This window comes from Paenibacillus graminis (assembly GCF_000758705.1).
Lineage (GTDB): Bacteria > Bacillota > Bacilli > Paenibacillales > Paenibacillaceae > Paenibacillus_AQ > Paenibacillus_AQ graminis.
Genome location: NZ_CP009287.1, coordinates 2,190,668 through 2,248,338 on the forward strand (window position 1 = coordinate 2,190,668; position 57,671 = coordinate 2,248,338).

Genomic DNA, 57,671 nt, shown 5'->3' on the forward strand with positions numbered 1-57,671 from the left:
GCGGAGAGCTCCAGCAGAAATGCGGAAATCTGCTGGTGATCCCCCAGCTTCAGAAACTGGATCAGCCGGTTCCGGTCGAGTACAGCACCATTTGCTGATGGATCAAAATAAGCGTCAAGCATTGCTGCCGAGTTCAGTCTGGACATTTTCTTAAATATCCAGTCATCCTCGGCTTCCAGATAAGAAAGGTGAATTCCCTGAAGGCGTTCCCGCACATCGCCGAGACTGACCGAAAGCTCCAGACCGCAAGCCTCCCTTAGCTTCTGCTTCAAGGTCGCGCAGATCTTTTCCAGGGTACTGCTCAGTTGGACCGGATTGTTACCTTTATAGATCAGTACCGTTTCAGTCCGGCTGCGTTTGTAGGTGAAGCCTTCTGCCAACTCTTTCAGCAGATTTGCGAACAGCTCTTCGGAATCTTGCGGAGCGCGCGAAGTATCCTTGACTTCATCGCCATCCGAAGAATTCAAGGTGAATATGGCTGTTGCATAGCAGGGGGCAATTAGCGGCAGATCAAGCTGTTCCGCCGCTTCGATGGCGGCAGCGGTACTGATCAGACCTCCGCACAGGTCAGCGAACAGATTTTCGGGGGTATAGGCATATTTTTGTTTTAGCCGCAATTCTTCATCAATTCTGGCGCTGACACTATGGAGCAGCAGCAGCAGATCGGCAGAGCTGAACGGCTTCAGGCAATAATCCTCCACGCCAAGCCGCAGCGCGGTCTGGGCATATTGAAAGTCATCATGGCCGCTTAGAATAATGATTTTGATCTTCGGAAACTTTTGGCGGACGACAGAGCTCAGCTCAAGCCCGTTCATAAAAGGCATTTTGATGTCGGTAATGAGGATATCGGGGAGCTGTTCTTCGATGACTGGAAGCGCAAGCTCTCCGTCGGGGGCGTCACCGCAATAGATAAAGCCTTCTTTCGCCCAATCCACGCATTCCCGTATACTTTCGCGGATCAGGATTTCATCGTCCACCAGCATAACCTTTTTCATCTTTGGGCCCCCTGTTCTTGGGTATACGAACCGTAATTTGTGTACCATAACCTTCTAAACTGTCCAAGCGGATACCATATTCATCCCCAAAATAGAGCTGCAGCCGCTGATGCACATTCTGTAGGCCGAAGCCGTTCTCAGCGGGATCTGTCTCCTCCGATTGAATGGGATGCTCGATATGTTCTCTGAGAAAGGCCAGCCGTTCCCCCGGAATGCCAATTCCATTGTCGGCTACAGTGAGCACGATGGAGCTGGCGTCCGCATATCCGCCAATGCGGATCAGTCCTTTGCCTCTTTTATTTTTGATTCCGTGATATAAAGCATTCTCTATCAGAGGCTGCAGCGTCATATTGAGAATCGGGTATTCTTGCAGGTCCTCCGCAACTTCAACCCTGTACTCCAGGATGTCACGGTAACGCATCTGCTGGATGATGAGGTAACTTTGCGCATGGGCAAGCTCAGAGCGGATCAGTACCCAGTCGCGCCCTTTATTCAGGCTTAGCCGGAAGAACCCGGATAACGCTTTCACCAGCCTGATGACGCCATCGTTATTCCCCGCTTCAGCCATCCATACAATAGAATCGAGTGTGTTGTACAAAAAGTGTGGATTGATCTGCGCCTGCAGCGTCCGCAGCTCCGCTTTTTGCAGCTGCTGCTGCTTGCGGATGCTCTGCTCCAGCAGCGCTTTGATCTGCTCCACCATGATGTTGAAGCTTAGCCCGAGATCGGCAATTTCATCGTTGCCATCCGGCTTGACCTTGGCTTCCAGGTAGCCGCTTGCCGTCAAGCGCATCTTGTGCTGCAGCAGTTGAATGGGCCGGGTCAAGCGCCGCGTAAGCAGATCATGGAGAGTAATCGCAAATACGATGCTCAGCACTACGCTGACCATAATCAACTGCCTGATCCGGTTGGCTTCGGCAACGATCTCCTGCAGCGGAGCCATGCCGATAATCGTCCAGCCCGTCGCAAGGGAGGAGGTATGGACAATGAACCGGGGCGGGCCGGCGGTCTGAAGCACAAAGCTGCCGCTGTACGGCAGTTCTTTGGCAGGTATTCTTATGTTTTGAACCAAGGCCAGCTCTGCCGCATTGACAGGGGGCACGTAGATCGGGTTGTTCTGCTGATCCAGCAGGTAGAAGAACCCTGTTGTACCGATAGTCACCTTGCCGCAGAATTCTTTGATGACAGAATCGTTCAGGTCCACAATGACAAATCCGATCACCTCATGCGTGATCCGCTGCTTGACTGCCGTCATGATCGAAATGACGCCCTGACTTCCGTAGGTGAAACCATCGACCCGGTCATAACCGGAAATCAAAGGCGGGGGAATCCGGAGAATGAGATCGGGGTTCTGGGCCAGCGTCTGAAAATGCGGATTGCGCAGCGGATTAATATTGGATTGAAAGATTCCTCTGCGCTCGCTGATGCCTTTGCCGTAGAGATTAATCAGGCTGATGTTGAGTACATCCTCATATTTGTAGGTGTCCCGGTAGAGGGTGAAGGTCTGCAGAATTTCCTTGGCCTCCTGATAGGTTTCAGACTGTGAGAAAAGAAAATGGATGACCTGGGGATTATTGCTGAGTTCCAGAAGCCGCTCGGTATCCTTGAACAGGTTGTCTATATTCGTTCCCAGCATGTCCGCCTGAAGCATGCTCGAAGCCTTGCTGTGGCTGGAAATCGAATGATAGGATTTCTGGTAGGAAATGAGGCCCACAGCCATCAGCGGTATCGTGGACAGCACAATAAACAAAGCCAGCAGTTTTGCCCGCAGACTGGAGGAGATCCAGTGTGTGATCCGCATCATCGGCAGTTCCCTTTCACGAAAAGAGTATATTTGGCTTCAATATATAGTTTATAACAAATCCTGGTATGCTGAAACAAAAAAAGAAAGCGTAAACAAAATCCGCACTTTTTAAATAAAGATCCCGCTGCCGGGCGGAAGCTTTCTCTCGATCAGCGCCGTCATCGCTCTTGTTGTCGCCGCTGCCGCCATCTTCATCGCCCACTACACCTGGTTCGGGCGCAATGTGTACGCGCTTGGGGGCAATGCAGCTTTGCGGATGGGACTTCCGGTGGCGAGAACCAAGGTATGGGTCTATACGCTTAGCGGATTATGCTCGGCGCTTGCAGGTGTGGTCTTCACCTTCTATATGCTGTCGGGTTATGGGCTTCATGCCGTCGGCTTTGAGCTGGATACCATCGCGGCTGTCGTCATTGGAGGTACACTGCTGACCGGCGGCGTAGGTTATGTGCTTGGCACGTTCTTCGGTGTACTCATTCAAGGTGTGATTCAGACCATTATCAGCTTCGAGGGTACACTCAGTTCCTGGTGGACCAAAATTGTCATCGGCCTGCTGCTGTTCATCTTCATTCTGCTGCAGCGGGTGTTAAGCTCCAGGCGATTGACGCTAAAAGAATAATAAGAGGGCATGGGGAGACAAATAATTCTTGTTTTCCCATGTTTTTGCTATATAATTGTAATCGCTATCATATGGAGGAGGGATTCCGTTGAGAACGGCAAAATGGTGCCTGGCTCTTCTGCTGCTGTTGCTGCTGGGCGGCTGCTCAGGCAGCAGAGACAACAATGCGCAGGCATTGTTGATGCCTCATAATTTCCCTGCGGTGGAGACAAGCTTGCCTCCCACCGCAAATAGCGAAGCAGCCAAGCCGATTGTGCTGGGATTCTCCCAGCTTGGGTCGGAGAGTACCTGGCGGGAGGCGAATACCGCTTCGATCCGGGAAGCCGCCGGGGAGGCGGGGATCACGCTCATTCTGAAGAACGCCGGACAAGATCAGCAGAAGCAGTTTGACGCCATTCGCTCCTTTATCCGCAGCAAAGTCGATGTTATAGCGATTGCACCTGTGGTACAGAGCGGCTGGGAAACGATCCTCCTGGAAATCAAGCAGGCGGGGATTCCCGTTATCCTCTTGGACCGTTCAGCCAACGTAGAAGACAGCTCGCTCTATGTCACTTTCATCGGTTCTGACTTTTATGAAGAAGGTGTAAAGGCAGCCAAATATGTGATTGACAAGATGCGCCATCATAGCGGGGTTATCAACATTGCTGAATTGCAAGGTACAGTAGGCTCGACGCCGTCGATTGACCGTGGACGCGGATTCCGGAAGATGATCGGGGACAAACAGAACTTCCGGATTACAGTGACTGCACCGGCAGATTTCACACAAAGCGGCGGCCGTGAGGTGATGAAGAGGTTTTTGCAGCAGCCCAGGGAGAAGTGGTCCCACGTGCTCTATTCCCACAATGACGATATGGCGATCGGCGCGGCAGAGGCCATTATAGAGGCCGGTCTGATACCGGGAACCGACATTATTATTGTTTCAGTAGACGGTACGCGGCGGGCGTTTGAGCAGATGGCAGCGGGAAGGATTAATGCTGTAGTCGAATGCAATCCGCTGCTTGGCCCCCTGCTGATGCAGGCTGTGAAAGAAATTATGGCTGGCCGGACACTGCCCAAGCGAATGGTAACGCCAGAAGGCATTTATACGCAGGAGCTGGCCGGTATGGAGATGGAAAACCGCAAATATTGATGGATTTCGGCCAGGTGCTTCTGCACCGGCTTTTTTTTGCAGACAAAATACCAAAAAAATTAAACCTTTCAAACAAAAAACTACATTGTTCCGGTCTAGTAATTGTAATAAGATGATCACGAATAACAAATACTGGTAGAATGGTTCAAAGAATTCAAGCTGAAAGGAGGCTGCCGGGCAACTGTTATTTGTGCCGCATTCGATTGAAAGGGATTACAAATCATTCATAATGGAGGTGTGTCGATGTTTAAAAAGCTCTCGGTAATTGCATTGACCTTTGTTGTATTGCTGAGCGGTCTGCCCATGATGTCAGTGTATGCTGCAAACAATGCCACGGCCAAGCAGCCGGGAAATTCCAATCCGCTAATGGATCACAAGCTGGGCGCTGATCCCTTTGCGCTGGCATATAACGGAAGAGTCTATGTCTATATGTCCAGCGATGCCTATGTCTATAACAGCAACGGAACCGTGAAGGATAATGATTTCAGCGCCCTCAATAAAATCAATGTTATCTCCTCCGCAGATATGGTGAACTGGACAGATCATGGCGCCATCCCGGTGGCTGGAGCCAATAATGTTAACGGCAGCGCCGGCATTGCCAAATGGGCCTCTCTCTCCTGGGCGCCTTCGGCAGCGGTGAAAAAAATCAACGGCCAGGATAAATTCTTTCTGTATTTTGCCAACGGCGCTTCAGGCATCGGCGTGTTAACGGCCAATTCCCCGATTGGTCCCTGGTCGGACCCGCTGGGCAAAGCGCTGGTGACAGGCGGTACACCCGGAATGTCCGGCGTGACCTGGCTGTTTGACCCGGCTGTTCTGGTAGACGACGATGGAAGCGGATATCTGTACAGCGGCGGGGGAATCCCCAATACTTCGGACCCGGCATCCGTAGCCAATCCCAAAACAGCGCGGGTAATCAAATTGGGTGCGGATATGACGAGCATTGTTGGAAGCGCATCCATGATTGATGCCCCTTATATGTTCGAGGATTCGGGCATCCACAAATACGGGGGCAAATATTATTACTCTTATTGCATCAATTTCTCCGGTACGCATCCGGCGGCCTATCCGGCAGGTGAAATCGGGTACATGGTGAGCAACAGTCCGATGGGGCCCTTTACGTATGCCGGACATTTTTTGAAGAATCCGTATACCTTCTTCGGTGTAGGCGGCAACAACCACCATGCTGTATTTAACTTCAATAACCAATGGTATGTAGTGTACCATGCCCAGACTGTGGCGAAGGCCGTCCTGGGAGACGGCAAAGGGTACCGCTCTCCGCATATCAATAAGCTTGTCCATAATGCCAATGGAACCATCCAGGAGGTGCAGGGAGACCTGGCGGGTATTGCCCAGATCGCCAATCTGAATCCGTTCATCAGGGTGGACGCCGAGACCATCGCCTGGAATGCAGGCATTGCAACCGAACCCACTCAGGCTGCGGGCGGCCCTGTAAGCAATATGAATGTGACCAGCATTAATAATGGAGACTGGGTTGCTGTAGGCAATGCCGATTTCGGTTCCGGTGCGACCAGCTTCAAGGCTAATGTCGCCTCAACCACAGGGGGCAAAATCGAACTCCGGCTCGACAGTGCAACGGGCCCGTTAGTGGGAACACTTAATGTCCCTTCGACCGGAGGCACGCAGACCTGGAAAGAGGCAGAGACCACTGTCAGCAATGCAACAGGGGTGCACAGACTCTACCTGGTATTCACCGGGTCAGGCTCCGGCAATCTGTTCAACCTGGATTACTGGCAATTCTCTACAGGCACCACTGTTCCTTCCAGAAATATGGTTGAAGCAGAAGACATGACGCTTAGCGGCACCTATGCAGGCAAGATTACGTCCCCGTTCAGCGGAGTAGCGCTATACGGGAATGAGGACGCTGCTGCGTTCAATCAGTATTTTGCCTATGGCACTCATAATATTTCCGTCCGGGGGGCCTCCGGCAACTCCGCTACGGCCAGAGTCGATCTGAAGATCGGCGGGACAACCGTCGGCTCCTTCTACTTCAGTGGAACCACGCCTACGGTGCAGACTTTGTCCAATGTGGCCCATGCCACCGGTAATCAGGAGGTCAAACTGGTCGTAACCACGGACAATGGAACCTGGGATGTGAATGTGGATTACATTGAATGGAGCCAATGATTGTACAACCAGGCGGGAGGCTTATTTTATGGTTAAAAAAGCAGGTATGCTGCTGCTGGCAATTCCGCTGCTGATAGGCATGCTATTCCAGCCTTCTGCGGTTGCCGCTTCCACATTCACCAATCCGTTCATTTATGCCGACGCTCCGGACAATGATGTTATCAGGGTAGGCAATGTATACTATATGACCAGCACCACCATGCATATGAATCCCGGCGTTCCAATCATGAAGTCCTATGATCTGGTCAACTGGGAAATCGTGAACTATGTCTACGATACCTATGCGAACGGTGACGCACAGAACCTGAACAACGGCCAGAACGAATACGGCAAGGGTTCCTGGGCAAGCAGTCTCAGATACAATAACGGCATCTACTATGTGAGCTTCGGGTCCAATTCTACCGGCAAAACTTATATCTATCAGACCGCAAACATTGAGAACGGCCCGTGGACCTCTTCTGTTCTGGGAAGCTATTATCATGACGCCTCGCTGCTGTTCGATAACGGACGGGTATTCCTGGTGCACGGTGTCGATAATATCAGCCTCATTGAGCTGACGGCGGATGCCAAAGCCATCAAGTCCGGGGGGATCAACCAGATCATTATCCCAGGCTCCAGCAATATTGCCGGTTCCAGCTTCGTCGTGAAGGCCGAAGGAGCGCATATCCAGAAGATCAACGGCTATTATTATGTCTTTCTGATCTGCTGGCCTTCGGGAAGCGGACGCACACAATTGACCTACCGGTCCGCCAGCTTAACGGGAAGCTACACGGGCCAGGTGTCGCTTAACGATTCAGGCATTGCCCAGGGGGGAATCGTAGACACGCCTTCCGGCTCCTGGTATGCCATGCTCTTCAGGGACAGCGGAGCGATCGGGCGTATGCCGTATCTTGTACCCGTGACCTGGACCAGCCACTGGCCGGTCTTTGGAACCGGCGGTAAAGCGCCGAGGACCCTGAACATGCCTGCCGAAGGTTATCCTGTGAAAAAGGTGTATGCGTCCGATGAGTTCACATCGGCTTCTGCCTCTGCGGAGCTTATCGTGAACGGAGGCTTTGAAGAGGGCTCCATCAGTCCATGGACCAATAACAATACGGCGACCGTTGCCGCCACTGCCGAAGACCGTTACAGCGGTTCCCGAAGCCTGCTGGTCAGCGGCAGGCAGCAGACGGGCGCCGGGCCGAAGCAGGATCTCACCGGCAAACTGACTCCCGGCGCAGTATATACGTTCTCGGCAAAGGTTAAATACACCACAGGCCCGGCTACCAAGCCATTTAACCTCGACCTCCAGAATGGCCCAAACTATACCGGTATTACGATTCTTGGGTCCACCACACTGACCAAAGGGGAGTGGGGCACCATTCAGGGAACCTATACGCTTCCCGCCGGTGCGGATCTGTCCCAGACCTTTATTTTTGTGGAGACTCCTTACAGCTCTGCGCCGGATGCCGCGAATGACCTGATGAACTTTTATGTGGATGATGTGTCGTTTGCCGGAACGGCTTCGTCAGGAGCGGAGCTTGCCAAGGTGTGGCAGTGGAACCACAATCCCGACAATGCAAGGTGGTCCCTGGCACAGCGTCCCGGCTTCATGCGGTTGACTACAGGCAAAGTGAGTACAAGTATTCTGGATGCCCGAAACACGCTGACTCAGCGGACGTTCGGACCGAAAAGTACAGGGATCACGGCCCTGGAGACAGGCGGAATGAAGGATGGGGATTATGCCGGTCTGGCCGCATTTCAGGCCAAATACGGCTTCGTGGGCGTGAAAATGTCCGGCAATTCCAAGTCCATTGTGATGGTCAACGCCGGCTCCGGGCCGATGTCTGAAGTGGCAAGTGTTCCGGTCAGCCAGAACAGAGTCTATCTGAAGGTGGTTTGTGATTTCACCAACCAGACAGATAAGGCCTATTTTTACTACAGCCTTAACGGCAGTAATTGGACCGCGGCAGGCAATACGCTTCAGATGTCTTATACGCTGCCCCATTTTATGGGCTACCGGTTTGCGTTATTCTATTATGCCACGAAGTCAGCAGGCGGTTTTGTAGATTTTGATTATTTACGTCTGGAATAGCTGAAGTGAACCTATTAAGAAAAAGGAGATGTTATCAAATGAAGAACAGAATTAAAAAGCTGGTAGGCGGGTTGGCCTTGGCCGGTGTCTTGCTCTCGTCCGTGATGTCGGGGAACGCCAGCGCCGCGCTCACCAATGGGCCAAAGTTCCTGGGGAATATCATTGCAGGCGGTGTCCCTGCCAGCTTCGCCACCTATTGGAATCAGGTGACGCCTGAGAATAGTACGAAGTGGGAAGCTGTTGAAGGCACGCGCAACAACATGAATTGGGGCGGTGCGGATACTTCCTATAATTATGCGGTCAGCCAAAACTTCCCTTTCAAATTTCACACGCTGGTCTGGGGAAGCCAAGAGCCTACATGGGTTGCCGGCCTTTCGGCAGCGGACCAGAAAGCGGAGGTGTCCTCATGGATTGCCGCAGCGGGACAACGCTATCCCAAGGCCGCATTCGTGGATGTAGTCAATGAACCGCTGCATGCCAAGCCTTCCTACCGCAATGCCATTGGCGGCGACGGAAGCACCGGCTGGGATTGGATCATCTGGTCCTTCCAGCAGGCCAGAGCGGCGTTTCCGAACGCCAAGCTGCTCATCAATGAATATGGAATCATCGGTGATCCGGGCTTGACCGATCAGTATGTGACGATCGTCAATCACTTGAAGTCCAGAGGCCTGATCGACGGCATCGGCATTCAGTGCCATTATTTCAATATGGATAATGTAAGCGTCTCTACTATGAATACCGTGCTGAATAAACTGTCCTCCACGGGTCTGCCCATCTATGTCTCTGAGCTGGATATCACCGGCGACGACAATACCCAGCTAGCCAGATATAAAGAGAAGTTCCCGGTGCTGTGGGAGAATTCTGCGGTAAAAGGCGTGACACTCTGGGGCTACATCCAGGGCCAGACCTGGGCAACGAATACGCATCTGCTGAATTCCAACGGATCGGAGCGCCCGGCGCTGCAATGGCTGAAGCAATACCTGGGCGGCACAACCGGCGGCGGAACAACTACCGCCTACGCGGATTTTGAATCCGGTACGGAAGGCTGGACCGGCTCGGACATTGTGGGAGGACCGTGGTCCACCACAGCCTGGAGCTCCAAGAATACGCATTCCCTGCAAGTGGATATTGCAATGTCCCCGAATGCCCAGCACACAGTATCTAAGACCGTCAACGCGAATTTTTCCGCCCATACCAAACTGAAGGCGACAGTGCATGCTTCGGATTGGGGCGGATACGGCTCGGGATTAGGCGTGAAATTGTTCGTCAAGCATGGGAATGCCTACACGTTCACCGACAGCGGCTGGGCATCGATAGGCAAGAGCGGAACCATCGACCTGACTTTGGACTTAACGGCAGTCAATGCCGCCGATATCAGAGAATATGGGATTCAATTCGTTGATGCCAGCAACTCTTCCGGTCAAGCTTCTGTGTACGTGGACAATGTGTATTTGTCTAACTGATCAATAAATCCCGATAGGGGCTGTCCCGCATGCCGTGAATGCACTGCTGGGGGCAGCCCCTCTTTGTCGAAGACATTACAACGGTTAAAATACAAAATAATGCCCTTCTTCAAGATCGGAGATCAGTCCGGGCTGCACCGGTTTCCAGCCAAGAAGCTCCCGTGTCGCCAGACTCGCCTGCGCGGTGTTGTACAAGCTTGTGATGTCGAATGCCGCAATGGTGCCAAGAAAGCCGAAATGGGCGGCAGCTTCTTCGGGTGTTATGCTGACCGCTGGTACGTTCAACTGCCGTCCAATGACCTCGGCGATCTCGCGGAGCGGAATGCCTTCATCCCCGGCGCCAAGCAGCTGTGAGCCCGCCGGGGCGGATTCCAGCGCCAGACGGTACAGAACCGCCGCATCCAGGCGGTGAACCGCCGGCCAGCAGTTCGTTCCGTCGCCGATATAGGCGGCGAAGCCCTTCGCCCGGGCGATGTTAATCATCATCGGTATAAAACCACTATCACCTTCGCCGTGCACGGACGGGGAGAGCGAGACAATGGCTGCCCGGATTCCCCGCTCTGTCATTGCGAGCACTGCATCATCTATGGCATATCCATTGGCGTGAGCTGTGGTAATGAACGGCTTTCCTGAGCCTTCGAGTGCGGTTCCCATGGCTTCAACGGCCCGCAGATCCAGAGCCAGCGCACCCTCAAAGTTAGAGAAATCATTGGTGAATGCCAGATGAATCACCCCGTCTGCAGCAGCGGCAGCGCTGCGCAGAGTATCGAGATCGTCCAGCGTGCCGTACAGCGCTTCAGCTCCCGCCGCCTGTAATCCCGCGGCTTTCTCTTCAGAACGGCAAAGACCCGTCACGGTATGACCCGCACTGATCAGTTCCCGGACGACCGCAGAACCGATATACCCTGTTGCTCCTGTAACAAAAACATGCATAATGATATCCTCCTTCATAAGTTGACTGCTTGAGCATGTTTAGCATAAACTATGAAGTGAACTCTAGGGCAAGCGGTCCAAAGGAGAATGGATTATGAAAATTCAGGAACTGGCGGACAAGATGGGATTAACGATCCATACGATCCGCTTTTACGAAAAGGAAGGCTTGCTGGATGGCCGGCATGTCCGGCGGGAAAGCAACAATTACCGCAATTACTCTGAAGAGGCAATTGAGCGGCTCAAGCTCATCAAGAAGTTTCAGTCCATCGGCTGTTCGCTGGCTGAACTGAAGGAGGCCCTGCAGGATCACGATACCAATGCGCTCACTAACCTGCAGATTATAGAGTGGATTCAAGGCAAGAAGAAAGAGATCGAACACAAGAAGGAAGAATACGATCAGATGCTGGATACCCTGAACTGGATGCTGGAGTATCGGACCCTGCTCATGGACGATCCGCAAAAAGCTCAAGAGATGCTGAAGGCTTGGCATGCCAGTTCATCGGATTGAATGGACAACATATAATTTCAAACAAAAAACCCTTATAAATTAAGGGTTTAGTCATTAAAATATGGTCGAGACGACAGGATTTGAACCTGCGACCTCTTGCTCCCGAAGCAAGCGCTCTACCAAGCTGAGCCACGTCTCGTCATTACGGGTTCACCCGTTGTTAACCGCAGAAGGGTTCTAAACAATCCACATTATACGCCTGTACGGAAGCGCTGTAAATAATCATTTTGCTTCTATATTTCACCCTTTTCCCTGCCCGAGATTGACAGATATAGGGGCGCTGGCTATACTTGAAATGTTAAAATGCAAATCGGACAACACATTGATGAAATGGAGTACGCCGGAGAATGGCTTGATCAGAGAAGAGGTTCCTTTGCGATCGTATTCGCAATTGGCTGTGAGGACCTTGAAGGCAGGCCGGTGGAAAGCTGATTTCGGAGTGCGGGGAAATCCCGCCGGGGGCGCCCGTTAACAGCCGCACAAGGCGATCGTCTGCTATTATCCGTGCACTAACGGAATAAGGCGATAACCAGGGTGGTACCGCGATAATCATCGTCCCTGAATTTATTCAGGGGCGTTTTTGTGTAAATATAAGAGTTTATATGCTTCACGCAATAAATGTTCCTTATATTTCTCGCTGAAACGGTACCGTCCTTTAAAAGGACGGTGAAGCCGTTTTCTGCTTGTTTCAATCACTATAAGACAGGGGTGTACATGATGAAAGCAAGTGAAATCCGTTCCAAATGGCTGCAGTTTTTTGAGAGCAAAGGCCACCGAATTGAGCCGAGCGCATCGCTCGTGCCGCATAATGACCCCTCGCTGCTGTGGATCAATGCCGGGATGGCACCGCTGAAGGCTTATTTTGACGGCCGGGAAATTCCGGAGAATCCGCGTCTGACCAACTCCCAGAAATGCATTCGTACCAACGATATCGAGAATGTGGGCAAAACGCGCCGCCACCATACGTTTTTTGAGATGCTGGGCAACTTCTCCATCGGTGACTACTTCAAGGAAGAAGCGATTACCTGGGCTTGGGAGTTCCTGACCGGCAAGGAGTGGATCGGCTTTGATCCGAACCGTATTTCCGTAACGGTATATGCCGAGGACGAAGAAGCGTTCAAGCTGTGGAATGAAAAAGTCGGGCTGCCTGCAGAGCGCATCATCAAGCTGGGCGACGACAACTTCTGGGATATCGGCGAAGGCCCTTGCGGCCCTTGCTCGGAAATCTTCTATGACCGCGGCGAAGCCTACGGCAGCGACTTGTCCGATCCGGAAATGTATCCTGGCGGGGAAAATGAACGCTGGCTCGAAGTATGGAACCTCGTGTTCTCGCAGTTCAACCACAACAAAGACGGCAGCTACACGCCGCTTCCGAACAAAAATATTGATACAGGCGCAGGTCTGGAACGTTTCGCGTCCATTCTGCAGGATGTGGATTCCAACTTCGACACTGATCTGTTCCAGCCGATCATCCAGAAGACCGCGAAGCTTGCCGGTGTCACCTATAAGGACAATCTGGAGCAGGATATTGCGCTGAAGGTCATTGCCGACCACATCCGTACGGTAACGTTTGCCGTGGGTGACGGCGTGCTCCCTTCCAATGAAGGCCGCGGCTATATTATCCGCCGTCTGCTCCGCCGCGCAGTGCGCTACGGGAAGACACTGGGTCTGGACCGTCCATTCCTGTTCGGCCTTACCGAAACTGTGGGTGAAGTGATGGGGGTCTACTATCCATCCGTAGTCGAGAACCGCGAATACATCGCCAAAATCATCCGCACCGAAGAAGAGCGTTTCCACGAAACGCTGTCCGACGGTCTGGCAATTCTGGGCGAAATCAGCGCCAAAGCAAAAGCTGACGGCCTGAGTGCCATCGCCGGTGCAGACGCGTTCAAGCTCTACGACACCTACGGTTTCCCGTTTGATCTGACGGAGGATTTTGCTTCCGAGCATGGCCTCACCGTAGACCGGGAAGGCTTCGACGCTGCGATGCAGGAGCAGCGGGACCGTGCCAGAGCAGCCCGCCAGGACGGCGGCAGCATGAAGGTTCAAGGCGGGCCGCTGGCTGAACTGACGGTTAAAAGTGAATTTGTTGGATATAATGACATCGTAGCAGAGTCAAAAATATTGGCTATAGTTGCAGATGGCGAACTGGTGGAAACGGCAGGCGAAGGTGCAGACTGCCAGGTTATTCTTGAATCAACGCCGTTTTATGCCGAAAGCGGCGGCCAGGTCAGCGATACCGGCCTTCTGACCGGAGGTTCGGTCACGGCCAAGGTAACCGGGCTGTTCAAGGCTCCGCATGGCCAGCATGTTCACCTGGTCACTGTAGAAGCCGGTGAATTGAGAGTGGGCGACAGCGTCCGTGCTGAAGTGAACCGGGAGCAGCGCGAAGACATTGTGAAGAATCACACGGCAACCCACTTGCTGCACAAAGCGCTGAAAGAAGTGCTTGGCAGTCATGTGAATCAGGCCGGCTCTTTAGTAGAAGGCGCCCGTCTGCGTTTTGACTTCTCGCATTTCGGGGCCATTACACCGGAAGAGCTGAGCGACATCGAACACCGGGTGAACGCGCAAATCTGGCGCGGCCTGGATGTGGTCATTGAGAACAAGCCGATTGATGAAGCTAAGGCTATGGGAGCAATGGCACTGTTCGGTGAGAAATACGGCAACATCGTCCGCGTGGTTCAGGTGGGCGATTACAGTCTGGAGCTGTGCGGCGGTATCCATGTCTTGAACACCTCGCAGATCGGAATCTTCAAGCTGGTCAGTGAGAGCGGTATTGGCTCCGGTGTTCGCCGGATCGAAGCGGTCACCGGACGTTATGCATACCAGTTCACCGAAAGCCAGCTGGATCTGCTCAAGCAATCGGCAGGACTGCTGAAATCTTCACTGAACGATGTGCCGAAGCGGATTGAAGCCCTGCATGTCCAGGTCCGTGAACTGTCCCGCGAGAATGAATCCCTGCAGTCCAAGCTGAGCGCCACTTTTGCTGCCGAACTGACCAGCAGTGTAAAAACAGTAGGCGGCGGAACACAACTGCTCGCGGTTGCCGTTCAGGCCGGCAATATGGACGCACTGCGCTCCACTGCCGATGAACTGAAATCCAAGCTGCCGGATGCCGTACTTGTGCTTGGCGCGGCTATGGATGACAAGGTCAACTTTGTCGTCTCGGTTCCGCAAGACCTCGTCCAAAAAGGCTTCCACGCCGGCAAGCTGGTGAAAGAAATCGCAGCGGTATGCGGCGGCGGGGGCGGCGGGCGTCCGGATATGGCGCAAGCCGGCGGCAAGGACGCTTCCAAGCTGGGCGAGGCCCTTGTGAAGGCAGAAGAGCTTGTAGCCGCATTGGCTTAAGCTGCTGAAGCAAATTTCTGGAGCAGGCTTCTGAATCTGCTGTGAAACATAAGGGATTTCCGGGTTTTGCAGCCTTGGATCAATGGTAAAGACGACTGAGTTGCAGGTTTACCGCAGCGGTACTGAGGGTATATTCTCAGTACCGCTGCTTTATTCAGGAGAATCAGGAAAATGTATATTTTTTGGTAATATTCACTTTCAGCGATAATCTGCAATAGCTTAAAAACCAAAAAAAACACTAATTTTGTAGACGAAATGCCAAAAAAAGCGTTATCACGGCCGTGGGATTTCCTGGTTGGGCATTGAATATGTTATGATGAGGGCAGCAAGTCAGCTGTACAGCAGCAACTTTGCGAAGCCGCCCAAGAAGCGGGTGATTTTGCAGAAGGAAGGTGTCACAAATGGACTCCATGGACAAAACGGTCAAATTCAATGTGAAGGGCGATGAGAAGGAAGCTTCTTCCGAGGAAATCCTGCTCGCAGTATACGATGCGCTGGTGGAGAAGGAATATCATCCCATCAATCAGATCGTAGGGTATCTTATTTCCGGGGATCCGGCTTATATTCCGCGCCACAACAATGCGAGAAGTTTGGTCCGGAGAAAAGAACGTGATGAGCTGATTGAGGAACTGGTTCGATTCTACCTCGTCAATCACCGGGTGGATAATCCGAAATGATGAAGAAGCTGGGTCTGGATTACGGCGACCGTAGAATTGGAGTCGCCACAAGCGATATTTTTGGATGGACGGCGCAAGCTCTGGAGACCATTGAACGGCGCGGGAACGGCAATGAGTTTGAGCGTATCCGCGAACTGGTCAAGGAACATGAGATTGGAGAGATTGTAGTCGGCCTTCCGAAGAATATGAACGGCTCAGTAGGACCCCGTGGTGAGATCTGTATCGAATTTGCCGATCAGCTGCGGGAAGAGCTCGAAATGCCCGTACACCTTTGGGATGAGCGTCTGACGACGGTATCCGCTGAACGGATGCTGATTGAAGGGGACGTCAGCCGGAAGAAACGCAAAGGGATTGTGGACAAAATGGCCGCAGCCCTGATTTTGCAAAATTTTTTGGATGCTAACAGTAAAAGGTGAGGGGTGTGTTGGATTGACAAACGAGCAGATTGGCCAAGAAGAAGAACCGGAAATTATCTATATTCCCGACGAGGAAGGTAATGAAGAGGAATTTGAGGTCATTATGAAGTTTGAAGTTGACGGTTCGGATGCCAAGTATATGATGGTGGTTCCGCTGGATTCCGAGGATGAAGAGAGCGATGAGGTGTATGCGTTCCGTTATGAAGAAGACGGTGACGATCTTCAGCTCTTTATGATCGAGAATGACGAGGAATGGGCGATTGTTGAGGAGACCTTCAATACGTTGGTGGATGAGCTGGACGGAGGAGCGGGGAATGACTGATTTTTCCGCCGATCAGGTGGTTTGGACTTCAAAACTCAAAGAAGCATATGGAGAAACAGTAGAACTGGAAGACGAGCAGGGCAAATCTTCCGTTTACGATATTATTGCCGAGTTTGAAGTCGGCAGCCGCGCGTATGCGGTGCTGGCCGATTCCGGGAAGGGCGCCGAACAGGAGATTCTGCGGATTGTGGTTTCTCCTGACGGGCTTCCTGAACTGGAGAGCATCGTGGATGACGAGGAATGGGAAGATGTCTCCGAGTTGTATGACGAGCTGACTTTTTCCGTTGACGAGAGCGAATAAGCTGCAGTTAGACAGGCGATATCAAAGTTTGGCACGGAAGAGGAGGGCGGAATTTTTCCGCGCTCTTTTTGCTTGTGCGGCATATGTCCGCAAAATATATGTTGAATTTGAGACAATACAATTTTATACTTTATAGTCGGAAAGTGAGGAGTGACATTTGAAAGCGGCAATCCGCACAGTGCTCATTATCATCCTGTTGCTGGCAGCATTGGGAGGCGGGGGGGCCTGGTACATCTGGAATGGCATGCAGCCAGTGGAGCCGGGCCAACCGGTAACGTTTACGATAGAGAAGGGGATGGGCAGCTCGGAAATTGCTGACCTGCTCGAAGAAAACGGCATTATTCGAAAAGGTTTGTTTTTCAAAGGCTACTTGAAGTGGGTCAAGGAAGGGTCCAGCTTCAAGGCCGGCACGTATACCGCTGCTCCAGGGGATACCTATGATGCCCTTATTGCCCGTCTGAATGCAGGGGATGTGGTGAAGAAGGCGACAGTGGTCTTTACGATTCCTGAAGGATATACAGCCAAGCAGATTGCAGATAAGCTTGCTGCTGCCTGGAATCAGAAGCCTGAAGTATTCCTGAACATTATAGATTCGGGAGCGGGGCTTGAAGCGGTAAGCAGGCTGGGGATTCCTGAGAACAGCCAGCTGCGCCACCGCCTGGAGGGCTACTTGTTCCCGGAAACGTATGAACTGGTGAAGGAGAGCACCCCGGAGCAGGTTGTTGAGGCGATGCTGGAGCAGCTTGAGAAGAAGCTGGACACTATCCAGGGCTGGCAAGCCAAGCTCAAGGAACGCGGACTCTCCCTGCATGAGCTGCTAACGGTGGCTTCACTTGTGGAGCGCGAGGTTGTAGTAGACAGTGAGCGTCCGATTGTAGCCGGTGTGATCTATAACAGGCTGGATAAAGGTCAGAAGCTGGAGATCGACGCAACTGTCCAGTACCTCCTTGATAAGCAGAAGGAGCGGCTGTATGAGAAGGATCTGAAGGCAGACAGTCCTTATAATACGTATAAAAATGAAGGTCTTCCGCCGGGACCGATCAGCAGTCCCGGACTTGCTTCCATTCAGGCTGCCCTCGTGCCGGAAGCGTCGGATTATTATTTCTATGTGACCAAAAAAGATGGCTCACAAGGCCATTTATTCGGCAAAACCTACAAGGAACATTTAGCCAATATCAAAAAAAGTGAACAAAATTAGCTGGTAACCTATTAAAATAGAGTGTGATGCGGCAATAACCGCGAAGTAGGAGGATGCAACATGAATAACAAACCGGAGCTGCTGGCGACAGCCGCTTCCTTGGAAGAAGCAGCTGTGCTGCTGAAAGCCGGGGCCGATGCGCTGCTGATTGGCGATGACCGCTTTGGCATGCGGCTGGCAGGCCACTTTTCGCTGGAAGATATTGCAGAAGTCGTTAAGCTGGCCCATGAGCAAGACTGCAAGGTCTATGCAGGCCTCGGCGGCCTAATGTCGAACCGCCTGCTGGACGAGCTTCCCGCTTATGTACAAGCGATTGGGGAACTGGGTGTAGACGGCGTTGAATTCGGCGATCCGGCAGTGCTTGCCGCCGTAAAGAGGGAAGCCCCGCTTTTGAAGCTGCATTGGAACGCGGAAATGACCTCAACCAACTACGCCACAGCCAATTACTGGGGGCGCAAGGGCGCTTCGCGGGTCGTGCTGGCCCGGGAGCTGAATATGGACGAAATGACGGAAATGGTGCCGCTGCTGGAAGTTGAAGCCCAGGTGCAGGTCCATGGTATGACGAATATTTATCATTCCAAACGCAAGCTGGTGGCGAGCTATATGTCTCATCAGGGCCGTCCTAGCGATGGCGGAAGCTTGGGCAAGGAGCGCGGCCTGTTCCTCATCGAGGCAGAGCGCCCGAATGAGAAGTTCCCGATCTATGAGGATGTGAACGGCACGCATATTATGAGCTCCGATGATATCTGCATTCTGGAGGATCTGCATTTTCTGCTGAAGGCCGGGGTGCACAGCCTGAAGATTGAAGGGCTGCTGAAGCCCGTTGCTTACAACGCAGCTGTCGTCAAGGCTTACCGTCATGCCATGGACCTCTACGCGGCTGATCCTGAGAGTTATGCTTTCCAGGAGAGTTGGATGGATGGCATCCGGGCGCTGCAGGACCCTGAGCGCGAGCTGTCTTTTGGCTTCTTTTATAAGGAGCAGGTGTATTAAAATATAAATAATGCTTTGCTGATTTAAATTCGAACTTAAAGCTTAACCTTAAAGATAAAGTAACGGAGGGAAGGTTTGGAACTGTAGGAGCGAATGCGTCCGCCTTTGTCTCCGGATGTTATCCGCAAAGCGGTACAAATCAGAAACATCTGGAGACAACAGCGGCCGGAAGTCCAAACACTTTCCGTAGTCACGTTCATATCTGAAAGGAAAGTTTTTGATTGGTTTTATACAGCAAAGAAATGGAGGGGAGAACAGGAATGGGAACCATGACCAAGCCGCAATACAAGGGCAAACGTTACCGTCTGGACAAACCGGAGCTCCTTGCTCCGGCGGGTAATCTGGAGAAATTGAAATTCGCCGTACATTATGGTGCGGATGCAGTATATATTGGAGGACAGAAATACGGCCTGCGCTCGGGGGCGGATAATTTCAGCTTCGAGGAAATGCGCGAAGGCGTCGAATTTGCCAAAAAATACGGCGCCAAGGTTTTTGTCGCCACGAATATTTATGCCCACAATGAAGATATCGCCGGGATTGAAGAATACCTGCGCAACCTGTATGAAGCGGGGATCGCTGCCATTATCGTGGCTGATCCGGCCATCGTGGATACCGCCCGCCGGCTGGTGCCGGGCCTTGAGGTGCACCTGAGCACCCAGCAGTCCACACTCAACTGGCAGGCCGTGTCTTTCTGGAAGGAAGAAGGGCTGCCGCGCGTCGTCCTCGGCCGTGAAACGAGCCTGGAGGAAATCGCCGAAATTAAGCAGCATGTCGATATCGAAATTGAGAGCTTCATTCATGGAGCAATGTGCTCCTCCTACTCCGGCCGCTGTGTGCTGTCCAACCACTTCACGGACCGCGATTCGAACCGCGGCGGCTGCTGTCAGTCCTGCCGCTGGAAATATGACCTGTTCGAGGATGCCCGGCCTGAAGGCGCATGGGTATCCGAAGAAGACCAGGCCCAGGCGCAGCAGCAGCCGCTGCCGCTGCAGCCGGGCGTAACCCAGCTTCCGCTGCATCAGCCGGAGGATAATCCATTCTCCATGGGCTCGAAGGATCTGTGCATGCTGGAGAGCATTCCGGAGCTGATCGAAGCCGGGATTGACAGCTTCAAGATTGAAGGGCGGATGAAGTCCATCCACTATGTAGCGACGGTCGTCAACGCTTACCGCAAAGCCATCGATGCATATATGGCTGACCCGGAAGGGTATGTGCTGAAGCCCGAATGGCTGGAAGAGCTGCAGAAAGCGGCGAACCGCCCGCTGAATACAGGGTTTTTCTATGATACACCGGATCATGAGGACCATATTTATGAGCCTGAGGAAAAGGCGGCCCCTTATGACTTTGCCGGACTGGTGCTGGAGTATGATGCTGCGAGCGGAACCGTGCTCATTCAGCAGCGCAACCACTTCAAGCCGGGGCAGGAAGTGGAGTTCTTCGGTCCTGATAACACGTTCTTCAAGCAGACGGTAGGCGAGATTTGGGATGAGGAAGGCCAGCCGCTGGATGCTGCCCGTCATCCGCTGCAGCGGGTGCGCATGAAGGTAGACCAGCCGGTTGCATATTTCGACATGATGCGCAAGAAAAAATAGTGCATTTTGCGTTCATTACAGGAGTGCACCTCTGAGAGGAGGGGCATTCCTTTTTTTGCGTTAGAATAAAATGGAAAATCGCTAAAATATATAAAGAATCTGTGGTAATTTCTAAAGAAATCTAAGTATTTATACCCAGTCTGCCGATATAAAGAAGAGCGAACGCTTACATATGTCTTTTAATCTAACTGGCAGGTGATTATAATGGTTGCTCCTAAACGGGACAGCAATGGGGAAGAGAAGAAAGAGAGAAGGCAGAAATTGACAAAGAAAAATAAGACCAGCAAGAAACCGCCGTCAAACGTCCAGAAATCTGAGGCAAACCCGGCAGGTGTAGAACAGGCAGCAGTTAAGGAAGCGGCCTCAGCCAATGGAAAAGGGTCTGCCTTGTCCTTCAAGGGAGTGCTGCATGGCTCGGTTCGCCAGGTCAAGAGAGTTAACCCGAATAAGTCGGTTGGGGTGAAGCTGTTCCTGATCTTTTTATCCTCAATTGTAGTAGTCGTATTGGCTCTAGGGCTGTTGTCCTATAATAAGGCTAAAAACACAATTAAAGAAAATGTGTCGGAAGCGAACCGCCAGACCATTATTCAGACTTCGGAGAAGCTTGATATTACGCTTAAACAATATGAGAGTCTGGCGATGCAGCTCTTTTTTGATCCGCAAATGCAGAACAACCTGACAGACCTGGTGTCTGCATCGTCAAGTTATGATAAATTCGTGGCTACGGATGCGATCAGTAAGAAGCTTTCCAGCCAAACGACAACGGATTCTAATATCGTTGCGATTACACTGGTTCCAACATCTACGGATTACGATATCGTTTCAAGCGGAAGCTCCGGCATGAAGCTGGACAACATCAGAGACCAGGAATGGTACAAGACAGCGGTAGCGAATGCCGAAAACTACCAGAGCTACTATTCAAAAGAAGTCAAATCCGCACAGAACTATTGGTTCCCTACGGCTGTAGCAGGAGAAAACGGGAAAAATATTGCGATGGTCAGAGCGCTTAAAAACCTCGGAGCCAATTCAGGCTATGTCATTCTGCTTGAACTGAAGAACACCCTGCTGGAGGAAGCTTTCGACAGTGTTACCCTTGGGGATGGTTCCCGGATTCAGCTCGTTTCCCCGGACGGGACAGTAGTTGCTTCGTCCAATCCTGAAGAGGATGGCAAAGCATCAGAGCTTGGATTTATTAAGGAGAGCAAAACGAACAGTAAGAGCCAGGATGCCGAAGATGCAAACGGAGAAGATGTTCTGGCGGTCTACAGTCCCATGGTCAAAGCGGACTGGAAGCTGGCAGGCATTGTACCTACCGGTGAACTGGTGAAGGCGGCTACTCCAATCCTGTTCACCACCTTCCTGGCCGCCATAGCTGCAGCGGTGCTGGCCGTTCTGGTCGGGATTGTGATGGTTCGGATGATCGCCCGGCCGCTGGCCCGGTTGAAGGATCTGATGGTCGAAGGCGCAAAGGGCGACCTGAGCGTACGCACCGAATATGTATCCAAGGATGAAATCGGTGAATTATCTGCTTCCTTTAATACGATGATGGAGCGGATCACGGAGCTCGTTGCCCAGACAACGGATACGGCCCGTGAAGTACTGGAAACCGCAGGCGAGCTTGGCGATGCTTCCCGCAAGACAGCAATCTCCGCGAAGGAAATCGCTGCAGCGACCGAAGAGATAGCCGGCGGTGCAGGAAGTCTGGCTCAGGAGGCCGAGCGCGGCAATGAGCTTACCGATTTGATTGGAACTCAAATGCAGAGCGTAATCGCCGCAAATGCCGAGATGGACGAGGCCGCGCGCGGAGTGGGAGAAGCCAGCGGCCAAGGGGCGAAGCAGCTGGAAGAGCTGCTGACGCAGACCAGCCGCACCGGAGAAATGACCACTGCGCTGGTTGACCGGGTCAATAATCTGAAAGAAACAGTATCCTCGGTCATCAAAGTACTGGACGTGATGAAGAACATCACGCAGCAGACGAACATCCTGTCGCTTAATGCCACGATAGAGGCAGCAAGAGCTGGTGAAGCGGGACGCGGATTTATGGTCGTTGCCGATGAGGTCCGCCAATTGGCCGACCAGTCCAAACAGTCCATTGCCGTTGTAGCCGGAATTACCGATAAGATTATTACTGAAATGAATGAGACCGTGGCCGTATTGTCTGAGGTTGCACCGCTCTTCAAGCAGCAGATGACCTCGGTGAAGAGCACCAGCGAGATCTTTGTATCCGTACAAGGTCAAATGGATGATTTCATCTCCAGCCTGGAGTCGGTTACGGGGGCTATCGACAGCCTGAATCATTCCCAGGGTGTCTTGTCCGATGCCATGAGTAATGTTAGCGCGGTGGCACAGCAATCTTCAGCCACCTCGGAAGAGGTTGCCTCCCTGAGCAATGAACAGCAGAATGTGAGTGATCAGCTCGTTGCGCTGTCCGGCAAACTGGAAGGCGCCTCAACCCAGCTGAAAGACAAGCTGTCACTGTTTACGATCAAATAGAAATCAGGGAATCCGAATTCCTTGTCCTGAAGCGTCCCGCAGCCAGCAACTGGCGCGGGGCGCTTTTGTATGACAGGATCGCCATATGGGCTGAGTAATTCCTTGTACTTCGGCAGGCTAACACGTATAATTATTTTGTTAGGTAATTGTTATGTTCTGTGGAAAAGTTAGGTTAAGCTGAAACGAGGAGAAGGACCCAATGAAAGCAAAACGCAGCCACAGCTGGTGGTCCTACATCGTAGACATGGGCATGGAACGCAAGCTGCTCCTGGTCTTTCTGATTATTATTACGCTTCCGCTTTCAGTCATCAGTGTGATCAGTTTCAAAAGCTACTCCGAATCGATACAGGCGAACACCGTAGCCTATTCGGAAAAGCTGATTGATCAGATGATGGACTCCATTGATGACTACATTGAAGATATGAAACGGATCTCGTCCATGCCGGCATATGTTAACGATATCAAGCAGAACCTGGTCCGCTCGAACCGCTATTATGAACAAAAGCAGATGATGAACAGCAAGGGAGGCGGCACTCAAGTGGCTCCCGGCGACTTCGATCTGCTGCTGTCCATTCAGCGGGGCATTGAGGGCAATATTTCTTTTATTAACAATATTAAGCGGGGAACGAATTCTGTGTATATTTTCGACGGGTACGGCAACGGATATTATTCTGCCAAGGACGGCGGTGTCCGGCTGGATCTGGAGCAGAGCTACAAGTTCTGGAGCGAGCAGTCGAGGGATTCCAGCGGCGAGGCGCTGCTTTTTGGCACGCAGGCGTACACAAGCAATCTGCAGAGCACCCGTTATGCCTTTACAGTTGTCCGCAAAATTGTCGACGGGCTGTGGAATCCTATTGGACTGATCGCAGTCGAAGCCAACATCAGCAATCTGGAAAATCAAGTGGCTGAGCTGGATACCGTAACCCATGGGAAGTCAATCATTGTGGATGAGAACGGCAAAGTGATCTATGACAGCGGCCGGAAGCTCCTGACTACTGATATTTCCCGTACCCATCTGTTCCGGCAGGCTGTGGGCAATGCCGGAAGCTTTTATGATACCGTATCCGGTAAGGAACGGCTGAATATATATTCAAGCTCTGCCAAGACCAACTGGAAGGTCATCATATCTATTCCTGTGGATGAACTGACCCGCGGGGTGAAGCTTACCCGCAATGCGACCATTGCGGCCACCCTGATTATTATTGTGCTGGCGCTGATCATTTCGATCATCCTGTCCTTTGCGCTGACGAAGCCGCTGACCCAAATGATCCAGCTGATGAAAAGGGTGCAGAACGGCGACCTGGATGTGACTTTCCGCGTCAGACGCCGGGATGAGATCGGACTGCTGGGCCATCAATTCAACCGGATGCTTGCCCGCATCCGGCAGCTGATTCAGGATATCTACCGGATTGAAGAGCAGAAGAAGGAAGCAGAGCTGCAGGCGCTGCAGAGCCAGATCAATCCGCATTTTATTTACAATACGCTGGAATCCATCCGTATGACCGCAGAGATTAATGATGACGTGGAAGCCGCCGATATGATCTCCATTCTGGGCAAGCTCCTGCGTTACAGCACAAGTGATCTGTCCGGGACTACAACCATGAAGCAAGAGCTGCTGTATGTCCGCAATTATGTTGAACTGCTGGGCTGCCGCTATCCCGGAAGGTTTGTCCTGCAGATCGATGTTCCCGGGACGCTGGATAACTACTCCATGATTAAGCTGGTTTTTCAACCGATTATTGAGAATGCGGCCTATCACGGACTTGACGACACGAAGTCCCAGATGCATTTGAGCATCACATGTGAAGTCACAGAGCAGAAGCTTCTGTTCCATATCCGCGACGATGGCTGCGGAATGGAGCAGGCCACGCTGGACAAGCTCAATGACAGCCTGAAGCATGAGATGCCTCCGAAGAAGAGCATCAATGGGGGCATCGGCATGAAAAATGTACATCAGCGGATACAGCTCCACTATGGAGCAACCTATGGCATTGAGGTCTTTAGCAGGCCTGGCGAGGGGACGGACGTTATTTTGTCCCTGCCCCTGCAGGTCCAGAGCGCCAGGGAATGAAGGGAACAGAATAGAGGAGGAATCCGCTTGAAACGGATGAAGTTACGTTGGCCCATGCTTACCATCCTGGGGCTGCTCCTGTTGTCGGCCGGGTGTGACAGCCGCAGCAATAATCAGGCTGTGCCTTCGCCGTCTCCTGGCACCAGTGAGAGCCCGTCCGAATTGTCCGGGACCATTGTGATGCTGACGAACCGGATTGACCTGATTGAAGATGGAACTTTCCAAAGCTATGCCGATGAGTTCAAGAAGAAATATCCGGAAGCCCAAGTGCAATTCGAGGGCCTGTCCAACTATGCCACCGACATACTGGTCCGCCTGTCCACCAAGGATGCCGGAGATGTGCTGCTGCTTCCGGTGAATCTGCCGGCGAAGGAGCTTAAGCTTTTTTTTGAACCGCTGCCCGCAGAATTGGCTGCACAGGAGAAATTCACGACTTTTAACATCTATGAGGGCAAAAGATACGGGCTGTCCACAGGCTCGACTACCAGCGGCATCGTCTACAACAAGCAGGCTTTTAAAAAAGCGGGGATTGAGCGGGTGCCGCAAACACTCGATGAATTCTATGCAGCCAGTGCCAAGCTGAAACAGGCAGGTATCATCCCGCTGTACATGAATTACGGTGCTGTCTGGCCGCTGCGGGAATGGGGCAACAACCTGGTTAATTACATGACCGGCAATCCGGATTATCTGAACAACATGGTGCAGGAGAACGATCCCTGGAAGATTGACAATGAATGGGGCCAAGCGATTGCGATTGCCCGGACAATGGTTGCCAAAGGATACGTGGAGGACCAGCTCTTCTCCAACAGCTGGGAGATTTCCAAGACCAAGCTGGCCAAGGGGGAAACGGGAATGTACCTGCAGGGGAACTGGACAATCCGCCAGATTCTGGATGCCGGTGCGAAGTCTGAGGATATAGGCTTTTTCCCGTTTCCGTATGATAACAAGCCTACCCACTACGCAGCGCTCAATCCCGATTGGTTCATCGGGGTCAGCAAATTCAGCAAGAATAAGGAGCTGGCTATGGCTTGGGTGGAATATTTTTTAAAAAAGACCGCCTATACAGCAAATTTCCTTCCCTCCGGCAGCTCGGAAGAGCCAGCCTTGCCGCAATACAGCGAGTTTCTCTCCTATCATCCCAAGCTGGTTGAGGCTACTGTGCAGACGGATGCCTTTATCGACATGGCGAACCGGGCGAAGCTGTCCTTCTGGTCGGGCGATTATATTCAGGAGCTGCTCGCCGCGCCGGATTTGCAGAAATCTTTTGACGAATTAAATGAGAAATGGAAGGAAGCGCGGGAGGGACAGCAGGCTTCTCCCGTACCGCAGGCGGCTGCCGTGCAATCAAGATAAATTGTGGAGGTATTTTCAATGGCAAAAAAAGTGACCATGCAAAAAATCGCCGACCATCTCGGCGTCTCCAAGTTTGTTGTCTCCAAATCACTCTCCGGTAAAGGAGGCGTCAACGAAACTACCCGGGAGCGGGTCATTCAGGCTGCATCCCAGCTAGGGTATTTCACGCAGAAAAATGCTTATGTGCAAAATGTTAAACGTACGTCCCCGGCGGCCGGCAGTGACCGCAACAAGCAGTCGGTGCTTGTGCTGATGCCGAATATCCGGTCGCAGACCCAGGATTCCCTCTACTGGGGAAAAATCGTCGACGGCATTGCGCTGGCGCTCGATCAGGTAGGGTTGGGGATGGTGATTGTTTCGGAGCACCGCGCTGATAATTTTATCAATATTCTTAATCCTAACGGGCTGCTCGGTCTGGTAGGAGTAGGGCAGATTTCCACCTCCCTCCTGCTGGAGGTTCACCGCATCGGGCTGCCGATGGTGCTGATTGACCATGAGGACCCGCTGATCCCGAGCGATACCGTGTTCGCCAACAATATCGACTCCATGACCCGGCTGAGCAACCATCTGATGGGCATCGGGCATACGTTGTTTCATTTTATCGGCAATATCCGCTACTCGCGCAGCTTCCGTGACCGCTGGATCGGCTTCCGCAGTGCGCTGGAGGAAAACGATATGAAAACTCCGGCTGGCGATGATGAGATGCTGGTGCTGGAAGGGATGGAGGACGGCACGTTCCGCGACGATTTCAGGCTCTGGATGGCCAAGCGCAAAAAAGCCAAAACCCTCCCCAGCGCACTCGTCTGTGCCAACGACTCCACGGCGCTCATCGTCTGTGAGGTGCTGAGGGAGGAAGGCATAGCCATTCCTGCTGACATTTCGGTAACGGGCTTTGACAATATTGAAGATGCGATGCGGGGAATTCCGCCGCTCACCACCGTACATGTACCCAAGGAAGCCATGGGCCGTGCTGCCGTGGAGAAGCTGCTGAACCGGATTCAGAATCCGTCTGCGCCGCTGGAGAAGATTCTGATCTCCGCTGATATTGTTCACCGGGATTCGGTAGCGGGTCCCCGGAAGTAGATCGGTTAGGCTTCGCGGAATGCTGGAATAAGCTGTGATTAGGTTTCGCACGGTTTATACGTTAATGCGCACACTTAAAATGGACTCTTTAGTTGTATGAAATGCAGTTATAACCTCTGACCCCAATAAAAAGGCGGCCCCAGTTTCCACAAGGGCCGCCTTTTACTTCTTCTTACTCTCCTATAAAAGAACTTGAGAAGACAATATGAAAGGTGAAGTAACGGAGGGGGAGTTTGGAACTGGAGGCGCGATAGCGTCCGGCTTTGTATTCAGATGTTATCCGCTAAGCGAAGCGGTATAATCAAAAACATCTGAATACAACAGCGGCCCGAAGTCCAAACATTCCCCGCAGTTACAGCCAACACCCAAATGTAAAGCTCTCAAGTTCAATCCACAACTACTTCAACTGCAAATTCCGGTCGATCAAAGCAATCCGCTGCTGTACGCAAGCATAAGAACGAAGCGGGTCTTCAGGGGTATTAAGGACATAATCCAGCATCTGGTCAACCGTTGTGGTGGCGACATGGATGCGGGTGTCAGACGATGCATAATAGATGTAAATGTCTCCGTTGTCGCGTGCGATCACGCCGTTGCAGAAGACAACATTGGATACATCGCCGACGCGCTCTTCACCATCCGGAGCGATGAAATGTCCGCCCGGCGCGTGCGTGACCTTGTTAGGTTCCTCCAGATCGGACAGGAAGGCGTACAGCACATAGCGCAGTCCGGCAGCGGTGTTGCGGACGCCGTGGGCGATGTGCAGCCAGCCGCGGGGCGTTTTGATAGGTGCCGGACCTTGGCCGTTCTTCACTTCTTTGATCGTGTGGTAATAGCGCTGGTCCATGATGGTCTCGCTTGTAATTACAGCATTTTCGATCGTGTCGGATAATCCCCAGCCGATACCGCCGCCGGAACCGGCGTCGATGAAGCCATCCTGCGGCCGGGTATAGAAAGCATATTTGCCGTCTACAAACTCAGGGTGCAGCACTACGTTGCGCTGCTGGGCAGACCCCGTCTTCAGGTCAGCGAGCCGTTCCCAGGTCTTCAGATCCTTGGTGCGGGTAATGCCGCACTGGGCAACAGCGCTGGACAGGTCGCCATGCGGGGCATCCGGGTCTTTGCGTTCGGTGCAGAACAGGCCGTAAATCCAGCCGTCGGCATGCTTCACGAGGCGCATGTCATACACGTTGATGTCCGGGTCTTCAGTTTCGGGAAGCACTACTGGATGATCCCAGAAGCGGAAGCCATCCACACCGCTGTCGCTCTCGGCAACAGCAAAGAAGGATTTGCGGTCATTGCCTTCTACCCGGGCCACAATATAGAACTTGCCGTCCAGTTCAATGGCGCCAGGGTTGAAGATGCCGTTAACCCCGATTCTTTCCGCGAAATAAGGGTTGGTCTCCGGATTGAAGTCGTAGCGCCAGATCAGCGGTGCATGCTCAGCAGTGAGCAGCGGATATTGGTAGCGGTCATAGATGCCGTTGCCGCAGGGAACCTTTTCATTTTTGCGTCCGATCAGCGCCTCATAACGTTCAGTCAGCTTCTGTTTGCGTTCTTGAAAGATTGTCGTCATTATTTTGTCTCCTTTATAGTGGATGTTAGGGTAAGCCGCCCGATCATTTCGAAGCAGGCTCTGCTGTTATGGTAAGGGCATTTCCAGGCGCTGACCTTGGGCTCACGGGCCAGTGGCTGCAGCGTTTCATCAACGCCCCAGTACCATTCGCCAAGCTTGTGGTCAATGATATATTGGTCAGTAAAAATCCAGGCGTTCTCCGCAGCTTCCAGGAACCGTGTCTCATGGGTCAGCTGATAGGCGTTGTAGAAGCCGACAATAGCTTCGGCCTGCGGCCACCAGTCTCTGGACTTGTCAATATGACCGCTGCCGTCCGCTTCATTCCAGATTCCGCCGTCTTCCGCAATGCCCTCCGCCAGCACGGCTTCAGCCATAGAAACGGCTACCTTGCGCACGCGCTGCAGCAGCGCTTCATCTCCAAGCACCTCTGCAGCTTCAACCAGCAGCCAGCTGCCTTCGATGTCGTGGCCGTAAGAGATGCTCCGGGACTTCACATGCCACTCTTCGTCCAGGAACAGGTGGAAATGCTTGCCTTCTGCATCGATAATATGGTCCAGCATCGTTTCGATCAGCTCCGCCAGCTTTCTTTTCAACTCTTCTGATTTCCAGACCCGGTACAGGCCGGTATAACCTTCCAGCACATGCAGATGAGTATTCATAGATTTCTTCTCGTTCATGTCCTTGGAACTGAGACTCAGGTTATCCGTCATCTGCCATTCACGTGACAGAGCTTCAATATAACCTTTATAGAGGGGATCATAGCCGTATTTCTCTACAATATGGAATAGGTCAACGGCCTGCTGCAGGGCATCACTGCGCCCGGTAGCATGGTGAAACTCGGCCAGCGCATAGATGGCAAAAGCCTGGCCATAGATTTGCTTCTTCGGCTGGGAAGGAACCCCGTGCGCGTCCACCATCCAGAACAATCCGCCGTATTCGTTATCTGTGAAGTGCTGGATAAGGTAGTTGTAGGCGCGTTCAGCCATAGCTAAATATTCTGAAGTGCCATATAACCGGTAAGCGCTCGCAAATGTCCAGAGGATCCGCGCATTCAGCACAAGGCTTTTCTCCGCGCCAGCTATGACATTCATCTGGTTGCCGATCTCACCGACAAAGCCGCCATGCGCTTCGTCCAGTGAATGCTTCATCCAAAAGCCCAGGATATTTTCCTTCAGCTCATTCTCCAGCTGTCTCCGCCATTCCTCAGTTGAAATCTTCATTTTCCCTGATTCACTCCTTTATATTACTTATGAGTCTTGGAGCTGTAGTACTCTTTAATGATGGGCGCTGCGGATTTGCCGTACATGCAGTAATCATCGTTCTCCGCCGCCTCTTCAAGCGGATAGAGCTGGGCCGGCCAATCCCAGAGCATGAAGCCCTGGACCCATTTCCGGCTCTCGCAGCTGTGGAACATCGCCTCGTAATAGCGTTTCTGTTCTTCCTCGCTCGGTTCGCCTTTTAGGGACCAGTCATTCGGAATCGCGGCACTGCCGGTGCGGCTCGGACAGCCAGCTTCCATGAAGAAAAAGGGCTTATTATGCTGCTTCACCACGGCCTCAATCCGGTCAAGCTGTGCCTCCCAATCCTGCTCAGGATAGTAGCCGCTGGAGGAAATGACATCAAGGGCATCCCACCAGGTCACATTGTCCTCCTGATACTTGTCGCAATTATAGGTAAGGATTCCGTGGTACACCTTGCGGACTTCGGCAATCAGGGTCCGCCACTGTGCTGCGCGTCTGTCTGACATGACCAGTTCGCAGCCGATGCAGAACATTTCGCAACCGCTTTCTTCGGCAATCGCGGCAAAATGCAAAATAAAGGCAGTGTAAGAGCTGAACCAATCCGACCATTTGGGCTCGCACGGAACATCTTTGTCGAAGAAGTTGATGTGGGCGCGCCAAGTGCCGTCTGCGCAGTTCACAATCGGTTTCAGGCATACCTTCAGGCCAAGTGACTTTGCTGTGCGGATTGCCCATAGGACCTCATCATCGGTAACCGTGGGTTTCTCCCAATAAGGAATTTCTGTGGATTGCGGAGTGGCCTGGATTGCACTGAAGGCGATAGCGGTCCAGTTCGCTCCGGTCACGGATTGCATAAGCTCCATTGAAGTCTCGGCCGCTTCATTAGCCCAGGTTCCGCGCCTGCCCATGAAACCCCAGGTAACGCCTCCGACATATTCATTCTGCAGTGACATCTCAGCTACCTCGCTTATTTAGAATAGTAGGATTAGGCATCGAAACATTAATGTTATTTTGTTATATTGTTATTATAATTTTGTTATTTAATAATAACAATACACAATTAAGTTATAACCCTTTTTAGGCATGATTTCAAGCAGAAAATGGGCAAAGTAAACTGAAGACTATAAAAGTACAACAGAGTACATATGCTAATAAGATAATGAAGCTTATAATTGATAATGACAGCGCAATCATTTGTAGCTTTAACTAAACTGGAGGCGATTTGCTGGTGATCAGGGTCATGATTGCGGACGATGAGGAAGTGATTCGCCGTGGGCTTGAGAAAATTACTTCCCGAATGGATTTGGAAGTTAAGGTTATCGGTTCCTATGGCAATGGATTGGAGGCATGGAATCATCTCCGGGAGCTGGGCCGGGACGATATAGACCTGCTTATAACAGATATCAAGATGCCGAGAATGGATGGTTTTAAGCTGATTGAAGAGGTAAGAGGGCATTTGAAACACCTCCCCATAGCCGTGCTGAGCGGATTCAGTGAATTTGAATATGCCCGCCGGGCCATGCGGCATGGTGTGCTCGATTATTTGCTTAAGCCTATTGAGAAGGCACAGCTCTACGATTTGCTGAAAAGTGTGGAGGAGAATAAGAAGCTGCGGCCGGCGGCAGCAGAGCCGGAAGAAACACCCCACCAGGCCGCTGAAGGCGGTGAGCACTATGTGGTTGAGCAGACTAAAAGCATCCTGGAGAAGGAGTATGGCCAGAACTTTGAGCTTGAACGGCTGGCGGAGACTGTGGGGATGAATGCCAGCTACATCAGCAGGCTGTTCAAATTCAAGACAGGCCAGACGATAACGGACTACCTGATCGGTATCCGCATCGCCAAGGCCAAGGAGCTCCTGATCGGCCAGCCCGATCTGAAAAATTACGAAATTGCCGAAAGGGTCGGCTACAGCGATCCGGTCTACTTCAATAAGTTGTTCAAAAAAATGTGCGGCATGACGCCGAAGGATTATAAGAGCCGCTGCAGATAAAAGAATAGGCTTGCCGGAAGAAATCTGCTAAAAATACAGACAGAACGGCTTTCAGGTGGCCTTAAGAGGAACCCCGCTTACCGCGGGGTTCTTCTGCATGTGCCGGCTGCACGGTGCTTCCGTTATGAAGCCCGCCTTGAAGCAGAATGTGCTCATAGGGCAGCGAAGGGTTGGCAATCCGCCACAGCATCCGGTCTGCCGCACGATATCCGGTTTCCTTAACAGGCAGCGTGGGCCGGGCGATATCCGGGATAATGTTCCGCAGGGACGGCTCCGGTTCCAGACCAATCAGGGAGTAGTCCCCCGGAATGCGCTTGCCGGTGGTTTGACAAGCCAGATATACACGGGTTAAGGCTTGCTCCGAGGCGCAGATGAAGGCCGTGGGCTTATACGTTTCGGTCTGGCGCTTCCATAACGCTGTCCATTCCTCCTGCGGCTGGTTCATTTCAAAGATATGGGAGTCCGGCTCCGCCTGAATCCCGGCTGCTTCCAGGGTCATGCAGAAGGCCTGCCAGCGCAGCTGATAGCCCCGGCTCAGCCACGGATTTCCAATGTACATTATCCTGCGGTGCCCCATGGCAATCAGATGTCTGGCGGATTGCTGCATGGCGTCATGGACATTCCAGATGACACTGTCCACATTTGCACCGGGAGGAGGGAAATTGAGCAGAATCCGGGGCATTTTCCGCTGGATCAGATGTGCCTCTACGGATTCATCAATTACCGGACTAATAAAAATGCCATCAGCATAAGAGAGATTATGTTTGTTCTCCCATTGTATGAAGGCTTTTGCCGGCTGAAGCCCTTCCGGGACAAATAATAGTTCTACCTTGTGGCCTGCCTCGCCCAGCCGGTGCTGCACACTCTCCAGGAGAACATGGTGCAGCGGCGACTGCAGGCCCTGCCTGGCAGCGATCAGAAAGATGAAGCGGCGGCTTTGTCTTGAGTAGACAGGGGTATTCTCAAATAAAAGACTGCGTTCCTGCTCCTTGGTGTGGTAGCCGAGCTTGTGCGCCAGCAGGAGCACTTCATTTCGGGTGTACTCCGACATGCCGGGGAGGCCCCGGAGGGCCTTGGACACCGTATGGACCGTCAAGCCCAGCTCGGTGGCGAGGTGCTGCAGCGTTACTTTTTTACGGATAGGCATAAGGCAGGTCACTCCTATAAATGAAACAAAAGTGTAAGTAAAATGAGGCTTCAATTTCATTATATTATAAGTTTAGTTCATAAGATAACAAGGAGGCCGATGAAATGAAGACAATCACAATTCCAGCAGATCAGATCCCGGTAAGCCGTGAAGTGGAAGTGCTGGTCGCCGGAGGAGGTCCTGCCGGGATTGCCGCCGCCATCGCAGCAGCCAGGAACGGGGCATCCGTTCTGATCGTAGAGCAGCGAGGGTATCTGGGGGGGATGGGAACGGCGGCACTGGTTCCGGCATTCTGCCCTTATACGGATCATGAGAAGCCGGTCGTGCGCGGAATCGGTCTGGAACTTTTGGAGACCATGAAGCAGGCCTGCGGTCCGGATTATATGAGCAGATACGGGGAGCAGCTGGACTGGGTACCCATTGATGCGGAAGTGCTCAAGCGGGTCTATGAAGCCAAGGTGCTTGATAGCGGTGCGGATGTGCTATACCATACCATTGTTTCCCAGGTGGTAATGGGCGCGGGCGGCTCACGTGTAGACGGGGTGGTGATTGTTAATAAAAGTGGCCGTTCTTATATTGGATGCCGCTATGTTATTGATGCTACCGGTGATGCGGATATTGCGGCAATGTCCGGAGCAGCCTTCCAGAAAGGCGGGAAGCAGGGCGAGCTGCAGCCGGGAACGCTTTGTTATGTATTAAGTGATGTGAGCTATAGCCGGTTCAATGAATATCTGGAAAGGACCGGAGATACCGGCCAGATTCCGGCTCTGGTCCAGAAGGCGCAGGCAGCAGGAGATCTTCCGCATGGGCGCAAGGAAGTGTCTGGTTTTTCCTGGATATCGGATTCACTGGTCGGAGTGAACTTTGGGCATATCTTCGGGATTGACGGGACCCGGGCGGAGGATCTGACCCGGGGGGCGATCGAAGGCCGGCAGGGGATCAAGGTGCAGCTGGATTTCCTGCGCAAATACGTGCCGGGCTTTGAACAAGCGCATCTCGTGACCTCCGGAGAGCAAATCGGCATCCGGGAAACCCGGCGGATCGTGGGCGATTATACGCTGGTGAAGGAGGATTTCATGAGCATGAAATCTTTCCCTGATGATATCGCCAGAAATTCATATTTCATTGATGTTCATCTGGCCGACTCCCAGTCACAAATGGATATTCAGCATTTGCCGAGCGGCCGGTCACACGGTGTGCCTTACCGGGCGCTGCTGCCCGCGGGCGTCGACAACCTGTGGGTTGCCGGACGGGCAGCTTCCTCGGACCGCGTGGTGCAGGGCTCGCTCCGCGTCATGCCGAACTGCTTCGCCATGGGCCAGGCGGCAGGCACCGCCGCGTACCTGGCCAGCACTTCGTCCATGACTTCACGCGAGGTTCCAATACGCGAGCTGCAGAACCTGCTTGTCCGGCAGAAGGCCTGGCTCGGAGAGGAAGTACATGCGGCACTAAATATTTAAACAATATGAGATGGACCAGAGAACTTGAAAGCTATTCATCCCATATGGCTGCTTTCAGCCGGATTAATGGTACTTTTTCCAACATAGGATACTCCATTAGTCGAATGCGTCCGAGAAGTGATCTTTTTTTCACTAACAATGATTGCCCTCTTCATCGATTTTTAAGTTCTATTTATATAGTACAGGCTCTTTTCCTTTCCGCATAACTTTCTGCATCATAGACATTTTCGCCGCAGGCAAATTTCCCGAAATGGGGAGTTTGCCTTTTTTTACATACAAAATAGATAACAAATGGAATATAATAAAAACAAAAATAACAAATTGAAGACCAGAAAAAACAATTGAAACCATCGTTTTAGGTTTGGAAACGATTTATAATATGTTTGTAAGCGATAACATCATCACTTTTCAAACGGAAGCGAGTGAAAATTGGCCTTCCCTAAAGTATAGATTGTTGATTTGTGATGATTTTTGTTAGCTTTTTGTTATTATTTTCAGGTTTCAAAATGAAGAGAGGGGTCAACAAACAATGAAGAAAACCAAAGCAGTTACCAGCTTGGCAGCATTGACACTGATGGCGGGTTTGTTCGCAGGATGTTCATCGAACAACAATAATGCCAACAATGCAACAGCAACAAATGCAGGCAATACCGGAACAAACACCGAGGCGACAGCAGCCCCTGAAGGCGATGCAGCTAAAGATATCAAAGGTGAGATCACGGTTATCACCCAGAGAACGGATATTGTTGATACCGTATTCAAGGATTTCGCCGCAAAGTTCAATGAGAAATATCCGGATGTCAAAGTGAATTTCGAAGCGCTGTCCAACTACGAGGATCAGATTAAAATCCGCATGAGCACCAGTGACTATGGCGATGTACTGCTGCTGCCTACAAGCGTAGCGATTAAAGATCTGCCGGACTTCTTTGAGCCGCTGGGTAAGATGTCCGATCTTGAGAAGCAGTATACCGGTCTGGAAGAGCGCGCTGTGGACGGAATTGCTTACGGTATTCCAACTACAGTTAACTACTCCGGTATTATCTACAACAAACAAGTATTCAAGGATGCCGGAATCACTAAGATACCTAGAACCTTTGATGAGTTCAACGCAGCCCTGAAAAGCATCAAGGATAAGACCGATGCCATTCCGCTCTACACGAACTATGCAGCTGGCTGGACGCTGACCCAATGGGAATCGGATCTGGCTACCGTAGCCGGTAACCGGGATTATGTCAACATCGGACAAGTAGCCTCCGATGATAACTTCGTTAAAGGCCAGCCTCACTATGACTTATACAAAGTAATGTATGATGCAGCCAAAAATGGTCTGATCGAAGAAGACCCAACTACGACAGACTGGGAATCCTCCAAATCCGATCTGGCGAACGGCAAAATCGGTACGATGATGCTCGGTTCATGGGCTATCGGACAGATCAAGGGGGTTGCTGCCAACCCTGATGATATAGGCTTTATGCCTTTCCCGACCAACGCCGAAAAGGTTTTTGTTCCATTGTCTGACGATTATACGCTCGGCGTAAGCATCCACAGCAAGAACAAAGAAGCTGCGAGAGCATGGGTGGATTGGTTCATTAACGAATCAGGCTATCCTACAAATGAAGGCGGCGGCATGAGCCCGGTTAAAGGCGCTGAGCTTCCGGAAATCCTGAAACAATTTGAAGGCACTGACGTTACGTTTGACACACTTACCCCTGCCAAAGCCGGTGAAGAGGGCTGGGTTGACGCTATCGATAAACAAGCTGAAATCGGACTCTGGCAGCCTGACTTTAAGAAAGTGATTATTGAAGCAGCGATCGGCAACAGAAAAGATTCCTATGATGACATTATGAAAGACCTGAATGACAAGTGGAAAGAGGCAAGAGCTAAAATTACCTCAGGCAAATAAGACTTAACAGTTTTTACCGCAGAAGTGAGGACAGACTTAATAGAACGGGAAGGTGCCCTGGCAGGCATTTTCCCCTTCACTTATGCGCTGGAGAAGGATTAGGAGTAATAAGCATGTGTTCTTAGGAGGTGTGGAGCGTGCCCAAATTGTCTAACATGAGCTACAAAAATCAACGTATTTTGATCATTTTTTTATTTTCTCTCGTTCCCGTTGTCCTGCTGCTGACGTTTTCATATTTACCCGTATTCAAAATGTTCCAGTACAGCTTCACAAGCTGGAATGGATTCAGTAAAAATATGGAGTATGTCGGCTTTGACAACTACAAAACGATCTTCACCAAACCCGAGTATTTCGCCGTGTTCAAGGTCAGCTTGTATTATTTCTTTGCTACTTTTGTCCAAATGGGGCTGGCACTTTATTTTGCCACCATTCTTAGCTTTAACGTCCGCATGAAGAACTGGTTCAAAGGAATCCTGTTCTTTCCGACATTGCTCAATGGCGTGGCTATCGGTTTTATCTTCCTGTTTTTCTTCAAGCCGGAAGGAACATTGAACACCATCCTTGACCTCGTCGGGCTTGGAGCCTGGCAGCAGAAGTGGCTGCTGAATCCCCAATTGATCAATATCTCCCTCGCCTTTGCCTCGGTATGGAGATACATGGGGATGAACTTTATCATCTTCCTTGGAGCGATTTCTTCCATTGGCGGTGATATCTACGAAGCTTCGGAAATTGACGGCGCCAACCGCTGGCACCAGTTCAGACACATTATTATTCCGAGCATCAAACGCATACTGCAGCTCAATCTGATCCTCGCAGTGAGCGGAGCGATCGGTGTATTCGAAATTCCGTATGTCATGACTGGCGGTTCCAATGGCAGCGGCACTTTTGTCATCCAGACCGTCGACGTGGCCTTTAAATACAGCAAGCTGGGACTAGCCTCGGCTATGGCCGTAGTGCTTCTGGGAATTGTTGTTCTTGTCACCATTCTACAGCGTGTTCTGATTAAGGAGGAGAAGTAAGAACTATGCATACTCTAAAATATAACTTAGCTTCTTTCTTCAAATACCTCACTTTGGTTTTGGGAGCGCTGATGGCACTGGTGCCGATCGTCGTCGTCTTTTTTGCCTCTTTAAAAACGAATAAAGAATATGCGTCGACAGGCCCGCTTACCCTGCCGGAAAACTGGCTGAATTTTTCTAACTATTCCAAAGCTTTTATAGACGGGAATATGCTGCTTGGCTTCATGAACACGATTATCATCGTGCTCATTTCCATTGCCGGTGCTACACTTACCGGTTCTATGATGGCTTACATTTTGGCCCGGTTCCGGTTCAAGGGCAGCAAGCTGCTCATGGGCGCTTTTCTGCTGGCAACGCTGATTCCGGGAGTAACCACCCAGGTGGCTACCTTCCAGATCATCAACTCGCTGGAATTGTTCAATACCCGTTGGGCGCCGATCCTGATGTATCTGGGTACGGATATCATCGCTGTTTATATTTTCATGCAGTTTCTGGACTCCATTTCCGAATCGCTTGATGAATCGGCGATGCTGGACGGAGCGTCTTACTGGACCATCTACTGGAGAATTATTCTCCCGCTGCTCAGTCCGGCCATTGTAACAGTGATTATCGTAAAGGGCGTTAACATCTATAACGATTTCTACACGCCTTTCCTGTACATGCCTAAAAGCAGCCTGCAGGTGGTCTCCACCGCGCTGTTCAAATTCAAGGGTCCGTATGGTTCACAGTGGGAGGTTATCTGCGCCGCCATTATGATCGCAATTATACCGACACTGGTCGCCTTTATCGCTTTGCAGAAATACATCTATAACGGTTTTGCGCAAGGGTCGGTCAAATAAGGCCTGACAGACCGCAGATGAATAACAGCAGAAACGGTTTTGGCATAGCCGGAACTTGGGACTGCTGTTTACTGCGCGGGATTGAAGGAGCATTAACCACATCCGTTGCCCTGCATGAATAAAATAACCCGCAGCACGCGCTGCTAAATTGTGGAGGTATTTAAATGAAAGAAGTTAAGTTGACCGCAAGCCAGAATATTCCCAATATGCCTTGGCAGGACAGACCGGCCGGGAATGACAGTCCGGTATGGAGACACAGTGACAATCCGGTAATCAAGCGCAATCCGGCTAAAGGTGTCGCGCGTATTTTCAACAGTGCTGTTGTTGCTTATGAAGGCAGATTTTTGGGCGTATTCCGTGTTGAAGACAACACCACCCGTCCTCATCTGCGCATGGGCCACAGTGTGGACGGCCTGGACTGGAAAATTGACGATGAGCCGATTCAGTTTGTAGACGAAGCCGGCGAGCCGTATATGCCGCGTTATGCGTATGATCCGCGTCTGGTCAAGGTTGAAGATACGTATTACATCATCTGGTGTACGGATTTCTACGGGGCCGCGATCGGTGTAGCCAAAACCCAGGATTTCAAAACCTTCACCAGTCTGGAAAATCCGTTCCTGCCGTTCAACCGCAACGGTGTGCTGTTCCCCAGAAAAATCAATGGCAATTTCGTGATGCTGTCCCGTCCGAGCGACAGCGGACATACACCTTTTGGCGATGTGTTCCTGAGTGAAAGCCCTGATTTCGTGTACTGGGGCAAACACCGCCATGTCATGACCAAAGGCGGGCAAGGCTGGTGGCAGAGCACCAAAATCGGCGGCGGCCCTGCACCTATCGAGACTACCGAAGGCTGGCTGATGTTCTATCACGGCGTTACCGGAACCTGCAACGGCCTTGTGTACAGCATGGGTGCTGTCATCCTCGATAAGGATGAGCCGTCCAAGGTTAAATACCGTTCCAAAAACTTCGTGCTTACCCCGGAAGAATGGTACGAAGAAAGAGGTTTCGTGAACAACGTGCTCTTCCCTTGTGCTACCCTGAATGATGCTGAAACCGGCCGCATCGCCATCTACTATGGCGCAGCCGACACCTATGTAGGTCTCGCTTACACTACAGTCGAAGAAATCGTTAACTACGTGATCGCAACCCATGAGGAAGTCGGAGACGACGCCGGATTGGGCAAGATCTAAGCTGGCAGCTGATCTTGAGTTTTTATCTGTGGTTGCAGCTGTGATTGCGCAGATTTCCGGCGCTAATCATTGTTGATCCTTCGGCCATGAAGATGACCGGGCCTTCAATACTGTGTGGCCAGTGGCAGCCATCCCGTGGCTGCCACAAATGCTGCATCAACCCAAAACCCATGTTTAATGGGTTTTTCCTCTTGTTTGCCAATACTATTCAATCCATTCCTAAGGAGGATTTCTTATGACGTCCGAAAGATCCCTAACCCAACTAAAAGCCTACGAGGGCTCCAGCCCGAAGCCCGCGGATTTCGATTCATTCTGGGAACGCGCCCTGCATGATCTTGATGCCCAGACCTTGGATTATGAACTGGTGCCTGCGGAATTCACCAGCGGGCTGGCCGAATGCTTTCATTTGTATTTTACCGGCGTGGGCGGTGCCAGAGTGCACTGTAAATATGTCAGACCGAAAAAGACAGAGCAGGCGAAAGGGCCCGGCGTGGTCATGTTCCACGGCTATTCCTGCGACAGCGGCGACTGGATGGAGAAGGTTGCCTATGCCGCGCACGGCATCAGTGTACTCGCAATGGATTGCCGCGGACAAGGCGGGTTGTCCGAAGACAACCTTACGGTGCAAGGTACAACCATCCGGGGTCACATTATACGGGGGATCGATGATCCGGATCCGGACAAGCTGTATTACCGGAACGTGTTTCTGGATACTGTCCAGACCGCACGGATTTTGATGAATATGCCGGAAGTGGACCCCGAACGGGTTGGCGCATTCGGCCTCTCCCAAGGCGGAGCGCTTACGGTAGCTTGCGCTGCGCTTGAACCGCGAATCAAGCTGGCCGTTCCCGTCTATCCGTTCCTTTCTGATTATAAACGGGCATGGGAGCTGGATATTACAACTTCCGCTTATGAAGAGATTAACTATTATTTCCGCTTTTTTGATCCCCATCATGAACGGGAGGAAGAGATTTTTAACCGGCTCGGGTACATCGACATTCAGAATCTGGCAGGCCGGATCCAGGCCAAAGTGCTGTGGGTGACCGGACTTGCAGATACGGTCTGCCCGCCTTCGACGCAATTTGCTGCGTACAATAAAATCACAGCAACAAAAGAACTGATGGTATATCATGAATACGGTCATGAGTACCTTCCATATCTTTCCGATCGGACGCTACAGACCTTCATGACCTTGTAACGGGAAGCCGTGCAAGAATATCGTAGATCTGGCGGTGATTTTTTTTGAGCAAACAAGCAGCAGACAGCAAAGGTTTTTTTACTCGGCTGCGTCCCTCCAAGTCGCTGGGGGTGCGGCTCTTTCTCGTGTTTTTTATCGCGACTATGGGAATTGTATTATCCCTTGGGTATACCTCGTACTCCGTCGCCAGACAAACCATTGAGAGCAACGCTTTGTCATCCAATCAGCAGACTGTCGAACAAACGGCAGAGAAGCTTGACGTGATCCTGATGCGTTTTGAAGACAGTTTGGGGCAGCTTTTTTACAACAGGGATATTCAGGATGCAATTCGTCAAGGAGGTATCTCCGCTGCCAGCAGCGCTGAACGGAACAGTCAAACCGAACGGATTAATAGTGAATTGGACCGCTGGATCACTTCGGTAAAGGGAGTGCAGGCGGTATACCTGGTACCCTTGAATGAGGAGTTTTCTGTGTCTGCCACGGGAACAAAAGATAACGTTTTTATGAAAGGAATCAGGGAGGCTTCCTGGTTCAAGCAGCTGAAAGAGAAACCCCACAGCTTATGGATTACGCAAGGATTGAAGCAGGGGGATACATCGGGCGTATTTCATTTTGCCAAATCCATGGCGGATGAATCGGGCGGGACAGGCTACATTGCTGTCTGCGATATCAGTACCAAAGAATTGGACAGCCAGCTGAGCAAGGTCAATCTCGGCCTGGATTCCTACATCCAGCTTCTGACCAGCAAGGACGAGCTGATTGCCTCCTCCCAGCAGCAGACGGATTCCTATCTTCGCCTCGGCGGGACATTGTTTAAAGGTCTGACCGAAGCTTCGGGGTCTTTGCCGACCCAAGATGAAAAAGGCAAATCCATTCTCGCCGTGTATGGCACACTGCAGAGTTCGGGCTGGAGAGTGCTGGGTGTTGTGCCCTCGGAGAATCTGGTCAAAGATGCAGGCCGTATTTTGGGGACGACCTACATTGCTGTTGCTGCCGCAGCCCTTATAGCGATTCTAATCGGCTTATGGATGGTCAGAATGGTATCGAGGCCGCTCTCACGGCTTAGGGATCTGATGTTCCAGGGGGCGGAAGGCGATCTGCGGGTGCGGACCAGGGTTGCTTCCCGTGATGAAATCGGCCAGCTGTCGTCTTCCTTCAATGTGATGATGGAGCGGATCACGGAACTGGTGGTTCATACCAACGAGACGGCACGCGAGGTCCTCGAAACAGCAGATGCGCTGGGCAATGCTTCGCGTAAGACGGCTGCGTCGGCCAGGGATATTGCCGCGGCGACCGAAGAGATTGCCGGAGGAGCCGGAAGCCTGGCGCTGGAAGCGGACCGCGGCCATGAGATGACGGCGCAGATATCCGACCGGATGGATATGGTGATCTCTGCTGCCCATGAGATGGGCAGCATGGCACATCATGTGGGGCAATCCAGCCAGGAAGGTGTCGTGAAGCTGCAGGAGCTGCTGCGCCAGACGCATACAACAGGCGGTATGACCGATAAGCTCGTGCTGAAGGTCAATGAACTCAAGGATACCGCTTCATCCGTAATGAAAGTGCTGGAGGCTATGCAGAGCATTACGCAGCAGACGAATATTCTGTCGCTGAACGCTTCCATTGAAGCTGCACGTGCAGGGGAAGCGGGCAGAGGGTTTACAGTCGTAGCCGATGAAATCCGCCAGCTGTCCGAACAGTCCAAACGCTCGATTGCGATGGCGGCTGAAATAACGGATAAGATTATGACGGATATGCATGAGACTGTTGCTGCGCTGTCGGAGGTATCGCCCCTGTTCGACGGGCAGATCGTTTCAGTCCAGAACACAAGCGAAATCTTTGTCTCAGTACAGGGACAAATGAATCATTTTATTTCCCGTTTGGATTCCGTAGGAGCTTCTATTGAGGGGCTGAATCAATCGCAGCATGTGCTGTCGGATGCGATCAGCAGCGTCAGCTCTTTTGCCGAGGAATCCTCGGCTGCTTCACAGGAAGTGGCCTCCCTCAGCGGGGAACAGCAGAATGTGAGCGATTATCTCGTGGACCTTTCTGCCCAATTGGAGAAGGCTTCCTCAATGCTGAAGGAAAGACTCTCAAAGTTTACGGTATAATACAGGCTGCTGGAGGAAGTGCAGCTGCCGCCGTAGAGATGTTATAAGCAGGAACTCAAACCGTTTCTTCCTATGAAGAGGCGGTTTTTGTTCATATATTGGGATTTCCTCTTGTGTTGGGATATATCGAGATGAACCTGTCGAATCTTTTTTTGTAGGAGGGCCGCCTGGGAAGAAGCTTGGAAATGGTTGAGAAGAGGGTAGTTTGAAGGAGGCTATAGTGGAACTAGTATACTTAATTGAATAAAATATCCTCAGAATGAGGATATAGTGGGAAAAAGTAGAGTTATTTTAAGCAATTCCTCCCGAAAAGCGGCGCATCGACAGAATTAGTTATCCTTTTTCCAACTAGCACTTACGGGGAAGCAGATTGGGAAGAATTAAGTTTACTTTCTCCTCTTGCACTTCCCACCGGGTCCAAGCAAGAAGGAGTAGGGACTTGGGCGGGGGGCAGAGGTTCATCGTTGCTGCAAAATACAGCTTCAAGCTGTAACTGTATTTGGTTGCAATAATATGATTTGAAATTTTACGGGCTTTCTAGTTGGCTGTACCATTTACAGATAGCGTTTAAGTTCCATGGGGTGCATGCAGGGCAATAAGTCGAGTAATAAGTCAGGTAATAAATCCGCAAGGTGGGCATAATAGATGCCATGAAGCCCGTCTGGCAAACAGGATATCATTGAATTGTATCTTCCATAACCCTTGCCGGCAGGCGGCTTTAGTCTCACCAAACCTCAGGAGGAATGGCTTTGCACAAGCTTATTCATAAACGTATTTTTTGGGGCTCGCTTATCCTGTGCTTACTGGTGGCGGTGCTGATTGTCCGGCTGGCTTGGGTACAGCTGCTTCTGAAGGACCGCAAAGTGCCGGGAGCGGAGTACTCCATGGCCCAGATGGCCGCGATCCAGAGTGAGCGGGAGGTAGTGCTCGACAGCGGCCGGGGGCGGATGTACGACCGCAGCGGCCAGCCGCTGGCCGGCGAAACGGTGTGGACGGCGGCTTTTTTTCCCCAGGACGAAGCGGAAGCGGAAGCAGCGGAGAGTGCTGCCGGCAAAGAGAAGCTGCAGCAGCTTGCCACGGTGCTGGGAGTAACCTACGAGCAGCTTCAGGCTGGACGCAGCGGGCTGAAAGAGCCGCTGCTCTGGCCTTCAGGCAGCGGCAAAAATCCGCTGGAGCTGACGCCGGGGCAGGCTGAAGCGGTTGAAGCGCTGGCTGTCGGCGGTGTGCGGGCGCTGCCTTTTGCCCGCCGGTATACGGGGGAAGCGACAGGCCGCCAGTGGCTGGGCTACCTGTCGGAAGCTAAGGCGGCGGAGGCGAAGGAATCGCCGACCGGTCTGAGAATTCCTTTGACGGGAACCGATGGTCTGGAGAAGACGCTGGAGCCGCTTATGCAGGGAGTAGGCCATACCGAAGCTTATGCCCGGGTGGATGCGCGCGGCAACCGTCTTCCTGACAGTCCCATTAAGGTGAGAGCGCCGGGGAATCCTTATTATCCGCTGTCTTTGTATACGACTATAGACAAGAAGCTTCAGGAGAATATTGAGAAGCTGGCTGTGAAATCTGGAGTCAAAGAAGGTGCTGTAGTAGTGCTGGATACCTCCACCAGTGATATTGAAGCTATGGTTTCATTGCCGTTCTATAATCCCGCGCTGATTTCGCCAGAAGGAGGCGAGTGGAATAACCGGGCGCTTCAGGCTGCGGTTCCCGGCTCTATTTTCAAGATTGTAACCGCCGCTGCGGCACTGGAAGCCGGTGTGACTTCGCCCGGGGAAAAGTTTTACTGCTCCGGGCATTACGGAAAATATGGCCTGTCCTGCCTGAAAGGAAAAGGACACGGCTCCCTTACCATGGCGCAAGGGTTCGCCGTGTCCTGCAATACCGTATTTGCCTCGCTGGCTGAGCGGCTGAGCGGAGCCCAGCTCCAGTCCGCCGCACTGGCGCTGGGGCTGGGCCGGGATATCAGCTGGCAAGCGGAAAATACGTTTGGCCTGCCGCTGCTCCGTCCGCTGTCCGGGGAACAGCCGGGGACAATCTTTACCACTCTGCTGCCCGATGACGGCGGAGCGAGGGTACAGACAGCAATTGGCCAGCGCGATGTCCGGGTCACACCGCTTCAGGCAGCCAACCTGCTGGTTACGCTGCTGCATGGTGGAGAAGTCCATGCGCCGCGTATACTTCAGCGGGTAGCATTCGCCAACGGACAGACGCTGAAAGAGCTTCCTGCCCATTTAGCCCCGTCCCCCCAAGGCAGAATCTCGCCGTCGACAGCCCATGAGCTGCTCTCCCTGCTGCGGAAGGTTGTGACCGGGGGAACCGGCAAAAGCCTGCAGGGCACGAAATGGCCTCTTGCAGGCAAGTCAGGTACAGCCCAGACATGGGTGAAGGGCATGCCCCGCAATAACCAATGGTTCGTCGGCTACGGACCGGCCGAGCACCCCAGATTTGCGGTGTCCGTCCTGGTGGAGAATGTGGCCCCAGGGAGCCCGCATGTGGCCACCAGGCTGTTTGGTCAGGTATTTGATCTGCTGGCGGAATCCTCCGGCGCATGAGTGCCATCCGGATCACCGGAAACCGCCTCACCTCCCGGAGTGGAAGGCTCGCCGGATGCTGCGAATGGCGATACAATAAACTCTTCCTTCGGCAGGAAGATCCAGCGCTGGAGATACCCCTGCTGAAGCAGTTCCTTGAGCAGAATGAGCAGGATCGGCGAGAGAATCAAGCCGGCGAAGCCAAAGATGGAGCTGGACAGAATCACGAACGACAGCATCAGGAAAGCGGAGGATACGCCGATGGAATTACCGGTGATCTTCGGCTCCAGCAGCTGCCGCACAATCAGCACCACCGCAAGCAGCACAATTAGGCCAATGGCCAGCGAAGTATTGCCGATGATGAACAGATATACAATCCAGGGGATCAGTATCGTCGACACCCCGAGCAGCGGAAGCACATCAAATACGGCGCAGACTATGGCCATAGTGATTTCATTGCCGCTTCTAAGGATAAAGAGCCCAACCAGGACAATGGCGAAGGTAATACTGATCAGAATCAGCTGTGCTTTGAGATAGGACCCGATGGCCTTGAAGACATTCCCCTGTAAAAAAGCATAAGCTGTCTTGAATGTTTTGGGCATCTTGTCATGAGCAATTTTGCGCCAGTCCTTAATCTCCATGCTGAGAAAAAAGGCCAGAATAATCGCAATGCCAAAATTAGCCATAAATGAAGAGAAGGAGCCAAGCACTCCGATCATATATTTAAGGGAGATTACCAGCCAGCCCGAAAGCACATTGGTTGCTTCCTTAAAATAGCCGTTGATTTTGTTGGTAAGATCCGGCGGGAGTGCATCAATCTTGTGCTGCAAATAAGTGGTCGTCTCAGCAAATTGCTGCTGTACGATATATGTATATCTGGGCAGATCGTCCTGGAATTGTAGTGCCTGCATCGTAATGAGCAGCCCGGCGCCGAACAACACACCCAGCAGCACAATCAGGAACAGGATGACCGAAATCGCGGAAGCAAACGGTTTGGCCATTCCCCGGCGGTTCAGAAAACGGGCCAGCGGCTCAATCATCAGAAATACAAAAAATGATAAGAACACAGGCGCGGCGAGCCGGTACACCGTACTGAAAGCGAACATCACAAGATACACGGTCAGCACGACTAAACCGATGTCGAATATGGTGCGCCAATATTTTTTGTACAGCGGCAACATGAATATGAACGACTCCTTTTTAGATAAAGTAACAAATTCAGCTTTAATTCATTGTACACGATTTTAACAAAAAAGCGTCTATTTCTTTGATACCTGTGTTAAAATAGGGGGTAACGTTTTTTCGTGGGAATCTGCCTACTTAAAAACCGCGAGGCATACTTTACTCTACTTGGCCGTATCACTGAATCTGCTTGCAGACCTAACGCGAGCCAAAGTCAACTCTGGAAAAGCGGGGAATTTATATGCAGACTTTGCTGCTCTGGTTATTTTATATTTCAACATTTTATGCCTTTATCCCTGGGATGATCAGCCGCTTATTTGGATATCGTGTCTTCCGCAAAGGGATGGGCCGCGGTGATTTTGCGCTTACTTTTGACGACGGTCCGGACTCGCTCTATACACCGCTGCTGCTTGATTTGCTGAAACGCTACGGTGCCAAGGCTACTTTTTTTGTTGTCGGCTCCCATGCCGAGCAGAACCCAGAAATTATCAAGCGTATGCATGATGAAGGGCATTTGATCGGAATCCATAATTATGTTCACAAGACGAACTGGCTGATGCGTCCGGCTACCGTCAAACGCCAGATACAGCGCACGGATGATATTATTTTCAGTATTACCGGTGAACGGAGCACGTATTACCGCCCGCCCTGGGGGATCGTTAATCTGTTCGACTTTTCGAAGCGCCGCCAGGTGCAGATCGTGCTGTGGTCGGCAATGTTCGGCGACTGGAAGGAAAAGCTCGGCGCAGAACGGCTGACAGAAAAGCTGCTTACCAAGCTGAATCCGGGCGAAGTGATGCTGCTGCATGACTGCGGCACCACACTCGGAGCGGACCCCAAAGCGCCTGAGCATATGCTGGTCGCCCTGGAGCGGATGCTGCAGGAGGCAGAACGGCGCGGACTGCGCAGCATCCGGGTCGATGAGATGATCAAGATGGGGCAGAGCTCTCCGATCCAAAAGCTTTCTTTTAGCAAAAGGCTGCTTGTCGGCTTATGGTTGGCTTGGGAGAAGGTTTTCCAGCTAATATTCCAGATTAAGACCCTCTCACCGGCAGATCCGTTCCTGCATTACCGTATACGCAAATATAAGGGAAAACCTGTACAGATGGAAGGCGGCGAACTGCTGGCCAAAGGCGACAAGGTGATTGAACTGCATATTGACAACAGGCAGCTCTTCGAGCTTGGCATTCATTCACGTTCCTCGGCACAGCTGGCGATCCGCATGATCCGCCGGATGGAGAAGGATATGCCGGTGCTGGCGCAGCGGATTGCCGGGGATATAGACCTGGCCGAAGCGAAAGCGCTGTACGGTGTCAGTATGATCAACCGCGGACCGGAGAAATTCGGGTTCATGGTGCTGGATCTGCCGAAAGGGTGGTTTGCCCGGTCGGCCAAGTTTTACCTGAGTATACTGCTGAGTGTCATCCACCCGGCAGGAGGGGCAAGGCTAAAGGAACGGAGCGAGGTGCTGATTCCCAAAATGATGCTGATGCCCGTCTCCCAACTGCTTGACCAGATGAACCAGCAGCGTCCGCAGAAACAGGTGAAGCCCCGTGAGCAGCGTCGGGAAGAAGATTTGTCCCTGGAGGCTGAGCTGCCGGCAGCTACGGTTGTGCACTAATGATCACTGTTAAATGAAATGAAACAGCAAACAGCAATTATAAGATAAGCTTCTGTGACCTCAGGTTACAGGAGTTTTTTTGATTTTAAGGAAACTATGGTTTCCTGCTCTTGTGAAAAAACGCATGGGAGCTGCGGGGAAGTGAAGTGAAATTCACCTGGAAAGAGGGGAATCAGGCGGAGGAGATATCTATTTTCTAACTAGCGCTTGCGAAGAGCCGGGTCCCTGTGAACAATCCGGTGAACAAGTGCTGTATAGATTGAATTTGAAAATATAAAAAACAGGGAAAAGTGGCGGAACTAGAAGTATGGATACTTACGGAGCGGTAGGGAGCGCCTGAAGGCTTTCTTGCAGGAAAGCTCGCTATCTTCAGCATAACCAGTCTGCGGATTTTAACCGCGAACAGCAATATACCATCAAGAAATCTGCAGTTGGGCAGAGGTTGGAAGTCCAAGCATCCTCTATAGTTACGACCCATCCCGGAATCGAAAATCACAAGTTCAATTTATATAGCAGTTGGAAAAAGGAAACTTATTTCTCCCCAAAGTCAACAATTGTGAGGTTTAAGTGGAAAAAAGAAACTTAATTGGACAATATTACTCCTTCATGGGTGAAATGAGCTGAATTAGTGTACCTTTTTCCACTTACGTTGCAGCGTACATGGTGCTTAGACAAATTAGTTATCCTTTTTCCACTTATCCAGCTAACGATGCCCCGAGAAGATACGTATGCTTCTTACACTATCTTCTTGACGCACCCGCCGCAGCGTCAGAGCTCCGCAACAACGGCAGAAATGCCGTTGTTTGCCCCGCCGCAGCGTCAGAGCTCCGCAACAACGGCAAAAACGCCGTTGTTTGACCCGCCGCAGGCAACAACGGCAAAAACGCCGTTGTTTGCCCCGCCGCAGTGGCAGAGCCCCGCAACAACGGCAAAAACGCCGTTGTTTGACCCGCCGCAGCGTCAGAGCTCCGCAACAACGGCAGAAATGCCGTTGTTTGCCCCGCCGCAGCGTCAGAGCTCCGCAACAACGGCAGAAATGCCGTTGTTTGCCCCGCCGCAGCGTCAGAGCTCCGCAACAACGGCAGAAATGCCGTTGTTTGCCCCGCCGCAGCGTCAGAGCTCCGCAACAACGGCAGAAATGCCGTTGTTTGCCCCACCGCAGCGTCAGAGCTCCGCAACAACGGCAGAAATGCCGTTGTTTGCCCCGCCGCAGCGTCAGAGCTCCGCAACAACGGCAGAAATGCCGTTGTTTGCCCCGCCGCAGCGTCAGAGCTCCGCAACAACGGCAGAAATGCCGTTGTTTGCCCCGCCGCAGCGTCAGAGCTCCGCAACAACGGCAGAAATGCCGTTGTTTGCCCCGCCGCAGCGTCAGAGCTCCGCAACAACGGCAGAAATGCCGTTGTTTGCCCCGCCGCAGCGTCAGAGCTCCGCAACAACGGCAGAAATGCCGTTGTTTGCCCCGCCGCAGCGTCAAAGCCCCGCAACAACGGCAGAAATGCCGTTGTTTGCCCCGCCGCAGCGTCAGAGCTCCGCAACAACGGCAGAAATGCCGTTGTTTGCCCCGCCGCAGTGGCAGAGCCCCGCAACAACGGCAGAAACGCCGTTGTTTGCCCCGCCGCAGCGTCAGAGCTCCGCAACAACGGCAGAAATGCCGTTGTTTGCCCCGCCGCAGCGTCAGAGCTCCGCAACAACGGCAGAAATGCCGTTGTTTGCCCCGCCGCAGCGTCAGAGCTCCGCAACAACGGCAGAAATGCCGTTGTTTGCCCCGCCGCAGCGTCAAAGCCCCGCAACAACGGCAGAAATGCCGTTGTTTGCCCCGCCGCAGCGTCAGAGCTCCGCAACAACGGCAGAAATGCCGTTGTTTGCCCCGCCGCAGCGTCAGAGCTCCGCAACAACGGCAGAAATGCCGTTGTTTGCCCCGCCGCAGCGTCAGAGCTCCGCAACAACGGCAGAAATGCCGTTGTTTGCCCCGCCGCAGCGTCAAAGCCCCGCAACAACGGCAGAAATGCCGTTGTTTGCCCCGCGCAGCAGAAAAGCTCCGCAACAACGGCAGAAATGCCGTTGTTGCGGAGCTTACGTGAACCAACATCTGTTGATTCTCCTGGCAAGTGTCTTAGCCAGGAAACCTTCGAAGCACATTCACTTACCGTTCCCAGTGCTTCCCGCACGGTAACTTTAGCGGTGCTGTGCAAATTGCCCAGCACCCATTAGATCTTCAGCACGCCGCCCTTGCTGGCATTGGTTACCAGCTTGGAGTAGCGGGCCAAGTAGCCTGTCTTCACCTTCGGCTCGAAGCCTTTCCAGCCGCTGCGGCGGACAGCCAGCACTTCCTCGTCAACCAGCAGCTCGATCTTGCGGTTGTTGAGGTCCAGCTCGATGATGTCGCCGTCCTCGACAAAGGCGATCGGTCCGCCTTCCGCAGCCTCAGGCGAGATATGCCCGATGCTGATGCCGCGCGATGCGCCCGAGAAGCGGCCATCGGTGATTAGACCCACCTTGGCGCCAAGACCCATGCCGACGATCTGGGAGGTTGGAGCAAGCATTTCCGGCATGCCCGGTCCGCCCTTCGGACCTTCATAACGGATAACAACCACATGGCCTTCTTTGACTTTGCCGTTGGCAATGCCTTCAAGCGCCTCTTCCTGCGAATCGAAGCAGATGGCCGGTCCTTTGTGGTAGCCGCCTACGGAAGCATCCACCGCACCGACTTTGATGATCGAGCCTTCAGGTGCAAGGTTGCCGTAGAGGACAGACAGACCGCCCACTTCGGAATACGGGTTGTCCAGCGGATGAATAACCGTCGTATCCAGGATTTCATGCCCGGTAACATTTTCGGCCAGCGTTTTGCCGGTAACGGTCATGCAATCCCCGAAGATGGCCCCCGGTTTTTTCAAAAGCTCATTCAGTACAGCACTCACGCCGCCCGCCCGGTCAACGTCTTCAATGAAGATGTCGGAGGCCGGAGCCAGCTTGGACAGGTAAGGCACGCGGTTAGCAACTTCGTTGATGCGTTCCAGAGGGTAATCAATTTCAGCTTCCTGAGCGAGTGCCAGGGTGTGAAGTACGGTATTGGTGGAGCCGCCCATCGCCATATCCAGTGCGAACGCGTTGTCGAGCGATTCCTTGGTTACGATATCACGCGGCTTCAGATCCAGCTTGATCAGCTCCATGAGCTGGGTTGCCGATTTGCGGACGAATTCCCTGCGTTCTTCGGCTACGGCGAGAATGGTGCCGTTGCCCGGCAGCGCGAGGCCCAGTGCCTCGGCCAGACAGTTCATGGAGTTCGCGGTGAACATCCCGGAGCAGGAGCCGCAGGTTGGACAGCCGTATTGTTCCAGTTCAAGCAGCTCATCATCATTGATTTTGCCGACCTGGTGAGCGCCTACGCCTTCGAATACGGAAGTCAGGGAGAGCTTTTTCCCCTTGCTGTCCACACCCGCTTTCATAGGGCCGCCGCTGACAAAAATCGTCGGGATATTGACCCGCAGGGCGCCCATCATCATGCCCGGCGTGATTTTATCACAGTTGGGAATGCAGACCATGCCGTCGAACCAGTGGGCGGAAACAACGGTTTCCAGGGAATCGGCAATGATCTCGCGGCTTGGCAGGGAATAACGCATCCCGATATGTCCCATGGCGATCCCGTCATCGACGCCGATGGTATTGAATTCAAAAGGAACGCCGCCGGCTTCGCGGATCGCTTCCTTGACGATTTTGCCGAATTCCTGCAAATGCACGTGGCCAGGCACGATGTCGATATAGGAGTTGCAGACCGCGATGAACGGCTTGCCGAAATCCTCCTCTTTTACGCCTGCTGCCCGCAGAAGACTGCGGTGCGGAGCGCGGTCAAAGCCTTTTTTGATCATGTCTGAACGCATTTTCTTGACTGCCATGATGACATTCCCCTCCTAATTAAATATGAACCGGATATAGTGTCGCATTAACGCATTGCAATCCCAAAAGCTGCGTATCTGCGGTTTATAGAAAGAACGGGGTCCAGCTTCTTGCAGAAAACAGAAGGCGGTCGAAGCCGTTTCTATAAAATATAAGCGGATATAATACGAACGTTAATAGTGAGTCTATCACAAAAGACCTCTTTTTTCTACCGGGCAATGTGAAGTTTGTCATTAGAAGATTCCCTTGCCGGACGCGGAAAAAGCCCATCCCGGAGGGGATAGGCTGATTTGGAATTATGTTACAGGGAACGCCGCAGGGCCGCGCGCTGCAGGGAAATCATCCAGTCCACAGAAGGCTCGACCAGGGGATGCAGCAATCGTTTGACTGCGGGCTGGGCCAGCAGCACTGTAAAGGATACAGCGCAGAGCAGCACAAGCGCCGCCCCGGCAGCATTGCCCAGATAAGCGTAAATCCCGGACACGGCAGCCAAGCGAACCGCAAATCCGTGCAGCAGGAAGACATACAGTGTGCGGCGGCCCCAGTCGGTCATCCGGCTCAGCCGGTAAGGGACCCACCCCAGAAAAGCGAGGGAAGCGGCAAGCTGCAGCCCGTACATTCCCAGCCGGTACACACCTGCATACCATTCAGGCGCGTCAAGCTGCATGTAGGTCATGCTGCCGTACAGCCAGCCCAGCGGAAGCTCCGAACCGAACGTGCTCAGCAGGAGGAGCAGCAGGACCGATGCGGCAGCGGCAGCGGTTTTGACATATTTATTGTAGATCCGGGCAAAAGCCTCGAAGGAGAAATGATAGCCGACCACGAAAAACGGCAGATAGACAAAAGTACGGCTGATGCTGAACCAGACACCGTCAAGCTGCAAATAACCGACAGCAACACCGGCCGAAACGGCAAAAATAATTTGTGCGGTTGTGCTCCATCTGCCCATGCCCAGCATCAAGAGGCGCCAGCAGGCATGACTGGCCAGGAACCACAGCAGCAGATAAGGCGCGAAAAAGGAATGATGGATATTGTCTGCATGGAAGACGGATACGTCCAGCGCAGAGTACAGAGTCTGAAAAATAAGGTATTGGAGTCCGATTTGCAGCAGCACCTTGCGTCCGGCGGCTCCGGTGAGGCTTTTTCCGGCAAAATAGCCTGTAACCAGCACGAACAGCGGCATATGAAAACTGAAAATCCACAAATACAGGCTGTGCATTCCGCTCAGGGAGCGAATCAGAGGTTCAATGGCATTGCCGGCAAAAACGGTGACTATAAGCATAAAGCGCAGGTTAAGAAAAAAAGTTTCTCCGCGTGCTGTAAGTGAGCTGTTACCTACCATGACTTTTACCTCCAATAGGGTTGCGCTAAGCAAATTACTTTAATTTTAAAATACTAGATTTTCGGAAAAACAATTGTGAATTACATCACAAAAGCCAGTTTGGTAAGCGCTGTCATAGCGGATAATTGTGGCGATGTGTTGAAGGTTGTTTGAATGCATTGATTCCTCTATAATTTTCTGTATGCAGTCATCGGGAGTGAGCACTATTGGGGAAAAAATTAACGAAACGCCGTGTTCTTCTGGGGATTTTTGCCGTTCTGATTGCGGCAGGTTTTTTTCTATGGAGATATTTAACACCTTATGCGCCGGAGGAAAGGGCTGAGAGTGCACTGGTCTCCGCAGGTGGCGTCCGGGTGGAACAAAATGATAACTGGATTTCATTTGAGCCTTCGGTCACTCTTGGAGCGGCCGTAATCTTTTACCCGGGGGCGCTGGTTGCAGCGGAGGCTTATGCTCCTCTGGCCAAAAAAATCGCCGCTGCCGGACACCCGTTCTATATCGCCAAAATGCCGCTGAACCTCGCAGTCATCAAAAGCGATGCGGCCGGAGAGATTATCCGTGTGCATCCGAAGCTGTCTTTTGTGCTGGGCGGCCATTCGCTGGGCGGGGTTATGGCTTCACGTTATGCGGCGGAGCATGCGGACCAGTTGAAAGGGGTATATTATCTGGCCTCCTACCCGGATGAGAAGGGCAGTCTGAAGGATACTACGCTGTCTGTTCTGTCAATATTGGGTACAGAGGACCATGTGGTTGACCAGGAAAAATATAATGAAGGGCGTTCCTATCTGCCCGGCAACACGGTATATTATTCGGTCAAAGGCGGGAATCATGCCCAGTACGGAAGTTATGGCGAGCAGAAGGGCGACGGGAGAGCTGCGATTTCCGAGGAGGAGCAGCAGGCCCTCACCGCGCGGGCGATGCTGGATTGGATGGGCAATCTGCGTTAAGCTGCCCTGTACCTTAGGAGAGGAGCTGAACAATGGCTGTACTGTATGTAAATGATCTGGCCATACCCTGCAAGGGCATTTTGTTCGACAAGGACGGCACCTTGCTTGATCTGCTTGAGACCTGGGGAACCTGGGCTGATCTGATGCTGAGGGGGCTGGAGAACCAGTTGGCGTTAATCGGAAAAGACAGCTCTGGCTCCGGCCCGGGCCTTGCCAAGGTGCTGGGCACGGTGCATGACGGCGCCGGGCGGGTGATCGGCTATGATCCTGCCGGGCCGCTGTCCATGGCTACCGCGGAGGAGACCAATGGCATTCTGGCCTGGCAGCTGTATACAGCGGGAATTGCCTGGAACGAAGCGCTTGCCCGGGTAACGGCCATCGGCAAGGAAGCGATGAACGAGCTGCGCCGCCAACGGAAGGCACATCCCCTGCCGGAGCTGCTGCCGTTTCTCCAGCAGTGTGCCGCAGCTTCATTGAAGCTTGGCGTCGTTACTTCCGATGGGGCGGTGACCACCAGCGAGCAGCTGGAATGGATGGGGATTGCCGGTTATTTTGACACGGTGGTTACAAGAGACCGTGTCACCCACGGCAAGCCCGCACCAGAAATGGCGGAGACCGCCTGCCGGGAGCTGGGCCTTGACCCGGAGGAGACTGTGATTATCGGCGACAGTAATGCCGATATGCAGCTGGGCAAAGGTGCGGGCCTGCGCCTGTCCATTGGCATATCGCCATCCGGGAGCACGGCTCACCTGCTGGAGGCGGACACTGTCATTTCCGGCTATCATCAGCTTCGTCTCACAATCTGAATATTATATATGGAAAGGATGCGTGCAGGCTTATGGACCCATTGCAGACACTGGTTTCCTGGATTAAGGACAGCGGCAGCATTGTTTTTTTTGGAGGGGCGGGAACATCCACAGAAAGCGGAATCCCGGATTTCCGCTCAGCGGCAGGGCTGTATCAGACACAGCACAATTCTCCTTATCCGCCTGAGGTAATGCTGAGCCGCAGCTTTTTTATGTCCTCCCCGGACATTTTTTTTGACTTTTACCGCAGCAAAATGATTCACCCGGAAGCGAAGCCGAACGGGGCGCATCAGCTTCTTGCCCAGCTGGAGCGTGACGGCAAGCTCAAAGCGGTCATTACGCAAAACATCGACGGCCTGCATCAGCTCGCCGGGAGCCGGCGCGTGCTGGAACTGCATGGCTCGATTCACCGCAACCATTGTATGGATTGCTCGCGTTATTACGGGCTGGACCAGGTGCTTGCCTCCGAGGCCGGAGTTCCGCGCTGCCCGGAATGCGGGGGGATCATCAAGCCGGATGTGGTGCTCTATGAAGAGGAGCTGGATCATGATGTTCTTGTTGAATCGGTCGCGGCCATTGCAGCTGCGGATCTGCTCATTATCGGAGGGACTTCGCTTACGGTGCAGCCGGCAGCCAGCCTGATTACTTATTTCCGGGGCCGGCACACGGTGCTGCTGAACGGCGATCCGACTCCGTATGATCATCAGGCCGATCTGATTATTACAGACCGGATCGGAGCTGTGATGGGGAAGATCCAGGAACTGCTGTAAGGCGGCCGGCAGCCATGCCGGGAGAAGAAAGGAAGTATATTTTATCGACTGCCTGGTTCTCAGGAGATTACATTCACCTTCAGCGGTTTAAAATAGGGTAGCGTGTCTATTAGCGAAACGAGAGGCAGGGATGAAGAATGGTATATGTGGCTAGCGATGAACGGTATGAAGGAATGCGTTACAACCGCACGGGCAGATCCGGCCTCAAGCTTCCGGCAATTTCCCTGGGACTTTGGCATAATTTTGGCGGCATTAATACCTATGAAAATGGCCGGGAGATGATCACCCGCTCGTTCGACCTCGGGATTACCCATTTTGATCTTGCCAATAACTATGGGCCGCCTGCCGGGTCGGCGGAGGAAATGTTCGGCAAGGTGCTTGCCCGTGACCTGGCTCCCTACCGTGATGAGATGATTATTTCAACCAAGGCAGGGTATTATATGTGGCCCGGCCCCTATGGGGACTGGGGTTCACGTAAATACATGCTCGCGAGCCTCGACCAGAGCCTGAAGCGGCTGGGGCTGGATTATGTGGATATTTTTTATTCGCACCGGCCTGACCCGGAGACGCCGCTGGAAGAAACAATGGGTGCTCTGGATACAGCGGTCCGTTCCGGCAAGGCGCTGTATGTCGGGCTGTCCAATTATACGGCGGAGCAGACCGTGGAGGCTGTCCGTATTCTGACCAGCCTCGGCACGCCGCTGCTGATCCATCAGCCGCGGTATTCCATGCTGGACCGCTGGATCGAAGGCGGGCTGCAGGATGTGCTCGAGGAGCACGGCATCGGAAGCATCGCCTTCACCCCGCTGGCGCAGGGCCTGTTGACCAGCAAATATCTGAACGGGATTCCGGAGGATTCCCGCGCGGCGGGCCCGTCCGCTTTTCTGAACGAAAGCCGGATTACCCCCGATGTGCTGCGCAAAATTCACGCGCTCAATCAGCTTGCCGTCTCCCGCGGCCTGTCGCTGGCGCAGTTTGCGCTGCTCTGGACTCTGCGCGGCGGCCGGATTACCTCTGCGCTGATCGGTGCCAGCCGGGTCAGCCAAATTGAAGAGAATATCGCCGCATTATCCCACGGCGAGTTCTCGCAGGAGGAGCTCGACCGGATCGAGACGATCCTGAAGACGGACAGCGAGTAGTTCCGAATAAGCTGTCCGGTATAAACAGCCTCACACCTGAAAGCCCGCTTCCTGATGATCCGGAAACGGGCTTTTTGTACAGACGTCCGGCTAGAGTCCGGTCATATGAAGCATTGGCATTGGCATGAACTGTTCACATCGCTATGGCTTTATAGGAGAGAAGGAAGATGCGGAAGGCTAAGAATAGGTCCAGTGTTGGCCTGTTATCACAATTTCCTGTGCAAAAGCATTGTCCATAGGCCAGTTTATCT

43 protein-coding genes, 1 tRNA gene and 1 pseudogene (1 of these 45 cut by a window edge) are annotated in these 57,671 nt (G+C 52.4%); 34 read left to right on the plus strand and 11 right to left on the minus strand.

Annotation, left to right across the window (positions count from 1 at the left end):
* Together PGRAT_RS08885 and PGRAT_RS08890 are read right to left on the minus strand one after the other, a co-directional pair.
* Positions 1 to 995, minus strand: partial view of a response regulator transcription factor gene (locus tag PGRAT_RS08885; RefSeq protein WP_025704497.1) — the 5' portion only. The gene continues 604 nt to the left of window position 1, outside the view; only the first 995 of its 1,599 coding nucleotides appear in the window; its start codon is at positions 993 to 995; its stop codon lies beyond the left edge, outside the window.
* Entirely contained in the window at positions 967 to 2,799 is a 1,833-nt protein-coding gene (locus tag PGRAT_RS08890) for a cache domain-containing sensor histidine kinase (protein WP_238326764.1), read from the minus strand. Before PGRAT_RS08890 ends, PGRAT_RS08885 begins: the two co-directional genes overlap by 29 nt.
* 160 nt (positions 2,800 to 2,959) lie before the next feature.
* Here PGRAT_RS08890 and PGRAT_RS08895 point away from each other — a divergent pair, with 160 nt between their 5' ends.
* The 6 genes and pseudogenes from PGRAT_RS08895 to PGRAT_RS34780 all read left to right on the plus strand — a co-directional run bounded on the left by PGRAT_RS08895 (position 2,960) and on the right by PGRAT_RS34780 (position 10,229).
* On the plus strand, positions 2,960 to 3,415 hold the full coding sequence (locus PGRAT_RS08895) for an ABC transporter permease subunit (protein ID WP_272945705.1): 456 nt from the start codon (positions 2,960 to 2,962) through the stop codon (positions 3,413 to 3,415).
* An 88-nt stretch (positions 3,416 to 3,503) separates the two neighbouring features.
* On the plus strand, positions 3,504 to 4,544 hold the full coding sequence (locus PGRAT_RS08900) for an ABC transporter substrate-binding protein (RefSeq protein WP_238326765.1): 1,041 nt from the start codon (positions 3,504 to 3,506) through the stop codon (positions 4,542 to 4,544).
* 243 nt (positions 4,545 to 4,787) lie between these two features.
* Positions 4,788 to 6,692 carry a carbohydrate-binding protein gene (locus PGRAT_RS08905; RefSeq protein ID WP_025704501.1) on the plus strand — a complete coding sequence of 635 codons (1,905 nt, stop codon included), beginning with the start codon at positions 4,788 to 4,790 and terminating at the stop codon, positions 6,690 to 6,692.
* A 28-nt stretch (positions 6,693 to 6,720) separates the two neighbouring features.
* Positions 6,721 to 8,766, plus strand: coding sequence for a beta-xylosidase family glycoside hydrolase (locus PGRAT_RS08910; RefSeq protein ID WP_025704502.1), 2,046 nt, complete (start codon positions 6,721 to 6,723; stop codon positions 8,764 to 8,766).
* A 38-nt stretch (positions 8,767 to 8,804) separates the two neighbouring features.
* Positions 8,805 to 9,749, plus strand: a pseudogene (locus tag PGRAT_RS08915) (endo-1,4-beta-xylanase); the annotation flags it as partial.
* Positions 9,747 to 10,229 (plus strand): hypothetical protein, encoded by a 483-nt coding sequence (locus PGRAT_RS34780; RefSeq protein ID WP_337588159.1) that lies wholly within the window; start codon positions 9,747 to 9,749, stop codon positions 10,227 to 10,229. The pseudogene PGRAT_RS08915 and the gene PGRAT_RS34780, both read left to right, overlap by 3 nt.
* A gap of 84 nt (positions 10,230 to 10,313) precedes the next feature.
* Here the strand turns inward: PGRAT_RS34780 and PGRAT_RS08920 are convergent, their stop codons facing one another.
* Positions 10,314 to 11,162 (minus strand): SDR family oxidoreductase, encoded by an 849-nt coding sequence (locus PGRAT_RS08920; RefSeq protein ID WP_042266424.1) that lies wholly within the window; start codon positions 11,160 to 11,162, stop codon positions 10,314 to 10,316.
* Between the two features lie 94 nt (positions 11,163 to 11,256).
* On the opposite strand from PGRAT_RS08920, the gene PGRAT_RS08925 reads away from it, so the two are divergent.
* Positions 11,257 to 11,670, plus strand: coding sequence for a MerR family transcriptional regulator (locus PGRAT_RS08925; protein ID WP_025703930.1), 414 nt, complete (start codon positions 11,257 to 11,259; stop codon positions 11,668 to 11,670).
* 62 nt (positions 11,671 to 11,732) lie between these two features.
* Here the strand turns inward: PGRAT_RS08925 and PGRAT_RS08930 are convergent.
* A tRNA-Pro gene (locus tag PGRAT_RS08930) sits at positions 11,733 to 11,809 on the minus strand.
* A gap of 578 nt (positions 11,810 to 12,387) precedes the next feature.
* Between PGRAT_RS08930 and alaS the strand changes: the two genes are divergently transcribed.
* The 12 genes from alaS to PGRAT_RS08990 all read left to right on the plus strand — a co-directional run bounded on the left by alaS (position 12,388) and on the right by PGRAT_RS08990 (position 27,520).
* On the plus strand, positions 12,388 to 15,021 hold the full coding sequence (alaS, locus tag PGRAT_RS08935) for an alanine--tRNA ligase (protein ID WP_025703931.1): 2,634 nt from the start codon (positions 12,388 to 12,390) through the stop codon (positions 15,019 to 15,021).
* A 401-nt stretch (positions 15,022 to 15,422) separates the two neighbouring features.
* Entirely contained in the window at positions 15,423 to 15,698 is a 276-nt protein-coding gene (locus PGRAT_RS08940; protein WP_020428254.1) for an IreB family regulatory phosphoprotein, read from the plus strand.
* A complete protein-coding gene (gene ruvX / locus PGRAT_RS08945) occupies positions 15,698 to 16,114 on the plus strand; it encodes a Holliday junction resolvase RuvX (protein WP_025703932.1) in 417 nt (138 codons plus the stop codon). Before PGRAT_RS08940 ends, ruvX begins: the two co-directional genes overlap by 1 nt.
* A gap of 13 nt (positions 16,115 to 16,127) precedes the next feature.
* Complete coding sequence (locus tag PGRAT_RS08950) at positions 16,128 to 16,436, plus strand: DUF1292 domain-containing protein (protein WP_019912423.1); 309 nt, start codon at positions 16,128 to 16,130, stop codon at positions 16,434 to 16,436.
* A complete protein-coding gene (locus tag PGRAT_RS08955; RefSeq protein ID WP_025703933.1) occupies positions 16,429 to 16,737 on the plus strand; it encodes a DUF1292 domain-containing protein in 309 nt (102 codons plus the stop codon). Before PGRAT_RS08950 ends, PGRAT_RS08955 begins: the two co-directional genes overlap by 8 nt.
* Before the next feature lie 157 nt (positions 16,738 to 16,894).
* Complete coding sequence (mltG, locus tag PGRAT_RS08960) at positions 16,895 to 17,935, plus strand: endolytic transglycosylase MltG (RefSeq protein WP_025703934.1); 1,041 nt, start codon at positions 16,895 to 16,897, stop codon at positions 17,933 to 17,935.
* A 60-nt stretch (positions 17,936 to 17,995) separates the two neighbouring features.
* Complete coding sequence (locus tag PGRAT_RS08965) at positions 17,996 to 18,928, plus strand: peptidase U32 family protein (protein WP_025703935.1); 933 nt, start codon at positions 17,996 to 17,998, stop codon at positions 18,926 to 18,928.
* A gap of 260 nt (positions 18,929 to 19,188) precedes the next feature.
* Entirely contained in the window at positions 19,189 to 20,520 is a 1,332-nt protein-coding gene (locus tag PGRAT_RS08970) for a peptidase U32 family protein (protein WP_042266426.1), read from the plus strand.
* A 261-nt stretch (positions 20,521 to 20,781) separates the two neighbouring features.
* The gene (locus tag PGRAT_RS08975; RefSeq protein ID WP_238326907.1) at positions 20,782 to 23,013 is read left to right on the plus strand and encodes a methyl-accepting chemotaxis protein; all 2,232 of its coding nucleotides are present in this window, start codon (positions 20,782 to 20,784) and stop codon (positions 23,011 to 23,013) included.
* A gap of 199 nt (positions 23,014 to 23,212) precedes the next feature.
* On the plus strand, positions 23,213 to 25,084 hold the full coding sequence (locus PGRAT_RS08980; protein ID WP_025708291.1) for a sensor histidine kinase: 1,872 nt from the start codon (positions 23,213 to 23,215) through the stop codon (positions 25,082 to 25,084).
* A 36-nt stretch (positions 25,085 to 25,120) separates the two neighbouring features.
* Complete coding sequence (locus PGRAT_RS08985) at positions 25,121 to 26,437, plus strand: ABC transporter substrate-binding protein (RefSeq protein ID WP_025708292.1); 1,317 nt, start codon at positions 25,121 to 25,123, stop codon at positions 26,435 to 26,437.
* An 18-nt stretch (positions 26,438 to 26,455) separates the two neighbouring features.
* Positions 26,456 to 27,520, plus strand: coding sequence for a LacI family DNA-binding transcriptional regulator (locus tag PGRAT_RS08990; protein WP_025708293.1), 1,065 nt, complete (start codon positions 26,456 to 26,458; stop codon positions 27,518 to 27,520).
* 397 nt (positions 27,521 to 27,917) lie between these two features.
* Here PGRAT_RS08990 and PGRAT_RS08995 read toward each other — a convergent pair whose 3' ends face one another.
* The 3 genes from PGRAT_RS08995 to PGRAT_RS09005 are packed head-to-tail and all read right to left on the minus strand — an operon-like array spanning position 27,918 to position 31,287.
* A complete protein-coding gene (locus PGRAT_RS08995) occupies positions 27,918 to 29,093 on the minus strand; it encodes a glycoside hydrolase family 130 protein (RefSeq protein WP_025708294.1) in 1,176 nt (391 codons plus the stop codon).
* Complete coding sequence (locus PGRAT_RS09000) at positions 29,093 to 30,313, minus strand: AGE family epimerase/isomerase (RefSeq protein ID WP_025708295.1); 1,221 nt, start codon at positions 30,311 to 30,313, stop codon at positions 29,093 to 29,095. The genes PGRAT_RS08995 and PGRAT_RS09000 overlap by 1 nt, the downstream gene beginning before the upstream one ends.
* Positions 30,314 to 30,336: 23 nt before the next feature.
* Positions 30,337 to 31,287, minus strand: a complete 951-nt coding sequence (locus PGRAT_RS09005; protein WP_025708296.1) for a glycoside hydrolase family 113 — start codon at positions 31,285 to 31,287, stop codon at positions 30,337 to 30,339.
* Between the two features lie 275 nt (positions 31,288 to 31,562).
* Between PGRAT_RS09005 and PGRAT_RS09010 the strand changes: the two genes are divergently transcribed.
* Positions 31,563 to 32,324: a response regulator transcription factor gene (locus PGRAT_RS09010; protein WP_036706629.1), complete on the plus strand. Its 762-nt coding sequence runs from the start codon at positions 31,563 to 31,565 to the stop codon at positions 32,322 to 32,324.
* 61 nt (positions 32,325 to 32,385) lie between these two features.
* Here PGRAT_RS09010 and PGRAT_RS09015 read toward each other — a convergent pair whose 3' ends face one another.
* Positions 32,386 to 33,471, minus strand: coding sequence for a LacI family DNA-binding transcriptional regulator (locus PGRAT_RS09015; RefSeq protein WP_025708298.1), 1,086 nt, complete (start codon positions 33,469 to 33,471; stop codon positions 32,386 to 32,388).
* A gap of 104 nt (positions 33,472 to 33,575) precedes the next feature.
* Between PGRAT_RS09015 and PGRAT_RS09020 the strand changes: the two genes are divergently transcribed.
* The 8 genes from PGRAT_RS09020 to PGRAT_RS09055 all read left to right on the plus strand — a co-directional run bounded on the left by PGRAT_RS09020 (position 33,576) and on the right by PGRAT_RS09055 (position 45,740).
* Positions 33,576 to 34,931 (plus strand): FAD-dependent oxidoreductase, encoded by a 1,356-nt coding sequence (locus PGRAT_RS09020; protein ID WP_025708299.1) that lies wholly within the window; start codon positions 33,576 to 33,578, stop codon positions 34,929 to 34,931.
* A 529-nt stretch (positions 34,932 to 35,460) separates the two neighbouring features.
* On the plus strand, positions 35,461 to 36,834 hold the full coding sequence (locus PGRAT_RS09025; protein WP_025708300.1) for an ABC transporter substrate-binding protein: 1,374 nt from the start codon (positions 35,461 to 35,463) through the stop codon (positions 36,832 to 36,834).
* A gap of 137 nt (positions 36,835 to 36,971) precedes the next feature.
* Positions 36,972 to 37,853, plus strand: coding sequence for a carbohydrate ABC transporter permease (locus PGRAT_RS09030; protein WP_025708301.1), 882 nt, complete (start codon positions 36,972 to 36,974; stop codon positions 37,851 to 37,853).
* A gap of 5 nt (positions 37,854 to 37,858) precedes the next feature.
* Positions 37,859 to 38,692, plus strand: a complete 834-nt coding sequence (locus tag PGRAT_RS09035) for a carbohydrate ABC transporter permease (protein WP_025708302.1) — start codon at positions 37,859 to 37,861, stop codon at positions 38,690 to 38,692.
* A gap of 164 nt (positions 38,693 to 38,856) precedes the next feature.
* On the plus strand, positions 38,857 to 39,882 hold the full coding sequence (locus PGRAT_RS09040; protein ID WP_025708303.1) for a glycoside hydrolase family 130 protein: 1,026 nt from the start codon (positions 38,857 to 38,859) through the stop codon (positions 39,880 to 39,882).
* 235 nt (positions 39,883 to 40,117) lie between these two features.
* Entirely contained in the window at positions 40,118 to 41,080 is a 963-nt protein-coding gene (locus PGRAT_RS09045; RefSeq protein WP_025708509.1) for an acetylxylan esterase, read from the plus strand.
* A 44-nt stretch (positions 41,081 to 41,124) separates the two neighbouring features.
* Positions 41,125 to 43,191: a methyl-accepting chemotaxis protein gene (locus PGRAT_RS09050; RefSeq protein WP_025708510.1), complete on the plus strand. Its 2,067-nt coding sequence runs from the start codon at positions 41,125 to 41,127 to the stop codon at positions 43,189 to 43,191.
* A 749-nt stretch (positions 43,192 to 43,940) separates the two neighbouring features.
* Positions 43,941 to 45,740, plus strand: a complete 1,800-nt coding sequence (locus tag PGRAT_RS09055) for a peptidoglycan D,D-transpeptidase FtsI family protein (protein WP_244884054.1) — start codon at positions 43,941 to 43,943, stop codon at positions 45,738 to 45,740.
* On the opposite strand, the gene PGRAT_RS09060 is transcribed toward PGRAT_RS09055, so the two are convergent.
* Complete coding sequence (locus tag PGRAT_RS09060; protein ID WP_025704272.1) at positions 45,701 to 46,900, minus strand: AI-2E family transporter; 1,200 nt, start codon at positions 46,898 to 46,900, stop codon at positions 45,701 to 45,703. The genes PGRAT_RS09055 and PGRAT_RS09060 overlap by 40 nt on opposite strands.
* A gap of 242 nt (positions 46,901 to 47,142) precedes the next feature.
* Between PGRAT_RS09060 and PGRAT_RS09065 the strand changes: the two genes are divergently transcribed.
* A complete protein-coding gene (locus tag PGRAT_RS09065; RefSeq protein WP_025704273.1) occupies positions 47,143 to 48,522 on the plus strand; it encodes a polysaccharide deacetylase family protein in 1,380 nt (459 codons plus the stop codon).
* A 709-nt stretch (positions 48,523 to 49,231) separates the two neighbouring features.
* Entirely contained in the window at positions 49,232 to 50,695 is a 1,464-nt protein-coding gene (locus tag PGRAT_RS33145) for a nucleoporin (protein WP_156124058.1), read from the plus strand.
* Positions 50,696 to 50,729: 34 nt separating this feature from the next.
* Here PGRAT_RS33145 and ilvD read toward each other — a convergent pair whose 3' ends face one another.
* On the minus strand, positions 50,730 to 52,415 hold the full coding sequence (gene ilvD / locus PGRAT_RS09075; RefSeq protein WP_042266436.1) for a dihydroxy-acid dehydratase: 1,686 nt from the start codon (positions 52,413 to 52,415) through the stop codon (positions 50,730 to 50,732).
* A gap of 302 nt (positions 52,416 to 52,717) precedes the next feature.
* Positions 52,718 to 53,758 carry an acyltransferase family protein gene (locus PGRAT_RS09080; RefSeq protein WP_025708531.1) on the minus strand — a complete coding sequence of 347 codons (1,041 nt, stop codon included), beginning with the start codon at positions 53,756 to 53,758 and terminating at the stop codon, positions 52,718 to 52,720.
* Between the two features lie 206 nt (positions 53,759 to 53,964).
* On the opposite strand from PGRAT_RS09080, the gene PGRAT_RS09085 reads away from it, so the two are divergent.
* The 4 genes from PGRAT_RS09085 (at position 53,965) to mgrA (ending at position 57,420) form a co-directional block, all read left to right on the plus strand.
* Positions 53,965 to 54,705 carry an alpha/beta hydrolase gene (locus PGRAT_RS09085; protein ID WP_025708530.1) on the plus strand — a complete coding sequence of 247 codons (741 nt, stop codon included), beginning with the start codon at positions 53,965 to 53,967 and terminating at the stop codon, positions 54,703 to 54,705.
* 32 nt (positions 54,706 to 54,737) lie between these two features.
* A complete protein-coding gene (locus tag PGRAT_RS09090; RefSeq protein WP_025708529.1) occupies positions 54,738 to 55,511 on the plus strand; it encodes an HAD family hydrolase in 774 nt (257 codons plus the stop codon).
* 32 nt (positions 55,512 to 55,543) lie between these two features.
* A complete protein-coding gene (locus PGRAT_RS09095; protein ID WP_020426879.1) occupies positions 55,544 to 56,281 on the plus strand; it encodes an NAD-dependent protein deacylase in 738 nt (245 codons plus the stop codon).
* A 137-nt stretch (positions 56,282 to 56,418) separates the two neighbouring features.
* Entirely contained in the window at positions 56,419 to 57,420 is a 1,002-nt protein-coding gene (gene mgrA / locus PGRAT_RS09100) for an L-glyceraldehyde 3-phosphate reductase (protein WP_025708528.1), read from the plus strand.
* Positions 57,421 to 57,671: the final 251 nt, after the last annotated feature.

Coding starts and splice junctions, on each gene's coding strand:
- PGRAT_RS08890 (WP_238326764.1), bottom strand. CDS start 2,799: ATGATGCGGATCACACACTGGATCTCCTCCAGTCTGCGGGCAAAACTG.
- PGRAT_RS08905 (WP_025704501.1), top strand. CDS start 4,788: ATGTTTAAAAAGCTCTCGGTAATTGCATTGACCTTTGTTGTATTGCTG.
- PGRAT_RS08910 (WP_025704502.1), top strand. CDS start 6,721: ATGGTTAAAAAAGCAGGTATGCTGCTGCTGGCAATTCCGCTGCTGATA.
- PGRAT_RS08920 (WP_042266424.1), bottom strand. CDS start 11,162: ATGCATGTTTTTGTTACAGGAGCAACAGGGTATATCGGTTCTGCGGTC.
- PGRAT_RS08925 (WP_025703930.1), top strand. CDS start 11,257: ATGAAAATTCAGGAACTGGCGGACAAGATGGGATTAACGATCCATACG.
- alaS (WP_025703931.1), top strand. CDS start 12,388: ATGAAAGCAAGTGAAATCCGTTCCAAATGGCTGCAGTTTTTTGAGAGC.
- PGRAT_RS08940 (WP_020428254.1), top strand. CDS start 15,423: ATGGACTCCATGGACAAAACGGTCAAATTCAATGTGAAGGGCGATGAG.
- ruvX (WP_025703932.1), top strand. CDS start 15,698: ATGAAGAAGCTGGGTCTGGATTACGGCGACCGTAGAATTGGAGTCGCC.
- PGRAT_RS08955 (WP_025703933.1), top strand. CDS start 16,429: ATGACTGATTTTTCCGCCGATCAGGTGGTTTGGACTTCAAAACTCAAA.
- PGRAT_RS08965 (WP_025703935.1), top strand. CDS start 17,996: ATGAATAACAAACCGGAGCTGCTGGCGACAGCCGCTTCCTTGGAAGAA.
- PGRAT_RS08970 (WP_042266426.1), top strand. CDS start 19,189: ATGGGAACCATGACCAAGCCGCAATACAAGGGCAAACGTTACCGTCTG.
- PGRAT_RS08980 (WP_025708291.1), top strand. CDS start 23,213: ATGAAAGCAAAACGCAGCCACAGCTGGTGGTCCTACATCGTAGACATG.
- PGRAT_RS08985 (WP_025708292.1), top strand. CDS start 25,121: ATGAAGTTACGTTGGCCCATGCTTACCATCCTGGGGCTGCTCCTGTTG.
- PGRAT_RS08990 (WP_025708293.1), top strand. CDS start 26,456: ATGGCAAAAAAAGTGACCATGCAAAAAATCGCCGACCATCTCGGCGTC.
- PGRAT_RS08995 (WP_025708294.1), bottom strand. CDS start 29,093: ATGACGACAATCTTTCAAGAACGCAAACAGAAGCTGACTGAACGTTAT.
- PGRAT_RS09000 (WP_025708295.1), bottom strand. CDS start 30,313: ATGAAGATTTCAACTGAGGAATGGCGGAGACAGCTGGAGAATGAGCTG.
- PGRAT_RS09005 (WP_025708296.1), bottom strand. CDS start 31,287: ATGTCACTGCAGAATGAATATGTCGGAGGCGTTACCTGGGGTTTCATG.
- PGRAT_RS09015 (WP_025708298.1), bottom strand. CDS start 33,471: ATGCCTATCCGTAAAAAAGTAACGCTGCAGCACCTCGCCACCGAGCTG.
- PGRAT_RS09020 (WP_025708299.1), top strand. CDS start 33,576: ATGAAGACAATCACAATTCCAGCAGATCAGATCCCGGTAAGCCGTGAA.
- PGRAT_RS09025 (WP_025708300.1), top strand. CDS start 35,461: ATGAAGAAAACCAAAGCAGTTACCAGCTTGGCAGCATTGACACTGATG.
- PGRAT_RS09035 (WP_025708302.1), top strand. CDS start 37,859: ATGCATACTCTAAAATATAACTTAGCTTCTTTCTTCAAATACCTCACT.
- PGRAT_RS09040 (WP_025708303.1), top strand. CDS start 38,857: ATGAAAGAAGTTAAGTTGACCGCAAGCCAGAATATTCCCAATATGCCT.
- PGRAT_RS09045 (WP_025708509.1), top strand. CDS start 40,118: ATGACGTCCGAAAGATCCCTAACCCAACTAAAAGCCTACGAGGGCTCC.
- PGRAT_RS09060 (WP_025704272.1), bottom strand. CDS start 46,900: ATGTTGCCGCTGTACAAAAAATATTGGCGCACCATATTCGACATCGGT.
- PGRAT_RS09065 (WP_025704273.1), top strand. CDS start 47,143: ATGCAGACTTTGCTGCTCTGGTTATTTTATATTTCAACATTTTATGCC.
- PGRAT_RS33145 (WP_156124058.1), top strand. CDS start 49,232: ATGCCCCGAGAAGATACGTATGCTTCTTACACTATCTTCTTGACGCAC.
- ilvD (WP_042266436.1), bottom strand. CDS start 52,415: ATGGCAGTCAAGAAAATGCGTTCAGACATGATCAAAAAAGGCTTTGAC.
- PGRAT_RS09080 (WP_025708531.1), bottom strand. CDS start 53,758: ATGGTAGGTAACAGCTCACTTACAGCACGCGGAGAAACTTTTTTTCTT.
- PGRAT_RS09090 (WP_025708529.1), top strand. CDS start 54,738: ATGGCTGTACTGTATGTAAATGATCTGGCCATACCCTGCAAGGGCATT.
- PGRAT_RS09095 (WP_020426879.1), top strand. CDS start 55,544: ATGGACCCATTGCAGACACTGGTTTCCTGGATTAAGGACAGCGGCAGC.
- mgrA (WP_025708528.1), top strand. CDS start 56,419: ATGGTATATGTGGCTAGCGATGAACGGTATGAAGGAATGCGTTACAAC.